The 55,285-nt window shown below is 70.3% G+C and carries 54 protein-coding genes and 1 tRNA gene (1 of these 55 only partly in view); 33 read left to right on the forward strand and 22 right to left on the reverse strand.

The features are described from left to right. The first annotated feature begins 102 nt into the window (after positions 1-102). Positions 103-1,335, forward strand: coding sequence for an AcvB/VirJ family lysyl-phosphatidylglycerol hydrolase (locus tag P6166_RS12735; protein ID WP_277764831.1), 1,233 nt, complete (start codon positions 103-105; stop codon positions 1,333-1,335). Between the two features lie 9 nt (positions 1,336-1,344). On the opposite strand, the gene xseA is transcribed toward P6166_RS12735, so the two are convergent. Both xseA and queG read right to left on the reverse strand, forming a co-directional pair. Beyond that, positions 1,345-2,679 (reverse strand): exodeoxyribonuclease VII large subunit, encoded by a 1,335-nt coding sequence (gene xseA, locus P6166_RS12740; protein WP_277764832.1) that lies wholly within the window; start codon positions 2,677-2,679, stop codon positions 1,345-1,347. A gap of 36 nt (positions 2,680-2,715) precedes the next feature. Beyond that, positions 2,716-3,822 carry a tRNA epoxyqueuosine(34) reductase QueG gene (queG, locus tag P6166_RS12745; RefSeq protein WP_277764833.1) on the reverse strand — a complete coding sequence of 369 codons (1,107 nt, stop codon included), beginning with the start codon at positions 3,820-3,822 and terminating at the stop codon, positions 2,716-2,718. A 24-nt stretch (positions 3,823-3,846) separates the two neighbouring features. Here queG and P6166_RS12750 point away from each other — a divergent pair, with 24 nt between their 5' ends. From P6166_RS12750 to P6166_RS12775, 6 genes are all read left to right on the forward strand, one after another. Beyond that, positions 3,847-5,340, forward strand: coding sequence for an NAD(P)H-hydrate dehydratase (locus P6166_RS12750; protein ID WP_277764834.1), 1,494 nt, complete (start codon positions 3,847-3,849; stop codon positions 5,338-5,340). Next, positions 5,330-5,815 carry a tRNA (adenosine(37)-N6)-threonylcarbamoyltransferase complex ATPase subunit type 1 TsaE gene (gene tsaE, locus P6166_RS12755; RefSeq protein WP_277764835.1) on the forward strand — a complete coding sequence of 162 codons (486 nt, stop codon included), beginning with the start codon at positions 5,330-5,332 and terminating at the stop codon, positions 5,813-5,815. Before P6166_RS12750 ends, tsaE begins: the two co-directional genes overlap by 11 nt. A gap of 79 nt (positions 5,816-5,894) precedes the next feature. Further along, complete coding sequence (locus P6166_RS12760) at positions 5,895-7,568, forward strand: N-acetylmuramoyl-L-alanine amidase (protein WP_277764836.1); 1,674 nt, start codon at positions 5,895-5,897, stop codon at positions 7,566-7,568. A 114-nt stretch (positions 7,569-7,682) separates the two neighbouring features. Beyond that, the gene (gene mutL, locus P6166_RS12765) at positions 7,683-9,533 is read left to right on the forward strand and encodes a DNA mismatch repair endonuclease MutL (protein ID WP_277764837.1); all 1,851 of its coding nucleotides are present in this window, start codon (positions 7,683-7,685) and stop codon (positions 9,531-9,533) included. Further along, positions 9,533-10,480, forward strand: coding sequence for a DUF1684 domain-containing protein (locus P6166_RS12770; protein ID WP_277764838.1), 948 nt, complete (start codon positions 9,533-9,535; stop codon positions 10,478-10,480). The genes mutL and P6166_RS12770 overlap by 1 nt, the downstream gene beginning before the upstream one ends. A gap of 3 nt (positions 10,481-10,483) precedes the next feature. Further along, positions 10,484-11,419, forward strand: a complete 936-nt coding sequence (locus P6166_RS12775) for a TraB/GumN family protein (protein WP_277764839.1) — start codon at positions 10,484-10,486, stop codon at positions 11,417-11,419. Between the two features lie 103 nt (positions 11,420-11,522). Here P6166_RS12775 and phaR read toward each other — a convergent pair whose 3' ends face one another. The 3 genes from phaR to gluQRS form a co-directional block, all read right to left on the reverse strand. After that, a complete protein-coding gene (gene phaR / locus P6166_RS12780) occupies positions 11,523-12,068 on the reverse strand; it encodes a polyhydroxyalkanoate synthesis repressor PhaR (RefSeq protein WP_277764840.1) in 546 nt (181 codons plus the stop codon). 184 nt (positions 12,069-12,252) lie between these two features. Next, a complete protein-coding gene (locus tag P6166_RS12785) occupies positions 12,253-12,993 on the reverse strand; it encodes a beta-ketoacyl-ACP reductase (protein WP_277764841.1) in 741 nt (246 codons plus the stop codon). A 64-nt stretch (positions 12,994-13,057) separates the two neighbouring features. Beyond that, complete coding sequence (gene gluQRS / locus P6166_RS12790) at positions 13,058-13,933, reverse strand: tRNA glutamyl-Q(34) synthetase GluQRS (RefSeq protein ID WP_277764842.1); 876 nt, start codon at positions 13,931-13,933, stop codon at positions 13,058-13,060. Between the two features lie 103 nt (positions 13,934-14,036). Between gluQRS and htpX the strand changes: the two genes are divergently transcribed. Continuing rightward, the gene (htpX, locus tag P6166_RS12795) at positions 14,037-14,918 is read left to right on the forward strand and encodes a protease HtpX (RefSeq protein ID WP_277764843.1); all 882 of its coding nucleotides are present in this window, start codon (positions 14,037-14,039) and stop codon (positions 14,916-14,918) included. Positions 14,919-15,030: 112 nt separating this feature from the next. Here htpX and P6166_RS12800 read toward each other — a convergent pair whose 3' ends face one another. From P6166_RS12800 to P6166_RS12815, 4 genes are all read right to left on the reverse strand, one after another. Beyond that, the gene (locus P6166_RS12800) at positions 15,031-17,097 is read right to left on the reverse strand and encodes an EAL domain-containing protein (RefSeq protein WP_277764844.1); all 2,067 of its coding nucleotides are present in this window, start codon (positions 17,095-17,097) and stop codon (positions 15,031-15,033) included. Between the two features lie 212 nt (positions 17,098-17,309). Beyond that, the gene (locus P6166_RS12805; RefSeq protein ID WP_277764845.1) at positions 17,310-18,494 is read right to left on the reverse strand and encodes an NAD(P)/FAD-dependent oxidoreductase; all 1,185 of its coding nucleotides are present in this window, start codon (positions 18,492-18,494) and stop codon (positions 17,310-17,312) included. Beyond that, on the reverse strand, positions 18,491-19,036 hold the full coding sequence (locus P6166_RS12810; RefSeq protein ID WP_277764846.1) for a YaeQ family protein: 546 nt from the start codon (positions 19,034-19,036) through the stop codon (positions 18,491-18,493). The genes P6166_RS12805 and P6166_RS12810 overlap by 4 nt, the downstream gene beginning before the upstream one ends. A gap of 58 nt (positions 19,037-19,094) precedes the next feature. Continuing rightward, positions 19,095-19,562: a YaiI/YqxD family protein gene (locus P6166_RS12815; protein WP_277764847.1), complete on the reverse strand. Its 468-nt coding sequence runs from the start codon at positions 19,560-19,562 to the stop codon at positions 19,095-19,097. A 249-nt stretch (positions 19,563-19,811) separates the two neighbouring features. Between P6166_RS12815 and P6166_RS12820 the strand changes: the two genes are divergently transcribed. The 4 genes from P6166_RS12820 (at position 19,812) to P6166_RS12835 (ending at position 22,952) form a co-directional block, all read left to right on the forward strand. After that, positions 19,812-20,021, forward strand: a complete 210-nt coding sequence (locus tag P6166_RS12820) for a cold-shock protein (protein WP_130318118.1) — start codon at positions 19,812-19,814, stop codon at positions 20,019-20,021. Between the two features lie 147 nt (positions 20,022-20,168). Then, positions 20,169-20,861: a glutathione S-transferase gene (locus P6166_RS12825; RefSeq protein WP_277764848.1), complete on the forward strand. Its 693-nt coding sequence runs from the start codon at positions 20,169-20,171 to the stop codon at positions 20,859-20,861. After that, positions 20,858-22,414, forward strand: coding sequence for a protein adenylyltransferase SelO (locus P6166_RS12830; RefSeq protein ID WP_277764849.1), 1,557 nt, complete (start codon positions 20,858-20,860; stop codon positions 22,412-22,414). Before P6166_RS12825 ends, P6166_RS12830 begins: the two co-directional genes overlap by 4 nt. 7 nt (positions 22,415-22,421) lie before the next feature. Further along, on the forward strand, positions 22,422-22,952 hold the full coding sequence (locus tag P6166_RS12835) for an adenine phosphoribosyltransferase (protein ID WP_277764850.1): 531 nt from the start codon (positions 22,422-22,424) through the stop codon (positions 22,950-22,952). Between the two features lie 124 nt (positions 22,953-23,076). On the opposite strand, the gene dbpA is transcribed toward P6166_RS12835, so the two are convergent. After that, complete coding sequence (dbpA, locus tag P6166_RS12840) at positions 23,077-24,453, reverse strand: ATP-dependent RNA helicase DbpA (RefSeq protein WP_277764851.1); 1,377 nt, start codon at positions 24,451-24,453, stop codon at positions 23,077-23,079. Positions 24,454-24,586: 133 nt separating this feature from the next. Here dbpA and P6166_RS12845 point away from each other — a divergent pair, with 133 nt between their 5' ends. Then, the gene (locus tag P6166_RS12845) at positions 24,587-26,467 is read left to right on the forward strand and encodes an ATP-binding cassette domain-containing protein (RefSeq protein ID WP_277764852.1); all 1,881 of its coding nucleotides are present in this window, start codon (positions 24,587-24,589) and stop codon (positions 26,465-26,467) included. Positions 26,468-26,679: 212 nt separating this feature from the next. On the opposite strand, the gene P6166_RS12850 is transcribed toward P6166_RS12845, so the two are convergent. The 3 genes from P6166_RS12850 to P6166_RS12860 all read right to left on the reverse strand — a co-directional run bounded on the left by P6166_RS12850 (position 26,680) and on the right by P6166_RS12860 (position 29,626). After that, entirely contained in the window at positions 26,680-28,461 is a 1,782-nt protein-coding gene (locus P6166_RS12850) for an acyl-CoA dehydrogenase C-terminal domain-containing protein (RefSeq protein ID WP_277764853.1), read from the reverse strand. A gap of 55 nt (positions 28,462-28,516) precedes the next feature. Next, positions 28,517-29,002: an LEA type 2 family protein gene (locus tag P6166_RS12855; protein ID WP_277764909.1), complete on the reverse strand. Its 486-nt coding sequence runs from the start codon at positions 29,000-29,002 to the stop codon at positions 28,517-28,519. 84 nt (positions 29,003-29,086) lie between these two features. Next, positions 29,087-29,626 (reverse strand): lipocalin family protein, encoded by a 540-nt coding sequence (locus P6166_RS12860; protein ID WP_277764910.1) that lies wholly within the window; start codon positions 29,624-29,626, stop codon positions 29,087-29,089. Positions 29,627-29,820: 194 nt separating this feature from the next. Here P6166_RS12860 and P6166_RS12865 point away from each other — a divergent pair. From P6166_RS12865 to P6166_RS12885, 5 genes are all read left to right on the forward strand, one after another. After that, positions 29,821-29,896 (forward strand) — tRNA-Phe (locus P6166_RS12865). Positions 29,897-30,113: 217 nt separating this feature from the next. Further along, positions 30,114-30,323, forward strand: coding sequence for a hypothetical protein (locus tag P6166_RS12870; protein WP_277764854.1), 210 nt, complete (start codon positions 30,114-30,116; stop codon positions 30,321-30,323). Positions 30,324-30,524: 201 nt separating this feature from the next. After that, positions 30,525-30,902 carry a hypothetical protein gene (locus P6166_RS12875; RefSeq protein WP_277764855.1) on the forward strand — a complete coding sequence of 126 codons (378 nt, stop codon included), beginning with the start codon at positions 30,525-30,527 and terminating at the stop codon, positions 30,900-30,902. Between the two features lie 85 nt (positions 30,903-30,987). Beyond that, a complete protein-coding gene (locus P6166_RS12880; protein WP_277764856.1) occupies positions 30,988-31,467 on the forward strand; it encodes a hypothetical protein in 480 nt (159 codons plus the stop codon). 15 nt (positions 31,468-31,482) lie between these two features. After that, the gene (locus tag P6166_RS12885; protein WP_277764857.1) at positions 31,483-32,094 is read left to right on the forward strand and encodes a TetR/AcrR family transcriptional regulator; all 612 of its coding nucleotides are present in this window, start codon (positions 31,483-31,485) and stop codon (positions 32,092-32,094) included. A 3-nt stretch (positions 32,095-32,097) separates the two neighbouring features. On the opposite strand, the gene P6166_RS12890 is transcribed toward P6166_RS12885, so the two are convergent. From P6166_RS12890 to cycA, 3 genes are all read right to left on the reverse strand, one after another. After that, positions 32,098-32,415, reverse strand: a complete 318-nt coding sequence (locus tag P6166_RS12890; protein ID WP_277764858.1) for a carboxypeptidase-like regulatory domain-containing protein — start codon at positions 32,413-32,415, stop codon at positions 32,098-32,100. Next, positions 32,412-33,101 (reverse strand): hypothetical protein, encoded by a 690-nt coding sequence (locus P6166_RS12895; protein ID WP_277764859.1) that lies wholly within the window; start codon positions 33,099-33,101, stop codon positions 32,412-32,414. The genes P6166_RS12890 and P6166_RS12895 overlap by 4 nt, the downstream gene beginning before the upstream one ends. A gap of 183 nt (positions 33,102-33,284) precedes the next feature. Beyond that, positions 33,285-34,649 (reverse strand): D-serine/D-alanine/glycine transporter, encoded by a 1,365-nt coding sequence (cycA, locus tag P6166_RS12900; protein ID WP_277764860.1) that lies wholly within the window; start codon positions 34,647-34,649, stop codon positions 33,285-33,287. Positions 34,650-34,821: 172 nt separating this feature from the next. On the opposite strand from cycA, the gene P6166_RS12905 reads away from it, so the two are divergent. Together P6166_RS12905 and P6166_RS12910 are read left to right on the forward strand one after the other, a co-directional pair. Further along, positions 34,822-35,928 (forward strand): alpha/beta hydrolase, encoded by a 1,107-nt coding sequence (locus P6166_RS12905; RefSeq protein WP_277764861.1) that lies wholly within the window; start codon positions 34,822-34,824, stop codon positions 35,926-35,928. Between the two features lie 91 nt (positions 35,929-36,019). Then, on the forward strand, positions 36,020-36,490 hold the full coding sequence (locus P6166_RS12910) for a DUF6491 family protein (protein ID WP_277764862.1): 471 nt from the start codon (positions 36,020-36,022) through the stop codon (positions 36,488-36,490). A gap of 48 nt (positions 36,491-36,538) precedes the next feature. Here the strand turns inward: P6166_RS12910 and P6166_RS12915 are convergent, their stop codons facing one another. Both P6166_RS12915 and P6166_RS12920 read right to left on the reverse strand, forming a co-directional pair. After that, positions 36,539-36,964, reverse strand: a complete 426-nt coding sequence (locus P6166_RS12915; RefSeq protein ID WP_277764863.1) for a barstar family protein — start codon at positions 36,962-36,964, stop codon at positions 36,539-36,541. Continuing rightward, complete coding sequence (locus P6166_RS12920) at positions 36,964-37,419, reverse strand: ribonuclease domain-containing protein (RefSeq protein WP_277764911.1); 456 nt, start codon at positions 37,417-37,419, stop codon at positions 36,964-36,966. The genes P6166_RS12915 and P6166_RS12920 overlap by 1 nt, the downstream gene beginning before the upstream one ends. Before the next feature lie 255 nt (positions 37,420-37,674). Here P6166_RS12920 and P6166_RS12925 point away from each other — a divergent pair, with 255 nt between their 5' ends. Further along, entirely contained in the window at positions 37,675-38,286 is a 612-nt protein-coding gene (locus P6166_RS12925) for a superoxide dismutase (RefSeq protein ID WP_277764864.1), read from the forward strand. 53 nt (positions 38,287-38,339) lie between these two features. On the opposite strand, the gene P6166_RS12930 is transcribed toward P6166_RS12925, so the two are convergent. Genes P6166_RS12930 through P6166_RS12945 form a run of 3 tightly spaced genes read right to left on the reverse strand, consistent with a single transcriptional unit; the run spans position 38,340 to position 44,057 of the window. Continuing rightward, entirely contained in the window at positions 38,340-39,218 is an 879-nt protein-coding gene (locus tag P6166_RS12930; protein WP_277764865.1) for an endonuclease/exonuclease/phosphatase family protein, read from the reverse strand. Positions 39,219-39,235: 17 nt separating this feature from the next. Beyond that, entirely contained in the window at positions 39,236-42,259 is a 3,024-nt protein-coding gene (locus P6166_RS12935) for a glycoside hydrolase family 3 C-terminal domain-containing protein (protein WP_345781876.1), read from the reverse strand. 46 nt (positions 42,260-42,305) lie between these two features. Beyond that, the gene (locus tag P6166_RS12945; RefSeq protein ID WP_277764866.1) at positions 42,306-44,057 is read right to left on the reverse strand and encodes a M14 family metallopeptidase; all 1,752 of its coding nucleotides are present in this window, start codon (positions 44,055-44,057) and stop codon (positions 42,306-42,308) included. A 133-nt stretch (positions 44,058-44,190) separates the two neighbouring features. Between P6166_RS12945 and P6166_RS12950 the strand changes: the two genes are divergently transcribed. Both P6166_RS12950 and P6166_RS12955 read left to right on the forward strand, forming a co-directional pair. Then, entirely contained in the window at positions 44,191-45,753 is a 1,563-nt protein-coding gene (locus P6166_RS12950; RefSeq protein ID WP_277764867.1) for an oligopeptide:H+ symporter, read from the forward strand. Positions 45,754-45,768: 15 nt separating this feature from the next. Beyond that, entirely contained in the window at positions 45,769-46,380 is a 612-nt protein-coding gene (locus P6166_RS12955) for a rhomboid family intramembrane serine protease (RefSeq protein ID WP_277764868.1), read from the forward strand. A gap of 53 nt (positions 46,381-46,433) precedes the next feature. Here the strand turns inward: P6166_RS12955 and P6166_RS12960 are convergent, their stop codons facing one another. After that, entirely contained in the window at positions 46,434-46,631 is a 198-nt protein-coding gene (locus P6166_RS12960) for a hypothetical protein (protein WP_277764869.1), read from the reverse strand. Positions 46,632-46,832: 201 nt separating this feature from the next. Between P6166_RS12960 and P6166_RS12965 the strand changes: the two genes are divergently transcribed. From P6166_RS12965 to P6166_RS13010, 10 genes are all read left to right on the forward strand, one after another. Then, positions 46,833-47,120, forward strand: coding sequence for a GNAT family N-acetyltransferase (locus P6166_RS12965; protein WP_277764870.1), 288 nt, complete (start codon positions 46,833-46,835; stop codon positions 47,118-47,120). 79 nt (positions 47,121-47,199) lie between these two features. Then, entirely contained in the window at positions 47,200-48,009 is an 810-nt protein-coding gene (locus P6166_RS12970; RefSeq protein ID WP_277764871.1) for a DUF3298 and DUF4163 domain-containing protein, read from the forward strand. A gap of 12 nt (positions 48,010-48,021) precedes the next feature. Further along, positions 48,022-49,140, forward strand: coding sequence for a cyclopropane fatty acyl phospholipid synthase (gene cfa, locus P6166_RS12975; protein ID WP_277764872.1), 1,119 nt, complete (start codon positions 48,022-48,024; stop codon positions 49,138-49,140). Positions 49,141-49,417: 277 nt separating this feature from the next. Continuing rightward, the gene (locus tag P6166_RS12980) at positions 49,418-49,912 is read left to right on the forward strand and encodes a MarR family transcriptional regulator (protein WP_277764873.1); all 495 of its coding nucleotides are present in this window, start codon (positions 49,418-49,420) and stop codon (positions 49,910-49,912) included. A 24-nt stretch (positions 49,913-49,936) separates the two neighbouring features. Continuing rightward, positions 49,937-52,060, forward strand: coding sequence for an FUSC family protein (locus tag P6166_RS12985; RefSeq protein WP_277764874.1), 2,124 nt, complete (start codon positions 49,937-49,939; stop codon positions 52,058-52,060). Then, positions 52,050-52,247: a DUF1656 domain-containing protein gene (locus P6166_RS12990; protein WP_277764875.1), complete on the forward strand. Its 198-nt coding sequence runs from the start codon at positions 52,050-52,052 to the stop codon at positions 52,245-52,247. The genes P6166_RS12985 and P6166_RS12990 overlap by 11 nt, the downstream gene beginning before the upstream one ends. An 8-nt stretch (positions 52,248-52,255) precedes the next feature. Continuing rightward, complete coding sequence (locus P6166_RS12995) at positions 52,256-53,260, forward strand: HlyD family secretion protein (protein WP_277764876.1); 1,005 nt, start codon at positions 52,256-52,258, stop codon at positions 53,258-53,260. A gap of 236 nt (positions 53,261-53,496) precedes the next feature. Continuing rightward, positions 53,497-54,387 (forward strand): ATP-binding cassette domain-containing protein, encoded by an 891-nt coding sequence (locus P6166_RS13000; RefSeq protein WP_277764877.1) that lies wholly within the window; start codon positions 53,497-53,499, stop codon positions 54,385-54,387. Continuing rightward, complete coding sequence (locus P6166_RS13005) at positions 54,384-55,121, forward strand: ABC transporter permease (RefSeq protein ID WP_277764878.1); 738 nt, start codon at positions 54,384-54,386, stop codon at positions 55,119-55,121. The genes P6166_RS13000 and P6166_RS13005 overlap by 4 nt, the downstream gene beginning before the upstream one ends. 160 nt (positions 55,122-55,281) lie before the next feature. Continuing rightward, positions 55,282-55,285 carry the beginning of a hypothetical protein gene (locus P6166_RS13010; RefSeq protein WP_161809468.1) on the forward strand. Its footprint extends 134 nt past the window's final position, so the window shows 4 of its 138 coding nt (coding positions 1-4); its start codon is at positions 55,282-55,284; its stop codon lies beyond the right edge, outside the window.

The following is a 55,285-nucleotide window of genomic DNA, read 5'->3' on the forward strand; positions in this document are numbered from 1 at the left end:
CGAAAGCCGGCGCGACGTGCCAGGAACCGCCATCTTCATGCCGGGTCGAAGCGGGCGGACTCTTGAGGCTGCCGACTTATGACGCTTTTGCGCAGGATCGCCATGGCAGGGCTGGCTGCCGCGCTGCTCGTCGGCAGCGGCATCGCCATCGCCCGCCACGGGCACGGCGCCATCGGCGGCCGCTACGGCCAACCGGACATCCTGCGCCCGGCCGGCGCGCCCCGCGCGCTGGTCGAAGTCTTTCCCGATCCCGCGCAGCCAGCGCGCGCCCGGGCCGCCGCCCGCCAGCTCGCCGCCGACGGCGCGCTGGTCGCGGTGATCGACACCGGACGCTATCTGGGGCATCTGCGCGAAGGCACCTTGGACTGCGCCACGCTGGCCGACGATGCCGAGCGGCTGGGCAAGCGCTTGCTGCGCAAGGACCACAGCGACGTGTTCCTGCCGCCGCTGCTGGTGGGCGATGGCGCCGGCGCCGATCTGGTCCGGCAGGCGCTGGCCGGCGCCGCGCCGGATGTGCTTGCCGGGGCCGTCGCGGTAGGCGGTGCTTCCGATAGTGGGTTGACATGCGGGCGTCAGGCGCCGGTGGCCGGACAGGGGGCGTGGGCACAGGTGCCTGCGTCGGTCGATGCGGCGGGGTTGGCTACTGCCGTCAAGACGCGTTTCGCGCCGGCCGGCGACCCCGGCGTGGCGGGCCTGCCACTGGTCGAGATGCCGGTGCCCGGCAGCCACCGCCTGGCGATCGTGATCTCCGGCGATGGCGGGTGGCGCGAGCTGGACAAGGGCATCAGCGCCGAACTCAACCGCCAGGGCGTCTCGGTGGTGGGCTGGAACAGCCTGCGTTACTTCTGGAAGGAGAAATCGCCGCAGCAGGTCGCCGACGACCTGGCGCGCGTGATGGCGACCTACGGCGCGCGCTGGCACGCCGACGACATCGCGCTGGTCGGCTATTCCTTCGGCGCCGATGTGATGCCCTTCGCCTACGACCGCCTGCCGCCGGCGCAGCGCGCGCAGGTGCGCTTCGTCTCGCTGCTCGGCCTGGCGCACGGCGCCGATTTCCAGGTGCGCGTCGGCGGATGGCTGGGCTGGGGCCAGTCCAAGCAGGTGCCGATCCTGCCGGCGCTGCTGCGAATGGATACCGCGCGCGTGCAGTGCATTCATGGCGAGCAGGAAAAGGACACGCTGTGCCCGTCGCTGGCCCCGCACGGCGTGGCGGTGGTCGCGCGGCCGGGCGGGCACCACTTCGACCATGACCCGGTGAAGCTGGCCGGCATCGTGCTGGCGGGCTGGGCACACGCGCCGGCGGCACCGGCGGCCGCGGTGGCGGCGCGGCGCTAAACGCCGCGCTCAGTCTTCGCGTGCTTCCACGCGCACGGCGATGATGCCGTCCGCCACGCGCGCGTCCAGGCGCTCGCCCGGTGCGACCTCGCTGGCCGAGCGCACTACGCGCCCGTCGGCATGGCTGACGATGGCGTAGCCGCGCGCCACGGTGGCCAGCGGGCTCACCGCTTCGAGCGAACGCGCCAGCGATTGCAGGCGCAAGGTGTCATGGCGCAGCCGCGCGGCCATCGGGGGTTGCAGGCGCAAGGCGCCCAGGCGCTGGCGCAGCGTGGCGAGTTGCCGCGCGGGCGCGTGCGCGCGCAGTTGCGCATGTGCGTGGCGCAGGCGCGCCTGCAGGCGGTCCAGCCGGCCGCGCATCTGGGCGGCCAGATGGCGCGCGGCGTCTTCCTGCCGGCGGTGCAACAGTTGCAGCCGCGCGCGGGGCGATTGCGCATCCAGCCGCAGGCCGGCGCGGTCGGCGCGCTGCATGCGCTGGTGCAGGCCGTGGCGCTGCGCGCCCAGCAGTTGCGTGGCGGCGCGGCGCAGGCGGGTGGCCAGCTCGCGTTGGTCCGGCACCAGCAGTTCGGCGGCCACCGAGGGGGTGGGCGCGCGCAGGTCGGCGGCGAAGTCGGCCAGGGTGAAGTCGGTCTCATGGCCCACCGCTGAGACCACCGGCGTGGCCGAGCCGGCGATGGTGCGCGCGAGCTGTTCGTCGTTGAACGCCCACAGGTCTTCCAGCGAACCGCCGCCCCGGGTGACGAGGATGACGTCGTAGCGGCCGGAGGCGTCGGCCGCGCGCAGCAGCGAGGCGATCTGCGCGGCCGCGCTATCGCCCTGCACCAGCGAGGGCAGCAGGTCGACCTCCAGCAGCGGAAAGCGCCGCGCCAGCACGCTGAGCACGTCGCGCACCGCCGCGCCGCTGGGCGAGGTGATGACCGCCAGGCGGCGCACGTGCGCGGGCAGTTCGCGCTTGCGCGCGGCGTCGAACAGGCCTTCGGCGGCCAGGCGCGCGCGCAGTTCCTCGAAGGCGCGACGCAGCGCGCCTTCGCCGGCTTCCTCCAGGTGTTCGAGCACCATCTGGTAGTCGCCGCGCGCTTCGTACAGCGTGAGCCGGCCGCGCGCGAGCACGCGCAGGCCTTCGCGCGGCTGGAACTTCAGCCACTGGCTCTTGGGCCGGAACATCGCGCAGCGCACCTGGGCGCGCGCGTCCTTCAAGGTGAAGTAGAGGTGGCCGGAGGAAGGCCGGGTGACGTTGCCGAGTTCGCCTTCCACCCAGACCTGCGGAAAACTGCCTTCGAGCAGGTCGCGCGCCAGGGTGTTGAGCTGGCTGGGGGTGAGGATCTCGTCTTCGCGGGCAGGCATGCGGGGATTATCGCCGATCAGGCGGTAAAGCCGCTCCTACGGGGCGGGACCGGCGGGTGCCTGGGCGCTCGCGTGCTGCGCCAGCGCCCAGTCCACGTGTTCGCGCACCAGGGCCGAGGGATGCGCGCGGCGCGATGCCAGCGCCGCCAGCACCTGCGGCGTGGTGGGCGCGTTGCCCAGCGCCACGGCGATGTTGCGCAACCAGCGCTCGTGCCCGCTGCGGCGGATCGGGCTGCCTTCGGTGCGCCGCAGGAACTCTTCCTCGTCCCACGCGAACAGCTCCGGCAGCGTGGCGGTATCCAGCGCGTTGCGCGCGCGGAAATCCGCCTCGTCCGTGCGCTGGGCGAACTTGTTCCAGGGGCACACCAGCTGGCAGTCGTCGCAGCCGTAGATGCGGTTGCCGATGGGCTTGCGGAATTCTTCCGGAATCGGCCCGTCGTGTTCGATGGTGAGGTAGGAAATGCAGCGCCGCGCGTCCAGCCGCTGTGGGGCGACGATCGCCCCGGTCGGGCAGATGTCGATGCAGCGCACGCAGGTGCCGCAATGCGCGCTGGCCGGCGCATCCACCGGCAACGGCAGGTCGATGTAAATCTCGCCCAGGAAGAACCACGAGCCGCCCTGCTTGTCGATCAGGCAGGTGTGCTTGCCGATCCAGCCCAGGCCGGCATTGCGCGCCAGCGCGCGCTCCAGCACCGGCGCCGAATCGACGAACACGCGGTGGCCGAACGGGCCGACTTCGGCCTGCAGCCGCTCGGCCAGCTTCTGCAGGCGGTGGCGCATCAGCTTGTGGTAGTCGCGGCCCAGCGCGTAGCGCGCGACGTAGGCGCGCTCGCCATCGTCCAGCGTGGCCCAGGCCTGCTCGTCGTCGCGGCGGCCGTAGTCCATGCCCACCGAGATCACCCGCAGCGTGCCGGGCACCAGCTCGGCCGGGCGCGCGCGCTTGCTGCCGTGCTGCGCCATCCAGTGCATCGTGCCGTACAGGCCTTCGGCGAGCCAGTCGCGCAGGTGCCGCTCGTCTTCGCCCAGGTCGATGCCGCTGATGCCGCAGCGCTGGAAGCCGCTCTCGCGCGCGAGGGCGCGCACGCGCGCGGCCAACGCGGCAAGCGCGGCGGGCGCCAGGGCAGGGGCGGGAACGGCGGACATGGCGGCAAGTATAGAATCCCGGCCATGTACGCCCCCCTCCTGCTCCATGACACCGCCTCGGCGCGCATGATCGATGCGCAGGCCACGCAACTGCTGGGCGGCGACCCGTATGTGCTGATGCAGCGCGCCGGCCTGGCCGCGTGGGAGCTGCTGCAGCAGCGCTGGCCCCAGGCGCGGCGCATCGCGGTGGTGTGCGGCACCGGCAACAACGGCGGCGATGGCTACGTGCTGGCGCGCCTGGCGCAACTGGCCGGGCGCCAGGTGCGCGTGGTGCACGCCGAGGGCGGCGGGCCGGTGTCCGAGCTGGCCCAGCGCGCCTGCACCGACTACCTCGCCCGCGGCGGCCGCATCGACCTGTTCCCGTGCGCGCTCGACGGCGAGGACGTCATCGTCGACGCACTGTTCGGCATCGGCCTGAATCGTGCGCCGGAACACGAGGACGCCGCGTTGATTGCGGCGATCAACCGCAGCGGCGTGCCGGTGCTGGCGCTGGACGTGCCCAGCGGCGTGGATGCCGAGCATGGCGCGCGCCCTGGCGTGGCCGTGCGCGCGGCGCTGACGCTGCAATTCATCGTCGCCCACCTGGGCCTGCACACCGGCGATGCGCTGGAGCACGTCGGCGAGCGCGTGCTGGCGACGCTCGACGTGCCGGCATCGGTCATCGCTGCCTTGCCGCCGCGCGCGGAATCCTGGGCGCCCGCGGCACTGGGCGCGACGCTGCGCCCGCGCCGGCGCAACACGCACAAGGGCGAATCCGGCCGCGTGCTGTGCATCGGCGGCAACGAAGGCAGCGGCGGGGCGATCATGCTGGGCGCCGAGGCGGCGTTGCGCAGCGGCGCGGGGTTGGTCGGCGTGGCCACGCGCGCGCGCCACGTCGCGCCGCTGCTGGCGCGCTGCCCGGAGGTGATGGCGCGCGCGGTCGAAGACGGCGAGGCGTTGCCGCCGCTGCTGCGGCAGGCCGACGTGGTGGCGATCGGGCCGGGCCTGGGCCAGGACGATTGGGCACGCGCGCTGTGGCAGATGGCGATGGACGCGCCCGGCGCGAAAGTGATCGACGCCGATGCCCTCAACCTGCTCGCCGCCGCGCCGCGCCGGCTGGGGCCCGATGTCGTGCTGACCCCGCATCCGGGGGAGGCCGCGCGCCTGCTCGGGCTCTCCAACGCACAGGTGCAGCGCGACCGGCTGGCCGCGGCCGAATCGCTGGCGGCGAATTTCGATGCGGTGGTGGCGATGAAGGGGGCGGGCACGGTGGTGTCGGCGCCCGGGCGCACGCCGCGCATGATCGACGCGGGCAACCCCGGCATGGCGGTCGGCGGCATGGGCGACCTGCTCACCGGCGTGATCGCCGCGCTGCGCGCGCAGGGGCACGACGCCTTCGAGGCGGCCACGCTGGGCGCGCTGATGCATTCGGCCGCGGCCGACGACGCCGCGCTGGGCGGCGAGCGTGGCCTGTTGCCGACGGATCTGTTGCCGGCGCTGCGGCGCCTGGCCAATGCGGGAGACGGGAATGAAGCTTGAGGGCGCGCTGGCGGATGCGGAAGCGACCGAACGGCTGGGCCAGGCGCTGGCGCGCACGCGGCCGGCGCAGGCGCTGGTGCAGCTGCGCGGCGACCTGGGCGCGGGCAAATCGACGCTGGCGCGCGCGCTGCTGCGCGCGCTCGGCGTGCAGGGTGCGATCCGCAGCCCGACCTACACGCTGATCGAGCGCTACCCGCTCGACGAAGGCGAAGCGTGGCACCTGGACCTGTACCGCATCGGCCACGCCGAGGAACTCGACTTCCTGGGCCTGGACGAAGGCGACGTGCGCCTGTGGCTGGTGGAATGGCCCGAGCGCGGCGAAGGCGCCTTGCCGCCCGCCGACCTGCGGGTGGCGCTGGCGGTGCAGGGTCAAGGGCGGCACTACGTCCTGACCGCGCTCAGCGCGACCGGGCAGGCGTGGCTGGCCCGGCTGTCGGCCAAGGGGGAGTTACAGGGGCTTCCTGCCGGGGGTTAGCAGGAAAGTCGCCCAGGTGGCGGATTATTAAGGGAAAAAGCTATTGCATTCTGGCGAGGGCGGTGATTGAATCCATGCCATGTCCTCGGCGATACGTCCCCTGGTGGTCCGTCTGCTGGTCAGCGCCCTCGGCCTGGCCGCCTGCGCACATGCCTTCGCGGGCGAAATCCAGGCCGTCTCGCTCAGCGCCGGCAGCACCGGCACGCGTGCGGAGATCAAGCTCGCCGGCGCCGGCGGCTACAAGACCCTCTCGCTCGCCGGCCCGAACCGGCTGGTGGTCGATTTCCCCGATTCCAGCGCGGTGCGCGGCCTCAAGCTGCCCGCCGCCGCCGGCGTGGTGACCGCCGTGCGCACCGGCCAGCCGGAGCCGGGCACATTCCGCGTGGTGTTCGATCTCGCCAACCAGGTCAGCGCGTTCAAGCCGCAGCTGGACAAGGGCAACGGCGATGCACGCCTGGTCATCGAGTGGCCGGGCGAGTACGCCGCCAGCGCCCCGGCCCCGGCCACGCCGGCCGTGGCCGCCGCGCCCTCGGCCGCGCCGTCTCCCAGCACGCCTCCGGCCGCCGCGCCGGCGCCGAGCGCGCAGGCCCGCGACGACGCCGCGCGCGCCACCGCCGCCTTGACCGCCGCCGTGGTGCAGAAGGCGAACGGCCCGACGCCCGAGCCCGTGCCGGCGCAGCCTGCCGCGGCCAACCCCGCGGCCGCCGCGCCGCTGGCGTATCCGCGCGTCGTGGTGGCCGGTGCCGCGCAGGTGCCGCCGGTCGCCAGCGCGCCCAACACTTCGCCGCAGGCGATCCTCAATGGCGCCGCGGTGCCGGTGGCCGTGGTGGGCGCCGCCGCCGCCACGCCTGCTGCCGCCACGCCCGTGGTGGCCGCGCCGGCCACCGCAATCGCCGCCAGCGCCGCGCTCTCGCCGGGCGAGAACGCCGCCGAACCGCCGCGCCCGGTGATGCCCAGCGATGCCTCGCGCATCAAGATGAAGGCGGGCATGCGCCCGCTGGTGGTCGCCATCGACCCCGGCCATGGCGGCCAGGATCCGGGCGCCATCGGCCCGACCGGCAAGCGCGAGAAGGACGTCACCCTGGCGGTGGCGCGCGAGCTGGCACGGCAGGTCAACGCCACGCCGGGCCTGAAGGCCTATCTCACCCGCGACACCGACGTGTTCATCCCGCTGCCGATGCGCGCCAAGAAGGCGCGCGCGGCCGGCGCGGACATCTTCATCTCCATCCACGCGGACGCCGCGGAAAACCGCAGCGCCAGCGGCTCGTCGGTGTACGTGCTGTCGACCAAGGGCGCCTCCTCGCAGCGCGCCCGCTGGCTGGCGGACAAGGAAAACGCGGCCGACCTGGTCGGCGGCGTGCGCCTGCAGCAGACCGAGAACACCCTGGCCAACGTGCTGCTCGACCTGGCGCAGAGCGGCCACATGAAGGCGTCCGAGGATGCCGCCGGCCACGTGCTGAGCGGGCTCAAGGACATCGGCAACAACCACAAGCCTTCGCTGGAGCGGGCGAACTTCGCCGTGCTGCGCACGTCGGACATGCCGGCGATGCTGGTGGAGACCGCCTTCATCTCCAACCCGGACGAAGAGCGTCGCCTCACCGACCCCTCCTACCAGCGCAAGCTGGCCGGTGCGGTGCTGGAGGGCGTCAATACCTTCTTTACCCGCCAGCCGCCGCCGGGCACGTTGTACGCGGCGCGCGCGCAGGCCGAGATGGAAGCCGCGGCAGGCACCGTGGCCGGCGGCAGCCGCTGAAGCTCGGCTATCATCTGCGCTGTCTCGATGAAGACGGCGCCCCGCGGCGCCGAACGCCGTGCCCCTGATCGCCCCGCAGCTCCTTTTCCCACGCCAATCCGCCCGGTGGACGCCATGACGATCCGCCAGTTGCCGGACATCCTCGTCAACCAGATCGCCGCCGGCGAGGTGGTCGAGCGGCCCGCCTCGGTGGTCAAGGAACTGGTGGAGAACGCCATCGACGCCGGCGCGCGCCGCGTGGATATCGACCTGGAGGAAGGCGGCGTGCGGCTGATCCGCATCCGCGACGACGGCGGCGGCATCGCGCCGGAAGAACTGCCGCTGGCGGTCTCGCGGCACGCCACCAGCAAGATCGCCTCGCTCGACGACCTGGAAGCGGTGGCCACGCTGGGCTTCCGCGGCGAGGCCTTGCCGTCGATCGCCTCGGTCAGCCGCTTCACCCTGGTCTCGCGCCGCCCGCAGGACGAGCACGGCTCGGCGCTGCAGGTCGATGGCGGGCGCGTGGGCGACGTGCAGCCGCGCGCGCACGCGCCGGGCACCACGGTGGAGGTGCGCGAGCTGTTCTACAACGTGCCGGCCCGGCGCAAGTTCCTGCGCGCCGAGCGCACCGAGCTGGGCCATATCGAGGAATGGCTGCGTTCGCTGGCGCTGGCGCGGCCGGATATCGAGCTGCGCGTGTCGCACAACGGCAAGCCGTCGCGGCGCTACCGCCCCGGCGACCTGTATTCGGACGCGCGGCTGGGCGAGACGCTCGGCGAGGATTTCGCCCGCCAATCGCTGCGCGTGGACCATAGCGGCGCCGGCCTGCGCCTGCACGGCTGGATTTCCCAGCCGCACTACTCGCGTGCCAGCGCCGACCAGCAGTACCTGTACGTCAACGGCCGCTCGGTGCGCGACCGCAGCGTGGCGCACGCGGTGAAGATGGCCTACGGCGACGTGCTCTACCACGGCCGCCAGCCGGCCTACGTGCTGTTCCTGGAGCTGGACCCCACGCGCGTGGACGTCAACGTGCACCCGGCCAAGCACGAGGTGCGCTTCCGCGATTCGCGGCTGATCCACGATTTCGTCTATCGCACGCTGCAGGAAGCGCTCGCGCACACGCGCGCCGGCGCGGCGGCGACGCAGCCGGCGACGATGTCCACGCTGGCGCCCGGCGGCACCCCGCCGGCTGAGGCCATGGCGCTGGCCGGCGGCGAGGGTGGTTTTCGCGACTGGCGGCCGGCGCAATCGCCGCTGGGCCTGCGCGTGGACGAGGCGCCCGGCGCGTATGCGGCGCTGTACGGCGCCGGCGGCGCGGCAGCGCGCCGCGAGCCGGATGCCTCGTGGCCGGCGATGCCGATGGACGCCGCCGGCCTGCCGCAGACCTCGGCCGACGCCGGCGTACCTCCGTTGGGCTACGCCATCGCGCAGTTGCACGGCATCTACATCCTGGCCGAGAACGCCGAGGGCCTGATCGTGGTGGACATGCATGCCGCGCACGAGCGCATCGGCTACGAGCGGCTGAAGAACGCGCACGACGGCATCGGCCTGCATGCGCAACCGCTGCTGGTGCCGATCACCCTGATGGTCGGCGAGCGCGAGGCCGACGTGGCCGAGCGCGAGGCCGACACGCTGGCCGCGCTGGGGTTCGAGATCACCCGCGCCGGCCTGCAATCGCTGCATGTGCGCAGCATTCCGGCGCTGCTGGCGCAGGCCGAGCCCGAAGCGCTGCTGCGCGATGTACTCTCGGATCTGCGCGAGCATGGGCAGACGCGGCGCGTCGCCGGTGCGCGCGACGAACTGCTTTCGACCATGGCCTGCCATGGCGCGGTGCGCGCGAACCGCCGGCTGACAGTGCCGGAAATGAACGCCCTGCTGCGCGACATGGAAGCCACCGAACGTTCGGGGCAATGCAATCACGGCCGCCCGACCTGGGCGCGCTTCTCGCTGGCGGAAATCGATCGTTGGTTCTTACGGGGGCGTTGATGAGTGTTGGCAACAGGGGGAAGTGGGGCTGGCTGCTCGCCTTGGCGTGGCTGGCCGGCTGTGGGGGCGACGGCGATGCACCGCAACGCCAGGCGCAGGCGAAGGCGGTGGCGGGCGATCCGCAGTTCCTGGCCGACAACCAGGTCTGGCGCGACGAGCGCCTGGCCGAGCTGCGCAAGCCCGATGGCTGGACTACGTTGGTCGGCCTGCACTGGCTGGAGCTGAAGGCGCACTACATCGGCAGCGGCAGTACCAGCGGCATCCGCCTGGCGGTGGGGCCGGAGAAGATGGGCATGGTCCAGGTGGTCGGGGACCAGGTGTGGTTCGTGCCGGAGAAGGGCGTGCCGCTGACCGTGGACGGCAAGCCGCTGACCGGCAAGGTGCGCTTTTTCAGCGACCATGACGAAGCGCCGACGGTCATCGGCTTCGACGAAGGCAAGGGCCAGGTGTCGCTGATCCAGCGCGGCAACCGGCGCGCCCTGCGCGTGCGCCATGCCGATGCGCCGACCCATACCGGTTTCCGCGGGCTGGACTACTGGCCGGCCGATCCCGCCTGGCGCATCCAGGCGCGCTTCGTGCCGCACGATGTCGGCCACACGCTGCCGGTGGTGGACATCACCGGGCTGGTCACCGACCAACCGAACGCCGGGGTGATCGAGTTCGAGCGCAACGGCCAGACCTACCGCCTGGAGGCCATCGGCGAGCCGGGCCGCGACCTGTTCGTGGTGTTCGCCGACCGCACCAGCGGCCACGGCAGTTATGCGGCCGGCCGCTTCCTCGAAGTGGGCGCGCCGGACGCGCAGGGCCACGTGGTGGTCGACTTCAACCGCGCCTACAACCCGCCGTGCGCGTTCACCGATTTCGCCACGTGCCCGCTGCCGCCGCCGGAAAACCGCATGGACCTGCTGGTGGAAGCCGGCGAGAAGACCTATCACCACCCGGATTGATCGATGAAGATGCGTTGGCTGCGCTGGGGTTGCGCTTCGTTGCTGGGCCTGCTGCTGGTCGGCGCTGCGCTGTCGGTCCCGCAAGCGGGCGCGGCGGGCCAGGCGCCGCCGACGCCGCTGCTGTGGAAGGTCAGTGCGCGGGACGGCACGACGCTGTACTTGCTCGGCTCCTTCCACCTGCTCAAGCCCGACGACTACCCGCTGGCCCCGGCCGTGGACGCGGCCTTCTCGCAGGCCAGGCGCGTGGTGTTCGAGTTGCCCGCCGAGCAGGTGCAGTCGCCGGCGCTGGCCGCGCAGATGCTGCAGGCCGCCACCCGCACCGACGGCCGCAGCCTGCGCGAGGACCTCTCGCCGGCGCAGTGGGCGGCGTTGCAGGACTACGCCAGCGCGCACGGCATGGCGATCGAGGCGTTGACCAATTTCGAGGTGTGGTTCGTCGGTCTCAACGTGAGCCTGTCGGAGATGGCCGCGCAGGGGCTGGACCCCTCGCTGGGGCTGGACCAGCACTTCATGCGCGAGGCCGCGCGCGCCGGCAAGCCGACCGCCGGCCTGGAGACCGCCGCCGAGCAGATCGCGCTGCTGGACGGCATGTCGCTGGAAGAGCAGCGGCAGATGCTGGCCGAGGCGCTGGACGATGCGCGCGAAGGCAACCAGCAGACGCGTGCGTTGCACGATGCGTGGCGCGCCGGCGACGCCAAGCGCCTGTGGTCGGAGATGGCGCTGGACATGAAGCGTCAGTACCCGGCCCTGTATCGCAACATCAACGTCGAGCGCAACGACCGCTGGGTGCCGAAGCTGGACGCTTACCTGCAACCGGGGCAGGGCACCACGCTGGTGGTGGTGGGAACCTTGCACCTGCTGGGCGAGGATGGCGTGGTGGAGAAGCTGCGCGCGCGCGGCTACCGGGTCGAACGGGTCGCCGCGCAGTCCACCTGGTAAGTGCCGATGCGGCCGCGCCCCGGGGGGCGGCCAGGGCGATAACGGCCGCGGCAGCGGCGCGTGACGGTCGAAGCCGCGCCTGCAACCGGCGCGGCGATGCGCCTCAGCGGCGCGTCTTGCTGCCGCCGGCCGCCGCGGTGGGACCGGAAGCGGGATTCCCCGTGCCCGTGCCAGTGCCGCCCGTGCCGGTGCCGCCCGACGGGCCCCGGCCGAAACCGGCGCCGAAATTGCGCTGGAATTCCTGCCACAGCTCCAGGTTGCGCTCGGTGAGCTGGTTCATCATCGCCCACGGCGTCTGGCCGAGCAGGTTGCCCATCTGCTGGCGGAATTGCTGCTGCTGTTCCAGGAATACCTGCATGCTGCGTTCAAGGTAGTTGCCCATGAAGCCCTGCAGCGAATCCCCGTAGAAACGGATGATCTGGCTGAGCAGCTGGGTGGACAGCATCGGTTCGCCGTCCGATTCCTGGTCGGCGATGATCTGCAGCAGGACCGAGCGGGTGAGGTCTTCGCCGCTCTTGGCATCGCGGACTTCGAAATCCTCGCCGTCGATGATGAGCTGGCGCACATCCTCGATGGTGATGTAGCTGGAAATCTCGGTGTCGTAGAGACGGCGGTTGGGATACTTCTTGATGATGCGAAGTGCAGCCATGAAAGCAGTCACTCGGTCCGGTATGTGCGCAGGATGGCGCAGTGCAACAGTGCTTGCAACCGCCGGAAGTCAGGGGTGGCGGCGCCCAGAGGCGAAAAAATGTTGCGCAGCATGAGCTTGCGCGGTTTTTCATGCTGCGGATGAACCGTGCAGCATGGCGCGCGCCGCCGGGCGCCCGCGCGGCTCACCAGCCCATGTGGTGGCCGCCGTTGATGTCCAGGTTCGAGCCGGTGATCCAGGCCGCTTCCTCGGCCACCAGGAACGCCACGGCATAGGCAATTTCCTCCGGCTTGCCGAGCCGGCCGGTCGGGATGTCGGCCACGATCTTGGCGCGTACTTCCTCCGGCACCGCCATCACCATGTCGGTGGCGACATAGCCGGGCGAGACCGTGTTGACGGTGATGCCGAAGGCCGCGTTCTCGCGTGCCAGCGAGATGGTGAAGCCGTGCATGCCGGCCTTGGCGGCGGCGTAGTTGGCCTGGCCGTACTGGCCCTTGAGGCCGTTGATCGAGCTGATCTGGATGACCCGGCCCCAGCCGCGCTTGCGCATGCCCTCGATCACCGGGCGGGTGACATTGAACACCGAGTTGAGGTTGGTGTTGATCACCTCGTGCCACTGCTCGGCGCTCATGCGGTGGAAGGTGGTGTCGCGGGTGATGCCCGCGTTGTTGACCAGGATTTCCACCGGCCCCAGTGCGGCCTCCACGTCGCGAACGAGCGCGGTGGCATGTTCGGGCGAGGCCACATCGCCCTTGAACAGCGCGATGTCATAGCCTGCGGCCTGCATGCGCTGTTGCCAGGCGCGGGCCTTTTCCTCGTTGCGGTAGTTGGTCGCCACCCGGTGGCCCTGGTCGGCCAGGCGCTTGCAGATGGCGGTACCGATGCCGCCGGTGCCGCCGGTGACCAGTGCGACGCGGGATGTCATGGATGCTCCGAACAGGACGGGAATGTCCGGATTCTAGACAAGGACGCGCCGGCGTGCCCGCCGCTCAATCGCCGCCCGCCGGCCGGTGGCGCGGCAGGCGTGCCGGCGCGAAGCCGCCCACTGCCGCGGCCAGCAGCGCATCGCGCGTGCCAGCGGCGGGCAGGCGGCGCGGGTCCTGGCCCAGGTCGGCCCAGGCCGCGCGCAGCGCGGGCTGCGGATCGGCATCGTCCAGCGGCCGCGCCGCCTCGGACTTGGAAAGCTTGCGCCCTTGCGCGTCGGTGATCAGCGGCAGGTGCAGGTAGCGCGGCGTCGGCAGCCCGAGCGCGCGCTGCAGCAGGATCTGGCGCGGGGTGGAATCGAGCAGGTCGGCACCGCGCACGACGTCGGTGATGCCCTGGTCGGCATCGTCCACCACCACCGCCAGCTGGTACGCCCAGTAGCCATCGGCGCGCTTGAGCACGAAGTCGCCGACCTCGGCGTACACCTCCTGCGCAATGTGCCCCTGCAGGCCGTCGTCGAAGCCCACCGTGCAGGGCGCGGCGACGCGCAACCGGTAGGCCGGGGGGCGGTCGTCCGGTGCGTGCAGGCAGCGGTGGTGCACGCCGCCCCCGGCCGCCAACTCGGCGCGGCTGCAGGTGCAGGGAAAGGCCGCGCCGCGTTCGAGCAACGCGGCCAGGGCCTCGGCGTAGCGCGCGTAGCGCAGGCTCTGGAACACCACTTCGCCGTCCGGGTGCAGGCCATAGGCGTGCAGGCTGCGCAACTGGGCTTGCGCCGCGCCGGGCACTTCGCGCGGCGGGTCGATGTCTTCCACGCGCACGTGCCACTCCCCGCCGGCCTGGCGGGCCAACAGCCAGCTGCCGAAGGCCGCGTAGAGCGAGCCGTAATGCAACGGGCCGGTGGGCGAGGGGGCGAAGCGCCCGCGGTAGAGGGAGGAAGGCATGGAAGGCTGAATCGTCTTTCAGGTTGTCGCTTGATTTCAAGGTGGCAGCCCCGCAGATTGGTGCCGTTCATTCCCCTCAAAGTTCCGCGGAGCCGGTGCTTCCATGTTCAGTCGAATCGCGTTGTTCCTGTTGACCAACCTCGCCGTGCTGGTGCTTGCCGGCATCGTGATGTCGCTGTTGGGCGTCAACTCGGCCAGCATGGGCGGGCTGCTGGTGATGGCGGCGATCTTCGGCTTCGGCGGTTCGTTGATCTCGTTGCTGCTGTCCAAGTTCATGGCCAAGCGCGCGACCGGTGCGCAGGTGATCACCGAGCCGCGCACCCCGACCGAGCGCTGGCTGGTGGAAACGGTGCGTCGCCAGGCGCAGGCGGCCGGCATCGGCATGCCGGAAGTGGCCATCTACGACGGCCCGGAGATCAACGCCTTCGCCACCGGCGCGAACCGCAACAACGCCCTGGTCGCCGTGTCGACCGGCCTGCTGCAGAACATGAGCCAGGACGAAGCCGAGGCCGTGCTGGGCCACGAGGTGAGCCACGTCGCCAACGGCGACATGGTGACGATGGCGCTGCTGCAGGGCGTGTTGAACACGTTCGTGATCGTGCTGGCGCGCATCGTGGGCGGCGTGGTGGACAGCTACCTGTCCGGCAACCGCGAGGACGGCCGCCGCGGCTTTGCCTACTACATCATCGTGATGGTGCTGGAGCTGATCTTCGGCCTGTTCGCCACGATGATCGCCATGTGGTTCTCGCGCCGCCGCGAATTCCGTGCCGACGCCGGTGGCGCGCAGCTGGCGGGCCGCCAGAAGATGATCGCCGCGCTGGAGCGCCTGTCGCTCAATCACGGCCAGAGCACGTTGCCGGCGCAGGTCGAGGCCTTCGGGATCTCCGGCGGCATCGGCCAGGGCCTGCGCAAGCTGTTCCTGAGCCACCCGCCCTTGACCGAGCGCATCGCCGCGTTGAAGACGGCGAACGCCACGGTGGTCTGAGCCACCGCCGCCATCAAAAAGCCCGCCATTGGCGGGCTTTTTTTTGCTCACGGTTCTCCCATTTCCCCGCGAGGATCCATCGAGCCGCCGGGCAGGCCGGCCGCTGTACCCCTCAGAACTCGTAATTCATCGCCGGCCCCGCCGGTCCGATGAAATCGCCCTGCACGTAGTCCACGCCCGCGTTGAAGAACAGGCTCATCGACGCCGCATCGCCCACGAACTCCACCAGCGTCAGGATGCCCTCCGGCTGCGCGCGCCCGGTGATTTCGCGGATCTTCTCCTGGCTCTCCTTGCCCTGTACCGCATCGGCGGTCAGCCCGCGGTCCAGCTTCAGGAACGAGGGCTGGAAGTGCGACAGCAGCTGGAACGAATCCAGCCCCGATCCGAACTGCTCCAGGCCCAGCTTGCAGCCCAGCGCGCCGACTTCGGCGAGGAACTGCTGCGCGTTGCGCAGGTGCGTGAACACCTTCGATTCCGGCGTCTGCAGCCACAGCCGCTCGCCCGGCACGCCGTGCGCCTGCAACTCCTGGCGAATCAGCGCCACCGTGCGCGGGTCCGAATACGCGGCCGGCCCGATGCGTACCAGCAGGTGCGTGGCATGGCCCGCGCGCTGCCGGTCGGCCAGCGTGCGGATCGCCTCGCGGATCACCCAGCGGTCGATGTCGGCGATCATCGCGTGCTCTTCGGCGATCGCCATGAAGGTCGCCGGCGAGATCAGCTCGCCGTTGCGCTCCAGGCGCAGGAAACCCTGGTAGAGCTCGATCGGCTCGCCCATCAGGTGCAGCACGGGCTGGAAGTGCAGCAGGAAGCCGTTGCCCACCAGCGCCTCGTGCAGGTGCTCGATCCAGCGCTGGATGCGCTCTTCCTCGGCGCGGTCCACTTCGCCCGGGTCGAAGATGTGCACCCCGTTGCCGCCCAGCTCGCTGCCGGCGCGCACCGCCTCGGTGGCCCGTTGCAGCACCTGGCCGATGCTGGCGATCTTCTCGCCGATCTGCACGCCGCCGATGCTCACCGTCACCGTGGCCGAGCGCTCGCCCACGCTGAAGACGTGCTGCGCGAACGCCGCGCGGATATTGTCGGCCAGCGCACTGGTGCGGTGGTGGTCGCCGGTGAGCAGCACCGCGAAGCTGTTCTCGCCAAAGCGCGCCGTGCGCATGTCCGCTTCCACGTGCGCGGCCAGGTGCGAGGCCAGCGCGGAGATCAGCGCATCGGCCGAATCCAGGCCGATGTCGGCCAGGATGCGCGCGTAGTGGTCCGGCTCCACCAGCAGGAAGCCGGACTGGGGCTCGCCGCGGCTGGCCTGGCTGACCGCGTCTTCCAGCGCCACCATGAAGGTGGGGCGGTTGAGCAGGCCGGTGACCTGGTCGCGTTGCCGCAGGTCCTCGACCTCGCGCGCCAGCTCCGGGTCGAACTCCTCGCGGCGGCGGAACACCACCTGGATGCAGGCCTCGCCTTCGTAGGTGGCGGTGGCGAATTCCATCGTCGCCGGGAAGGTGTCGCCTTCCAGGCTGCGCGCGTCCACCTTGTACTGCGGCGGCGGCGGCTCGCCCTTGCTCATCGACTTCAGCAACTGCTTGAAATCGTCCACGTGCTGGGCGGCGATCAGGTCGAGCAGGGAGATGCCTTCCACGTCCTCGAACGACTCGAAGCCGAACATCTCCAGGTAGGCGTCGTTGGCGCGGATGTGCATGCCTTCGTGCACATAGGCGATCGGGTCGCGCGAGGAGGCGATGAGCGCATCGCAGCGGCGCTCGGTCTCGCGCATCTGCGCCTCGATCCGGCGCAGGCCGCGGCGCGCGTGCAGGTCGGTCACTTCCGCGCGCACCACGCCGAGCAGGTGCTCCGGGCGCTGGCGCAAGGCGATGGCGCGGATGCCGTGGGCGGCGGCCTCCACCCACTCGTTTTCGTCGATGCGGTCGGTCAGCAGCACCAGCGGCACGTCCTTGCCGCTGCGCGCCAGCGCCTGCTGCACGGCGCCCAGCGGCAGCTCGCGCGAGTGCGAGGCCAGCACCAGGTCGATCTGCCCGGACAGCATCGCCGCCAGGTCTTCGGTGCTTTGCGGGCGCGAGGGGCGCACGGCGATGCCGCTGTTGCGCAGGGTGGTGACGATGCCCTCGGCGCTCTCGCCGCTGTCATCGACGATCATCAGGCGGAGGGTGAGGTCTTTGCCGTTCTGCATTCAGGGGTTCCGGGAAACAGGGTGGGGCATGGCGTGGATCGCGGGGACGGCCTGCGCGCGGGCATGCGGTGCGGCGCCGTCGGCCCGGGGGAGCCGTCCGGCGAAAGGTCCCCACCTTTCCCCAGCATCCATGACCCGCTGTAATACACGATGCCCCGGGGCGCCGTCCATGCAGGCGTCCGGCCCGGGGGCCGCGCGCAGCTTCCGGCCGCTCAGGCGGCCAGGCCGGCGGCGTGGCCCGAGGCCCAGGCCCACTGGAAGTTGTAGCCGCCCAGCCAGCCGGTCACGTCGAGCACTTCGCCGACGAAATACAGGCCCGGCACCCGACGCGATTCCATGGTCGAGGACGACACCGCGTCCGTCGCCACGCCGCCGAGGGTGACTTCGGCCGTGCGGTAGCCCTCCGTGCCGCTGGCCACCAGCGGCCAGTCGCGCAGGGTCGCGGCGGCCGCGCGCAGCTCGCGTTCGTCGAGCTGGCGCACCGGCTTGTCCGGCAGCCAGCGTTCGCACAGGCGCTGCGCCAGGCGCTTGGGCAGGCGCTCGGCCAGGGCGTTGCGCAGTTCGGAGGCGCCGTGCGTGCGCTTGAGTTCGCGCAGCCATGCGTCGGCGTCCTCGCCGGGCAGCAGGTCCAGGCGCAGGTCGTCGCCGGGCTGCCAGTAGGAAGAGATCTGCAGGATCGCCGGGCCGCTGACGCCGCGGTGGGTGAACAGCAGCGCGTTGCGGAAACTGCGGCCGTTGCAGCGCGCTTCCACCGGCAGCGCGACGCCGGACAGGTCCTGCAGGCGCTCCTGGTGCTTGCCCGAGAGCGTCAGCGGTACCAGCCCGGCGCGGGTCGGCAGCACCTCGTGGCCGAACTGGCGCGCCAGTTCGTAGCCGAAGCCGGTCGCGCCCAGCGAGGGAATCGACAGCCCGCCGGTGGCCACCACCAGCGAGGCGGCATGGAAGCGGCTCTGCGCGGTGTCCACGCGGAAGCCGTCCGCGCCGCGTTCCACCTTTTCCACCGCGCAATGGGTGCGGATCTGCGCGCCGGCCGCGTGGCATTCGTCCACCAGCAGTTTGACGATCAGCTTGGAGGACACGTCGCAGAACAGCTGGCCCAGCTCCTTCTCGTGGTAGGCCACGCCGTGGCGCTCGACCATCTCGATGAAGTCGCCCGGGCTGAAGCGCGCCAGTGCCGATTTGCAGAAGTGCGGGTTGGCGGAGAGGAAATTGGCCGGGGTGGTGCCGGTGTTAGTGAAGTTGCAGCGCCCGCCGCCGGACATCAGGATCTTCTTGCCCACCTTGTTGGCGTGGTCGATCACCTGCACCCGCCGGCCGCGCTGGCCGGCGGTGAGCGCGGTCATCAGCCCGGCCGCGCCGGCGCCCACGACCAGCACGTCGCAGTCGATCGCGCTCATGCCGTGGCGGTGCGCTCGATCGGCCGGATATCCACGCTGTGGTCCTCGCCCAGCAGCTGGATCTCGCCGTCCTGGATGAGCACGTTGAAGCGCATGCTGCGCTGGATCAGCGCGCCGAGCGCTTCCACGGTGGCCGGGTCGATCTCGATCACCCGCAGCTGGCGGTGGCGCGACAGCGCCGCGCCGTGCTTCTTCCACCACGTCTCCACCGCCTGGCCGCCGTAGGCCAGCACGATGACCTCGCGCGAGCGGTTGCAGGCCTTGCGCACGCGCGATTCGTCCGGCGTGCCCAGGTCGATCCACTGCTCGATCTCGCCGCCGTAGTCGTGCCGCCACAGGTCCGGTTCGTCGTCGCTGCTCAGGCCGCGGCCGAAGGCCAGGCGGTCGTCGGCGAACATCGCGAAGGCGAGCAGGCGCAGCATCAGCCGCTCGTCGGTTTCCGACGGGTGCTGGGCGAGGGTGAGGTTGTGGGTCGCGTAGTAGCCGCGATCCATGTCGCTGATCTGCAGCTCGGCCTTGCGGACGGTGGCGGTGAGGGCCATGGGGGTCGCCGGGGAAAGGGCGGCCATTCTACGCGCGTCGGCGGCCGCGGCCCCCGGCTCAGGCCCGGCGTTGCGCCAGCCAGCGGTCCAGCTCGTTGGCGAAGGCCTGGCGGTCACGCGCATGCAGGGTGGCCGGGCCGCCGGTGTGCACGCCGGCGCCGCGCAGCTCGGCCATGAACTCGCGCACGGAGAGCCGCTCGGCGATGTTGTTGGCGGTGAAGCGTTCGCCGCGCGGACTGATCGCACTGGCGCCGCCTTCCAGGGCGCGGGCGGCCAGCGGGATGTCCTGCGTGACCACCAGGTCGCCGGGCGCCAGGCGCTCGACGATGGCGTCGTCGGCCGCATCCGCGCCGCCGGGCACCTGCAGGCTCTTGAGCCACGGGCCGGGCGGGGTGCGCAGCCACTGGTTCGCCACCAGCCAGGTCTCCACCCCGGTGCGGGCGGCGGCGCGGAAGAGGATCTCGCGGATCGGCACCGGGCAGGCGTCGGCGTCGACCCAGATCCGGGCAGGGGCAGGCGTATTCATCCCGGCTATTCTAGGCGGCGGGGCAAAGGCGGCGAACCTGGCTGAAGATGAATAGGTCGGCAGTCGCTTTTTGGCGAAAAGCCGAGTATCGTGCCAAGCACTGTGTTTGCTAGCGGTCACCGTGAATCGTGGCCGTGCGGTTGATCATTTGATCCGCTTCAACGTGTGCGCTTTACCAACGCCTGCAAAACAGTCTCGGCCTCCGGCTTCTCGGCGGCCGCGATCCATTCAATGTTCCAGGAGTTAGTAATGTCTGATCGTCAGAGCGGTACCGTCAAGTGGTTCAACGATGCCAAGGGTTTTGGCTTCATCACCCCGGAAAGCGGCCCGGACCTGTTCGTGCATTTCCGCGCGATCCAGGGCAACGGCTTCAAGTCGCTGCAGGAAGGTGAGAAGGTGACCTTCGTCGCCGTGCAGGGCCAGAAGGGCATGCAGGCTGACCAGGTCCAGAAGGCCTGATCCAGCTTCCCGCCGGTTCGCCGGCCGGGACACGAAACGCCGGAAGCGCAAGCTTCCGGCGTTTTTGTTTTTGCCGCGGCCGCGACGCGGCGTGATCAACGCGCCCGCTAAGATCGTCGTTCCCCCCGTCCAGGCCCCGCGCCGCCCATGATCACCGTCCACCATCTCAACAATTCCCGCTCCCAGCGCGTGCTGTGGTTGCTGGAGGAACTGGCGCTGCCTTATCAGATCGTGCGCTACGAGCGCGACCCGGCCACGCTGCTGGCGCCGCCGGCGCTGCGCGCGATCCACCCGCTGGGCAAGTCGCCGGTGGTGACCGATGGCGAACACGTGCTGGCCGAATCCGGCGCGATCCTCGATTACCTCACCGAGCGCTACGACACCGAGCGCGTGCTGTCGCCCACGCCGCGGCCGGTCGATTCACCCGAGCGGCTGCGCTTCCGCTACTGGATGCATTACGCCGAAGGCTCGGCGATGCCGCCGCTGCTGCTCACCCTGGTGTTCCAGCGCCTGCGCCAGGCGCCGATGCCGTTCTTCGCCCGGCCGATCGCCCACCGCATCGTCGACAAGGCGATGAGCCGCTTCGTCGGCCCGCAGGTGAAGCTGCACCTGGACTGGATGGAATCGCAGCTGGGCCCGGATGGCTGGTTCGCCGGCGAACGCTTCACCGCCGCCGATATCCAGATGAGTTTCCCGGTGCAGGCCGCGGCCGCGCGCGGGGGCGGGCTGGGGGCCTATCCGAAGCTGCGCGATTTCATCGCCCGCGTCGAGGCGCGCCCGGCTTATCAGGCGGCGTTGCAGCAGGGCGGGCCGTTCGCGCTCGCCGGCACGCCGGCGTGACCGCCCGGTTCGACAACCGTTTCATCGCCCAACTGCCGGGCGATGCCGAAGCCGGCGCGCGCGTGCGCGAGGTGCTCGGCGCGATGTGGTCGCAGGTTTCGCCCACGCCGGTGCGCCAGCCGAAGTTGCTGGGGTGGTCGCGCGAAGTCGCCGCCGCGCTCGGGCTGGAAACCAATGACGTCACCGACCCCGCGTTCGCCCAGGTGTTTGCCGGCAATGCGCTGTGGCCGGGCATGCAGCCCTGGGCCGCGAACTATGGCGGCCATCAGTTCGGCCACTGGGCCGGGCAACTGGGCGATGGCCGGGCGATCAGCCTGGGCGAAGTGGTGGGCACCGATGGCGCCCGCCACGAGCTGCAGCTGAAGGGGGCAGGGCGCACGCCCTATTCGCGCGGTGCCGACGGGCGCGCGGTACTGCGCTCTTCGCTGCGCGAATTCATCTGCAGCGAAGCCATGCACCACCTCGGCGTGCCGACCACGCGCGCGCTGTGCCTGGTGGGCAGCGGCGAGGCGGTGGTGCGCGACATGTTCTACGACGGCCACCCGCGCCCGGAGCCCGGCGCGCTGGTGTGCCGCGTCGCGCCATCGTTCGTGCGCTTCGGCAGCTTCGAGCTGCCGGCCTCGCGTGGCGACACCGCGCTGCTGCGCCAGCTGGCCGATTTCACCCTCGCGCGCGATTTCCCGGAACTCACCGGCAGCGGCCCGGCGCGCGACGCCGAATGGTTCGGGCAGGTGTGCGAGCGCACGGCCGAGATGGTGGCGCATTGGATGCGCGTGGGCTTCGTGCATGGCGTGATGAACACCGACAACATGTCCATCCTCGGGCTCACACTGGACTACGGCCCCTACGGCTGGCTGGAAGATTACGACCCGGACTGGACGCCCAACACCACCGACGCCACCGGGCGGCGCTACCGCTTCGGCACGCAGCCGCAGGTGGCGTACTGGAACCTGGGCCGGCTGGCGCAGGCACTGGCGCCCTTGTTCGCGGATGTGTCGGCGCTGCAGGACGGGCTGGACCGCTTCGTCCAGCGCTATCGCCACCTCGAGCGCGAGCACGCCGCCGCCAAGCTTGGCCTGGCCGAATGCGGCGAAGCGGACCTGGCGTTGATGGAAGACCTGCGCGCGCTGATGCAGCAGGCCGAGATGGACATGACGCTGACCTTCCGCGGGCTGCGCGACATCGACCCGGAAGCGCCGACACTGCAGCCGTTGGCGTCGGCCTTCTACGACGACGCCAAGCGCGACGCCCACAGCGCGGCGCTGGCGACGTGGCTGCAGCGCTATGCCGCGCGCGTGCGCGCCGATCCGCTGCCGGCCACGCAGCGCCGTGAGCGCATGCGTCTGGCCAACCCGCTTTACGTGCCGCGCAACTGGCTGGCGCAGGAGACCATCGACCGCGTGGCGCAGGGCGACACCGCGGCGCTGGCCGACTGGCTGGACGTGTTGCGCCATCCCTACGACGAGCAGCCCGGGCAGGAAGCCTATGCGCGCCGCCGCCCGGAATGGGCGCGCGAACGCGCGGGCTGTTCGATGCTTTCCTGCAGTTCCTGAGACCCACATGGCCCCTGACTCGCCTTCCTGGAGCGCGCTGCTGCGCGATATCGCCGATTTCCCCAAGCCGGGCATCACCTTCAAGGACATCACCCCGCTGCTGGCCGACGGCGCGGGCTTCGCCGCCGCCATCGACGCGATGAGCGCCCCCTGGCGCGGGCAGCGCGTGGAGGCGGTGCTGGGCATCGAATCGCGCGGCTTCATCCTGGGCGCGGCGATGGCGCATGCGCTGGGCTGCGGCTTCGTGCCGGTACGCAAGCCGGGCAAGCTGCCGGCGCATACGCTGCGGCAGGAATACGCGCTGGAATACGGCAGCGACTGCATCGAAGTGCACGCCGATGCGTTGCCGCCCGGTGCGCGCGTGGTGATCGTGGACGATGTGTTGGCGACCGGCGGCACGCTGCTGGCCGCGCTGTCGCTGGCGCGGCAGCTGCGCGTGGAGGTGCTGGGCGCGGGCGTGCTGGTGGAGTTGCCGGCGCTGGGTGGGCGTGCGCGCTGGCCGGACGCGGTGCCGCTGGTGGCGACGTTGGCGTATTGAGAAGGCGGGCGGTTCGCTGACCCCTGGATCGTGCGACGTTGCTTTTTCGCGGGCGCGGCTTCGGCCGCGCAGGTCGCGGCGGAAGCCGCGCCTGCCGCTGGTGGGTCTCAGGGCTCTCGCCCCCTCAGAGCTTGCGCACCCGGAACCGCCGTCCCTTGATCTTGCCGGCCTCCAGCTTGGCCAGTGCCTTGCCCACCTGCGCGCGCGCGATCGCCACGTAGGAGCGCGTGGGCTGGATCACGATCTTTCCGATCGCCGCGCCGGACAACCCCGCCTCGCCGGTCAACGCGCCCAGGATGTCGCCCGCGCGCAGCTTGTCGGTCTTGCCGCCGTCGATGCGCAGGGTGACCATCGGCGCCTGCGGCAACTCCGGCGGCTTGCCGGTGGCCAACGGCGTGCGCGGCAGCGACAGCGTGATGCCCTGGTCGGCGGCGATGGCCTCGGCACGCGGCAGTTCGCGCGAGGACACCAGGCTCAATGCCAGGCCATGCCGCCCGGCGCGCGCGGTACGGCCGACGCGGTGGCGGTAGCTCTCCACGTCGGTGGGCAGCTCGTAGTTCACCACCGCCGCCAGGCCTTCCACATCCAGCCCGCGCGCGGCCACGTCGCTGGCGACCAGCACGTTGCAGCTGCCGTTGGCGAAGCGCACCAGCACCTCGTCGCGGTCGCGTTGTTCCAGGTCGCCATGCAGCGCCAGCGCGGAGAAGCCGAACTGCTGCAGCGAATTCGCCACCTCGTCCACTTCCTTGCGCGTGTTGCAGAACACCACCGCCGATTCCGGCCGGTGCTTGAGCAACAGGCCGGCCACGGCCTTCTGCCGGTGCGCCGGTTCCACTTCGAAGAACAGGTGCTCGATGCGCGGCGCGCTGTCACCGCCGTCCACGGTCACCTCCGCCGGATCGCGCAGCAGCTGGCGCGCCAGTTCGCGGATCGAATCGGGGAAGGTGGCCGAGAACAGCAGGTTCTGCCGCTCCTTGGCGCAGCGCCCGGCGATCTCGCGGATCGGCTCCTCGAAGCCCATGTCGAGCATGCGGTCGGCCTCGTCGAGCACGAAGCCGCGCACCGCGCCCAGGTTCAGCACGCGCTTGCGCGCCAGCTCCTGCACGCGGCCGGGCGTGCCGACCACCACCAGCGGGTCGTGCGCCTGCAACGAGGCGATCTGCGGCTCCAGCGACACGCCGCCGGTGAGCACGCTGAGCTTGAGGTTGGGGATGCCGGTGGCGAGCTTGCGCAGCTGCTGGCCCACCTGGTCGGCCAGCTCGCGCGTGGGGCACAGCACCAGCGCCTGCGTGCGGCCCAGCGCCGGGTCCAGCCGCTGCAGCAGGCCCAGGCCGAAGGCGGCGGTCTTGCCGCTGCCGGTGGGGGCCTGGGCGATCACGTCGCGGCCTTCCAGGATCGGCGGCAGCGCCAGGGCCTGGATCGGGGTGAGGGTGGTGTAGCCGAGGGCGTCGATGCCGGCGGCCAATGCCGGCGAAAGCGGCAGGGAAGCGAATTCGGTCATGCGGCATTTTCGCAGAAGCGCCGCCGCCGTGCCGGCGGCGCGCTTCAGGGCCCCGCCGCCGGTCTTCGCGGGTGGGCCACGGCGACCCCCCGCGCGGCGCGGGGCAGGGCCCCATCCCACGTACAATAGCCGCATGCCTTTGATCACCCTGCAGAACGTCGACTACAGCGTCGGCGGCCCGTTGTTGCTGGAGAAAGCCGAACTGGCCATCGAACCGGGCGAGCGTATCGCCCTGATCGGCCGCAACGGCGCCGGCAAGTCCACCCTCATGAAGCTCATCGCCGGCGAACTGCGCCCGGACGATGGCGAAATCCGCGTCCAGCAAGGCGTGCGCATCGCCCGCCTGGAGCAGGAGGTGCCGCTGGGCGCCGATGGCAGCGTGTTCGACGTGGTCGCCGGCGGCCTGGGCGAGCTGGGCCAGTGGCTGGCCGAGTTCCACCAGATCAGCCATGCCGAACATTTCGACGCCGACGCGCTTGCCCGCGTGCAGGCGCGCATCGACGCCGCCGAAGGCTGGGCACTGGACCAGCGCGTGGGCGAGACGTTGACCCGGCTGGAGCTGGACGGCGACGCCGCGTTCGCCCGCCTGTCCGGCGGCATGAAGCGCCGCGTGCTGCTGGCGCGTTCGCTGGTGTCCTCGCCGGATTTGCTGCTGCTCGACGAGCCGACCAACCACCTCGACATCGAGGCCATCGACTGGCTCGAAGGCTTCCTCAAGGGCTGGAACGGCAGCGTGGTGTTCGTCACCCACGACCGCCGCTTCCTGCGCGCGCTGGCGACGCGCATCGTGGAGATCGACCGCGGCCAGGTCACCAGCTGGCCGGGCGACTGGGCCAACTACGAGCGCCGCCGCGAGGAGCGGCTCAATGCCGAGGCGCAGGAAAACGCCCGCTTCGACAAGCTGCTGGCGCAGGAGGAAGTGTGGATCCGCCAGGGCATCAAGGCCCGCCGCACCCGCGACGAAGGCCGCGTGCGCCGGCTCAAGGCGATGCGCGCGGAGCGCTCGCAGCGGCGCGAGCTCGGCGGCAATGTGCGCATGCAGGCTTCGCAGGGCGAGGCTTCCGGCAAGAAGGTGATCCAGGCGCGCGATGTCACCTTCGCCTTCGGCGAGCGGGTGATGGTGCGCGACTTCTCCACCACGCTGCTGCGCGGCGACCGCATTGGCCTGATCGGCCCCAACGGCAGCGGCAAGACCACGCTGCTGAAGTTGCTGCTGGGCGAGTTGCAGCCGCAGCAGGGCGAGATCGTGCAGGGGACGAACCTGCAGATCGCCTATTTCGACCAGTACCGCGCCACGCTGCGCGAGGACTGGAGCGCGATCGAGAACGTGGCCGAGGGCGCGGACTTCATCGAGATCAACGGCAAGCGCAAGCACGTGCATGCCTACCTGCAGGACTTCCTGTTCACCCCGGAGCGCGCGCGTGCGCCGATCACGCGGCTGTCCGGCGGCGAGCGCAACCGGTTGCTGCTGGCGCGGCTGTTCGCGCAGCCTTCCAACCTGCTGGCGATGGACGAACCGACCAACGACCTGGACGTGGAAACGCTGGAGCTGCTGGAAGAGCTGCTGGCCGACTACGCCGGTACGCTGCTGCTGGTGAGCCATGACCGCGACTTCCTCGACAACGTGGTGACCTCCACGCTGGTGATGGAAGGCGACGGGCGGGTGGGCGAGTACGTCGGCGGCTATACGGACTGGGTGCGGCAGCGGCCGGCCGAACCGGCGGGCGCCGGGGCGGCCAAGCCCACCGCCACGCCGAATGCGCCGGCGACGAAGGCCGAAGCACCCGCGCCGGCCAAGCGCAAGCTCAGCTACAAGGATGCGCGCGAGCTGGAGCAGTTGCCCGAGCGGATCGACACGCTGGAGGGCCAACTGGCGCAGATGGCCGAGGCGATGAACGACCCGGCGTTCTACCAGCGCGACGCGGCGGCGGTGGCCCAGCACACGCAGGACATGGCGAAGGTGCAGGCCGAACTCGACCACGCCTATGCGCGCTGGCAGGCGCTGGATAGCTAGGCAGGCGCTGACATCGCTGGCCTGGCGCCGGCTCTTGGGAAGGAGCGAGGACGGGCTCCTGGCGCCTGGAAGTTTTCAGCCCGACGAATGGGGCTCCGACCCGCCAGATGGCGGTCGCGGCCGAAGCCGCTCCCATCATGGAATCGCCCAGCGGTTTCGAGCGGAGTCGTCCGCGAAGAGGGGGCACGCCCATCGGGCCGCCCCCCCACCACTCAGCCGAACAACGCCTCGTCAAGCGCCATCAGCGGCTTGGCGCCGCTGCGGATATGCGCCGCATGCGCCAGCGTGCGCGGCAGGATGCGCGCGAAGTAGAACCGTGCGGTTTCGCGCTTGGCCGTGGCCAACGCCGCGTCCTTGCCGCGCGAAGCCACCACGCTGCGGGCCCACCAGTAGGCCAGCACCACGTAGCCGGAATAGAACAGGTAATCGTAGCTCGCCGCGCCGATCTCCTCCGGATCGCGCGCCGCGCGCTCCAGCACCTCGCGCGTGAGCATCGCCCATTCGCTGGCGTGGTCGCGCAGCGGCTTGACGAACTCGGCCAGGTCCGCGTCTCCCTCGTGCTCGCGCGCGAACGCCTCGATCTCGGCCAGGAACAGCTTCAAACCGGCGGCCTGGCTCGCGGCGGTCTTGCGGCCCATCAGGTCCAGCGCCTGGATGCCGGTGGTGCCTTCGTACAGCGTGGTGATGCGCGCATCGCGCGCCAGCTGCTCCATGCCGTGCTCGTGGATGTAACCGTGGCCGCCGAAGCACTGCAGCGCGTGGTAGGTGTTCTCGATGCCCCATTCGGTCTGGCAGGCCTTGGAGATCGGCGTCAGGAAGCTCACCAGCGTGTCGGCACGCTCGCGCTCGGCCGGGTCCTGCGCGTGATGCGCCACGTCGATCAGCGTGGCCGCGTGCAGCGCCAGCAGGCGGCTGCCTTCGGTGAGCGACTTGATCGTCAGCAGCATGCGGCGCACGTCCGGCTGCACGATGATCGGGTCGGCCGGCTTGTCCGGGAACTTCGCGCCGGAGAGCGCGCGCGACTGCAAACGTTCGCGCGAATAGCGCAGCGCGTTCTGGTACGCGCGTTCGGACAGGCCGATGCCCTGCAGGCCCACGCCCAGGCGCGCGGTGTTCATCATGGTAAACATCGCCTGCAGGCCCTTGTGCGGCTGGCCGACGAGGTAGCCCTGCGCGCCGTCGAAGTTCATCACGCACGTCACCGACGCCTTGATGCCCATCTTGTGCTCGATCGAACCGCAGGCCAGCGCATTGCGCTCGCCCACCGTGCCATCGCGCGCCACCTTGAACTTCGGCGTCACGAACAGCGAGATGCCCTTCGGCCCGGGCGGCGCGTCGGGCAGCTTGGCCAGCACGAGGTGGACGATGTTGTCGGTGAGGTCGTGCTCGCCGGCGGTGATGAAGATCTTGGTGCCGGTGATGGAATAGCTGCCGTCGGCATTCGGTTCGGCGCGCGTCTTGAGCAGGCCCAGGTCGGTGCCGCAGTGCGGTTCGGTCAGGCACATGGTGCCGGTCCAGCGGCCTTCGATCAGCGGCTTGAGGAACACTTCCTGCTGCCAGTCCTCGCCGTGGTGCTTGAGCGCTTCCACCGCGCCGTGCGAGAGCAGCGGGAAGTTGCCCCACGCCAGGTTGGCCGCGTTGACCATCTCGTTGAGCGGCACGCCCAGCGTGTGCGGCAGGCCCTGGCCGCCGAATTCCGGCGCGGCGGTGAGGCCGGTCCAGCCGCCTTCAACGAACTGCGCGTAGGCCTGCTTGAAGCCCGGCGGCGTGGTGACAGAGGCGGTGGACTTGTCGAACACCGAGCCGATCTCATCACCAATGCTGTTCAACGGCGCCAGCACCGTGCCGCTGAAGCGCGCGGCTTCTTCGAGCACGGCGTCGATGATGTCGGCCGTCGCCTCGCTCAGGCCCAGGCGCTGGAACAGGGCTTCGGCGCCGAGCACGTCGTGCAGGGCGAAACGGATGTCGGCCACGGGGGCGGTATAGCTGCTCATGGAGAACCTGTAGAAAGCGGAGTGCGGTGGAAGGCGGAAAGGCGGTGCGCGCGGCTCAGCGCAGCACGCCGCTCAAGCCGGGCGCGGGATTGAGCGTGCTGCGGCCGCTGACCTCGAACTGGCGCGAGCGCTTGTCCTCGGGCGTGGCGGTGACCGTGCCCTTGAGTTCGTAGGGCAGGGCGCGGCCGCCGGCGAGCACGTCGGCGACGATCATCTTGGCCGTCGAGCCGGGCTGCATCGCCACGGTGACCACATCGGCGGTTTCCGGCCCGATGGAATAGTTGACCGCCTGCTGCAGATGGCCGGCGGCTTCGCCGCCGACGCTGACATCCAGCGCGACGGTCTGGAACTGCATGGGAATGCTGCTGTAGTTCTGCAGGCGCAGCTCCAGCGCCCAGCTGCCGTCGGCACGCACGGTCAACTGCTGGATGCTGACGGCCGGCTCGGACACCCGGCGCACGTTGCTGCTGCACGATGCCAGGCCCAGCACCGCGGCCGTCACCAGCGCGGCGGCGCCCCAGCGCCACCCGCGCGGACGCATACGTCCTTGCATTGCCCCACCTCGGATCATTGGAACCAGGCTAAAGCATACTACGCCGTATGGCAGGGGCGTTGCGGCGCTGCGTCACTCCAGCGGCGTGGCCAGGATCAGCGGTTCCAGGTCGTAGCCCATCGCCGCGGCGCGCGCCTTGAGTTCCTCAAACTGCATGCGCGGCATGCTGGGGCTGCGCGAGAGGATCCACAGGTAGCGGCGGCCGGGATCGCCGACGACCGCCCATTGGTAATCCGGGTCCAGCGCGATGACCCAGTAGTCGGCCCATGCCCACGGGAACCAGGACAACCAATCCGGCGCGAAGCGCACCTCCAGCCGGCCCGGGTGGTTGTCCACCCGCCGCGCGACGCCTTCGGCCTGGGCAAAGCCGCCGTCGGCGATGCGGCAGCGGTTGATCACGCCCACCTTGCCATCGTCGCGCAGGGTGTACTGCGCGGTGATCTCGCCCTGGCATTTCTTCTGGAACGAGACGGGCAGGTGGGCGATCTCGTGCCAGGTGCCGGCGTAGCGCGAGAGGTCGAGTTGCGGCACGGAGGTCACCGGCGGTTCGTGGCGGCCGGCGAGGGCGGGCGCGGCCACGGCGGCGAGCAGGCACAGCAGCGGGGACAGGATGGCGGCGGTACGGGGCATCGGGTTCCTCCAATGGTCAGGAGCGCAGGCTATGCAGCGGCGTGGTCAGGACGCGTGAAGTCGCGCAACACGGCGGCGGGCAGGCGTTTGCCTGCGCGCGCGGATGAAGGCTTGCCCAAAACCGTCACGGTCGTTATGATGCGCGTCCTCGCAACGCAGCACTGCTTGCGACGGATGGCCGGGTAGCTCAGTTGGTAGAGCAGGGGATTGAAAATCCCCGTGTCGGGGGTTCGATTCCCTCCCCGGCCACCATTGGATTCGATGTCGAAAAGCCCGCACCTTTGGTGTGGGCTTTTTGCTTTGCGCCGAGTGCAATGGTGCGCGCTCGCTGCGTCGCCGCATCGCAAGTCAGACACGCGCTCGGCGCGTGTCGCATCCGCTCCCGATGCGCGTCAGTCATTGGAACCGTCCAATAGTTCGACATGCCAATGGCTCCTACGGTCGGCTTTCCACACCGAGGAAATTCGCTATGCGGGAAATGACCGAGCAGGAATTGGCGTACGTGGGCGGCGCTGTCATCAACACGCGTTCGGAGTTGGCAGCGGGATTCATCATGGGGGCAGGTGCCGGCATGGTGGGCGCATTGTTGGGCGCGGGCGGTGGCCCCGTGGGCAGCGCGATGCTGGGCGTTACGTTCGCGCGATATGGCTTCAACTACGTCAATTGGGTGACGCCATGAACGGCCCCTCGGCGTGCGGGTGCTAAGTGCTGAAGAAGTGGCGCAGGTGTCCGGCGGGAATCCCGCGCTCAAGGCCGTGTGGTCGGCCAGTCTTCCCTTGCGAGCGGTAGGTGCGGCCGCAGGGCTCGGCTGGGCAGTGGGCTCGGCGATTTATCGAACGTACGATCGAGAGATCCAAGCCGGCTTGCGTTGGGCGTTGGGTTGAATCCGGTGCGCATTCCTCGCTGGCGATTGGATCACGCGCCGGTCGCGGTACTCGCCCTTCTGGCCGCCATTGCCGCATTCGCTGCGATTGCGGCCTGTTGGCTGGGGGATCACTTGGCATTCCTCCGTGCGTATTCCAGCGATACGGGCGGGGAGCATCTTTTCCTGTCGATGTGGTGGCTCGGCCTCACGGCCGTGGCCGTGCTGGGGCGCTGGCGCCCATCCATCGGAGCCGGCGCGCGCGCGATGATGGCCATGCTCGGCGCCCTGTGTAGCGGCGCCACGCTGCTGTTTGGATTCAGGGGGCTGGCGGTTCTCCTGTCCGGTTTCGCGCTCATCGACCTGCTCCAGTTCCTGCGCTCCCCGCGCCCCTGAGCCACTTGGCGCGTGTCGAATGCATCACTTGACGAATCTACCTACTAGTAGGTAGAGTACGCCACCGCCCTCAGAATCCTCACCCATGCTCGGCATCTCTCCCCTCGGCTGGCTGCACACCCTCGGTAGCCTGCCCGCCATCCCGCTGGCCGCGTACATGCTCCTGCGCCATGGCCGCATCACCCCGCGCACGCCGGCTGGCCGGGCCTATTTCTGGTTCATGCTCATCGGCGCCTCCTCGGTGTTCCTCATCGCGCACCAGCCGGTGAGCGTCGTCATCGGCGCGGTCACCCTGGCGATGCTCTTCCTCGGCTACGGCGCATACCGGCTGCCGCTGTCGCCCCGCGCCCGTGGCTACGTGGAGACCATCGCGCTCAGCTTCAGCGTGTTCCTGCTCATGCTGCCGACCGTGTCCGAAACCCTGCGCCGCCTGCCGGCCGGCCATCCGTTCGTGACCGACCTGAAAGACCCGCTGCTGCTCGGCACCCAGGGCGGCCTGCTGGTGGCGCTGGTGGTCGGGCTAACATGTCAGATCGTTTGGCTGCGGCGCCGCGCCGCTCCCTGATTTCGTGGAGTTTTCATGACCGAGTCCCTCGCGGACACGCTGCCGGCGCTGTCGCCCAAAGCCGAGGAAATCGTCCGCCGCACCACCGAATTCCTTGCGGTCGGCGGTTACAACGGTTTCAGCTATGCCGACATCGCGCAGGTCGTGGGCATCAGCAAGCCGAGCATCCACCACCACTTCGCCAGCAAGGCGGCGCTGGTGCAGTCGGTGGTGGCGCGCTACCGCGCCGACGCGGCGCGCGGCATGGCCGCGCTGTCGGCGAACGTGACCGATCCGCTTGCGCGGCTGCAGGGCTATTGCGGCTACTGGGCCGACTGCATCGCCTCGGGCGAACACCCGATCTGCATCTGCGCGCTGCTGGCCGGCGAGCTGGCCGCGCTGCCGGACGAGGTGGCGCGGGAAGTGCGCGGGCATTTCGTCGATCTCACCGCCTGGCTGCGCTCGGTCATCGAGGACGGCGTGGCGCAGGGCGTGATGGCGATCGCCGAGACGCCCGAGGCCGAAGCGCGCACCTTCATGGCCACCGTGCATGGCGCGATGCTGGCGGCGCGCGCATTCGGCGAGCCGGCGATGTTCCCCACCATCGCCGCCACCGCCTTGCACCGGCTCAGCTGCGAGGCGATCTGAGCACTACCGGTTGCCAGGCAGCGGCGCCACGTCGAACAGCGGCACGTCCGGCACCTGCAGCTGCTGCTTGGTCATGCCGTTGATGACGAGTTGGTAGTTGCCCGGCGGAACCTGCAGGTAATACATGCCATCGGCGCCGGTAACGGTGGCCGCCGGGCAGGCACCCGGCGCGGCGCACAGGGCGACCTGCGCATTGACCATCGGGAATACGCCCGAGGGCCCGTAGAAATCCACCCGTCCGCGCACCTGCGCGGCGAGCGCCGCGTCCGACAACAGCCACAGCACAAGCGCCGCCACGCCCGCCCAGAAAGTCCTGTTCATTGCCCCGCCCCCGGAACCTGCGGCGTGGCCAGTCCCGCCACGGTGGTGGCGGCCGGTGCCGGGGAGAGCGGCGCCGCCGTGCCGACGACCGGCACCCCACCTCCCGACGCGTTGTAGGGCGCCAGCAATTGAATGGTGGCTGGCTGCACGACGATGCGGTTGCCGTCCTGCACCTGCGCGATGGCGCTGTCGTTGAGGTCCACCACTTTCGGCGGCGTGCCGGAGACTTCCAGGTTCAGCGCCGGAAACGCGCCATCCTGCCGCGTCACCCACAATGAAAGCTTGTTGGCGCGCAGCACCGAATAAGGCGTCACCGACGCCTTGATCTGGGTGTACTCGTAGCTGCCCGGCGCGATGTCCTTGCCGCTGGCGTCCTTCATCAGCACGGGAATCTGCACGAGCCATGCGTCCTGCTTGTCCTTGTCGCGCTCATGGCGGTCCAGCGCCTCCATGTGCAGGAACAGGAAGGTCGCAAACCCGAGCAGGGTGAGATAGGTCGCCGTCGAGCCGGCCGCCTCGAAGCTCATCTTGAAGCCGAGCACGTTGAACACGCCGCTGGCCAGGCCCGGGGCACGGTCCTTCAGGCGCTCCTGGCGCGTCTTGAGCAGGTAGAAGATCGCCGAGGCGGGCAGCAACGGCAGCAACAGCATGAGGCCGACAACGGCCACCATCAGGAACTGGGACATGGCACTTCTCCTTGGCGATTCCGTGCTCCTTGCGGCGCACGCCTCCCGGTCCACCGGAGCCGTCCGCCACGCACACCCTCGCCAACGTGGCCCGTCGGCGAAACCGGCCATCGGCCGACGCCCGAAAATGAAGCGCCCGGCCAAGGGCCGGGCGCGGGGCGTGCAGCCGGGCGCGGCGCCGGGCTAGGCCACCTTGCCGGCCTGCCTGCGCTTGAACAGGTAGCCGATGCCCAGGATCAGGAACCACGCCGGGCTGGCCAGCAGCGCCTGCCGGGTGTCCGGCTGCAGGGTCAGCAGCACGATCACGAAGGCGAAGAACGCCAGCACCACGTAGCACATCAGCACGCCGCCGGGCAGCTTGAACTTCGAGGCCGCGTGGCGCTCCGGGCGCTTGCGCCGGTAGGCGATGTAGGCGCACAGGATCAGCGACCACACGAACATGAAAAGCACCGCCGACAGCGTGGTGACCAGGGTGAAGGCGGTCACCAGGTTCGGGATGACGTACACCAGCATCGCGCCCAGCAGCAGGCACAGGCAGGAGAACAGCAGCCCGCGCGCCGGCACCGCCGCGCGCGAGAGCTTGGAGAAACCCTTGGGCGCGTGGTTTTCCTCGGCCAGGCCGTAGAGCATGCGGCTGGTGGAAAAGATGCCGCTGTTGGCCGAGGAGGTGGCCGAGGTCAGCACCACGAAGTTGATCAGGCTGGCGGCGGCCGGCACGCCGGCCAGCACGAACAGCTGCACGAACGGGCTCTTGTCCGGCACCACCTCGCGCCACGGGGTGACGCACATGATGGCCGCCAGCGCCAGCACGTAGAAGATGATGATGCGTACCGGGATCGAGTTGATCGCCTTGGGCAGGTTGCGCTCCGGGTCGGCGGTCTCGGCGGCGGTGGTGCCGACCAGCTCGATGCCGACGAAGGCGAACACGGCGATCTGGAAACCGGCGAAGAAGCCGCCGATGCCCATCGGGAACCAGCCGCCGTCGTTCCACAGGTTCGCCACCGAGGCCACGCTGCCGTTGGGCGACTGGAAGCCCCAGGCCACCAGGCCCACGCCGGTGACGATCAGCGCGACGATGGCGACGATCTTGATCAGCGCGAACCAGAATTCCATCTCGCCGAACAGCTTCACCGTGGCCAGGTTGAGCGTGAGCAGCAGCAGCACGCACAGCACCGCCGGTATCCACGGCGCCAGGCCGGGGAACCAGAACTGGGCGTAGGCGGCGATGGCGATGACATCGGCGATGGCGGTGATGATCCAGCAGAACCAGTAGGTCCAGCCGCAGAAGAACCCGGCCCACGGCCCGAGCAGGTCGGTGGAGAAATCGATGAACGACTTGTACTCCAGGTTGGACAGCAGCAGCTCGCCCATCGCGCGCATCACGAAGAACAGCATCGCGCCGATGATGAGGTAGACGAAGAGGATCGACGGGCCGGCCAGGCTGATGGTCTTGCCCGAGCCCATGAACAACCCGGTGCCGATGGCGCCGCCGATCGCGATCAGCTGCAGGTGGCGGTTGGCGAGACTGCGCTGGAGATGGTCGGGCATGGGGGCTACCGGAATGGACTGCCGAACGTTACGGGATGGCGCCGCGCCGCACCAGCCCCGCGTCCGCCCCTGTCCGCGGCGTCCGCCGCGCGGACACGACCTCCTGCCTATTCCGGCCCCGGCCCGCGCCCGATAGCCTGTTTCCCAACGCAGTCCGGCAAGGGAGAAGGGCATGGGCAAGCATTGGGTGATCGGGTTGATGGCGCTGCTGTGCGGCACGGTGCAGGCGGCCGAGTCGTGCCCGGATACGAGCGCGCAGTACGGCAAGGCGCGCGAGATCGTCGCCGACCTGGGGCGCATCCGCACGCCCCATGGCGTGCAGGAGTCCTGGGCCGAGCAGGCCGGCGGGATCGCGCAGTGGGTCACCGCGCGTGGACAGGACCGCGACAACCCGGTGGTGCTGTTCGTGCACGGCGGGCCGGCCTCGCCGCTGACCCCCACGCTGTGGCAGTTCCAGCGCCCGCTGGAGGAATACTTCACGATGGTCACCTACGACCAGCGCGCCGCCGGCCGCACCTTCGCCGACAACCCGCCCGACGCGGTGGCCGACACCCTGCGGATCGACCGCTACGTGGACGACGCCATCGCCATCGCCGAGGCGGTGCGCCAGCGCTACCACAAGCCCAAGCTGATCCTGATGGGGCACAGCTGGGGCACCATCGTGTCCATGCGCGCCGCGCTCAAGCGGCCGGACCTGTTCTACGCCTATGTCGGCGTGGGCCAGGTCATCAACGTGCGCGAGAACGAGCGCATCAGCTATGACTACGCGGTGGCCCAGGCCAAGGCGCACCACAACGTGGAGGCGGAGCGGGAGCTGGCCTCGATCGCGCCGTACCCGGGCAATACGCCGATCACCCGCGAGCGCATCGTCAGCGCGCGCAAGTGGGCGCAGTTCTACGGCGGGATGACCGCCTACCGCGACACCTCGGACTACTTCTTCAACGGGCCGCTGCTGTCCCCGGATTACCGCGACGCTGACCGCTGCGCCATCGACGCGAGCAATGTGTTCACCCTGGGCCGCGTGCTGCCGGAGTTCCTCACGGTGGACTTCACCGGCGTGCGCCGCTTCCCGATCCCGGTGCTGATGTTCATGGGCCGCCACGACTACACCACGCCCTGCGAACCCACCGCGCAGTGGCTGGCGCGGGTGCAGGCGCCGATGAAGCAGGCCGTGTGGTTCGAGCACTCCGCGCACATGATGCCGTGGGAGGAGCCGGGCAAGCTGCTGGTGAGCCTGCTGACCTACGTGCGGCCGCTGGCCGAGCCGGCGAGCCGGTAGGCCGTTCCGGGGCTGAACGAGGGGCGGGCCGGCACGCGCCGGCGCCCGACGGGCGAGGCAAGATGGCGCCAATTCCCTGCGAGGTGCGGCCATGAAACGTGTCCTGACCCGGGCGGTGTGGGCCGCCACCTTCGCCGCCGGCCTGGCCGGCTGCGCCACCGGTCGCATCAGCGACGACGAGCGCTTGGCGCTGTACCGCGCGCATGCCGGCGCGCCGGTGCGCGATTTCCAGTATTTCAACAGCCTCAACGGCTGGACCAACCTGGGCGACGACGCGCTGGCGGTGTGGACCAAGCCAGGCACGGCCTACCTGCTGGAATTCGCCGGGCCGTGCAACGACCTGGACTACGCGCCGGCCATTTCCATCACCAACATGATGGGCCGGGTGTCGGCGAAGTTCGACGACGTGATCGTGCTTGGCGGCCCGCGTTCGATCCGCCTGCCGTGCCGCATCCAGACCATCCGCCCGCTGGACGTGAAGGCGTTGAAGGTCTCCGAGCAGCAGCTGCGCGAGGCGAAGGTGGAAGAGCGGGCGCAGCAGCAGGGCAGCGAGGGACGCTGATCTCCCCGCACCCCGCGCGGCGCCGACCGGTGCGACGCGCGCTGCGCGTCAGTCGGCGCCTTGCTCGTCCTGCAGGCTGACGAACGCGACGAACGGCACGCCTGCGTGCGCCCACGCCACCGCGGCTTCGTCGAGGATGTCCAGCAGCGCGTGGAAATCCTCCGCCGCGCCGCCGCGCAGCGCGTCCACCGCTTCCAGCAACAGCGCATAGCCCTGCGCGGGCAGCCACGACAGGTCGCGCAGGTTGTCCGACAGCGCGTCCCAGTTCATCCCGCTGCCATGCGGGAAATCCAGCTGCGTGGCCAGTCGGGCGAGCAGGGTGCGCTTGCTCGCGCAGCCGGCCAGGTCCACGCGCAGCACGCGCAGGCCCGCGTCGCGCGCCAGCGCGGCCATCGTGTCCAGCGCTTCCGGGGCGATGCGGTACACGCCCGATTGTCCGGGGTCGCCCAGGTCCAGGTCGAAATGCGCGCCCATCAATCCTCCTTCGCCGGTACGCTGAAACTGCGGAAGGTCTCGTAGTGGTCGTCGCTGTAGTACCAGATCTCCACCGGCTCGCCGCCGGTGACGATCCGCCGGGTGCCGCGATGCGACAGCCCGGGCGTCTCCACCGTGTACTCGTGGTAGTAGCCGCGCGGGCGCTGCGGCAGGCGGCCTTCGCGGTTGCCGAACACGCTGCCGTCCTGGCGGTGCGGATACGGCCCGCCGCGCTGGATCAGCGCGATGGTGTCGCGCGCTTCGTCCGGCAGGAAAGGCGGCAGGCCTTCGATGCGGCGCGCGGCCTGCGGCGGCGGCACCGGCGCCGGTGCCGGCGCGGCCTGGCCGGTGATCGACGGTGCGAACTGCGGGTGTGGCTGCTGCGCCTGGCGCAGCCACCACAGCCCGCCGACCAGCACGAGCAGGGCCACGACCAGCAGGGCGGGTTTGCGCATCATCTTCGAACGGCTTCCTGCACCAGGGTGGCAAAGAGTATGCGCATCCGCGCCGTTCGGTGGACATCGGGGCGACACCCGATTCACGCCGGGGTAACCGGGGAGTGGGGCATCGTGGCGTCCCTCGCGGCGGCATCGCCGGGCGATGGGATGATCCCTCCCACCGCCCGCACTTGGTAAGCGCGCGCCGCATCCTTAACATGTCACTGCAACGTCCGCTCCGCCGCGGATGAAACGAGTCAAGGAGATTCCCCGATGGCCTACACCCTCCCCAAGCTGTCCTACGCCTACGACGCGCTCGAGCCGAACATCGACGCGCAGACGATGGAAATCCATCACACCAAGCATCACCAGACCTACATCAACAACGTCAACGCCGCGCTGGAAGGCACCGAGTACGCTGACCTGCCGGTCGAAGAGCTGGTCGCGCGCCTGAAGTCGCTGCCGGAGAACCTGCAGGGCCCGGTGCGCAACAACGGCGGCGGCCACGCCAACCACTCGCTGTTCTGGACGGTGATGTCGCCGCAGGGCGGCGGCGAGCCGGTCGGCGAAGTGGCCAAGGCCATCGAGCGCGATGTCGGCGGCTTCGAGAAGTTCAAGGAAGCCTTCACCAAGGCCGCCATCAGCCGCTTCGGCTCGGGCTGGGCGTGGCTGAGCGTGACCCCGGACAAGAAGGTGGTGGTCGAGAGCACCGCCAACCAGGACAGCCCGCTGATGGAAGGCAACACGCCGATCCTGGGCCTGGACGTGTGGGAGCACGCCTACTATCTGAAGTACCAGAACCGCCGCCCGGAATACATCGGTGCGTTCTACAACGTCGTCGACTGGAACGAGGTCGAGCGTCGTTACCAGGCCGCGATCGCCTGATCAGCGCCGAATTGGCACGCAGCAAAGGCCGGGTTCGCCCGGCCTTTCGCTTTTCAGGGCGCCGCCACCGGGCGCAACAGCTGCACCGTGGCGACCAGACCGCGCGCCGTGGGGCCCTCGGCGCCGGGCAGGCGTAGGGCTGCCAGCCGCAGCAGGCGGAAGCTGTCGCGCCGCAACAGGATGTGGTCGTAGCGCGGCTCGCCGTTCTCCATCGCCGCCGGCAACGCCGGCAGCGCACCTTCCTGCTCGCGCGAGGCCAGCGGCCGGGCTTCCTGGTATTGCGCCTGCAGCGCGGCCAGTTCGGCCGCGCCCTGCGCGCAGGCGAAGTCGCCCAGCAACACGGTCGGCAGGCCGTCGTCGGTGACCTCCATCCAACGCAGCAGGTTGACCACCTGGCGCGCGCGGATCAGCCCGTCGTCGCTGTGCGCCGCTCCCGGATGCAACTGGGTGACGTAGGCGTTGACCGGCATGCCGCCGATTTCCAGCCGCACCATGCCGGCGGTGCTGGCCATCTCGAAGGGATGCAGCAGCGTCACCGCATCGCCGGTGACCGGGCGGCGGGTGAGCAACGCGTTGCCCTGGCGGGTGGGCCGGCTGGGCGGGTCGGCGCTGATGAAGCTGCAGCCGTAGTCCAGCTGCGCGGCCAGCCAGCAGGCCTGGTTGGGCATCTCCGGCGTTTGCTGCACGTCCTGCAACGCGACCACGTCCGGCTTGAGCGCGCGCAGCGCTTCGACGATGCCGTCGCGATGGTCCAGCCAGCGTCCCTGGTCGGGCGCCAGGCTGAAGGTCGCCACGGTGAGCACCCCGTCGCCCGCGCCGGGCGGCAGGGCCAGCGGCAATCCCGGCGTGTGCGCCTGCGCCCAGCCGCCGACCAGCAGGGTCGGCAGCCAGGTCCAGCGGGCGATGCGGCGCAGGGGATACGAGAGGGACATGCCGCGATGCTAACGGGTCAGGGTGCAGGCGCCGTGCACGCGCGTGCGTCGGGGCAGTCGATCGCCAGCGGGGTGGCCGGCAGTTCGAGCGTGGCCTGCGCGGACGGCGCATCGGCCGCCTGGGCCAACGTGACCTCGTAGCGCCCGGCGTCGATCTGCCAGCGCTGCGCGTCCACGTCGAAGCGGGCGAGGGTGCGCGGCTCCAGTTCGACCTCCAACCGACGCGTTTCGCCCGGCTGCAGGTCGACCCGGCGCCAGCCGCTCAGCCGCCACCGGTTCGCCGCCTCGCCCGGCAGGCGCACGTACAACTGCGGCACCGCCGCGCCGGCACGCGCGCCGGTATTGCGCACCTCGAAGCTGGCGAACACGCGCGCTCCCTGCTGGACCAGGCTCAGCTGGCCGAACGCGAAGGTGGTGTAGGACAGGCCATGGCCGAACGCGAACTGCGGGCGCAGGCCGCGCGCGTCGAACCACTTGTAGCCGACCTGCGCGCCCTCGATGTCGTAGTCGATGACATCGTCCGGCTTTTGCGCCGGCTGGAAGCCCAGGCCCGCGATGTGCGGCCGCGGCAGCTGCGATTCGTCCACCGGCCAGCTTACCGGGAGGTGGCCGGAAGGATTGGCCTGGCCGCTGAGCAGGTCGGCGATGGCCGGCCCGCCGCCGATGCCGGGGAACCACGCCTGCAGCACCGCCGGCACCTTCGACAGCCACGGCAGGCGCACCGGCCCGTTGGTCTCCAGCACGACCACGGTGCGCGGGTTGGCATCGGCCACCGCCTCGATCAGCGCGTCCTGCCCGTCGGGCAGCCGCATGTCCGGCAGGTCCACCGACTCGGCGGCCCACTGCGTGGCGAACACCACCGCTACCTGCGCATCGCGCGCCAGCCGCGCCGCGGCCGCCCGGTCCGTGCCGTCGGCGTAGTCGATGCGCGCGTGCGGGAAGCGTTCGCGCAAGGCCTGCAGCGGCGAGGAAGGATGGAACATCACCGGCCCCGGCCACTTCGTCGGCGCCAGGCCCGGCACCGCATTGGTGCCCAGCGCCGTCCAGCCCACCATCGAGGAACCGCCGCCGCCGATCACGCCCTTGTCGGCATGGCCGCCAATCACCGCGATGCGCTGCACGTCGGCCGCCAGCGGCAGCGCGTTGCGCTCGTTGCGCAGCAGCACGCTGCCTTCGGTGGCGACCTGGCGCGCGGCGCGCAGCCCGGCCTCGGCATCGATCGGCCCGCGCTGCGGCGGATGGTCGAACGCGCCGGTGGCGAAGAACGCGCGGGCGATGCGCCGCACCATGTCGTCCAGGCGCGCCTGCGGCACCACGCCGGCGGACACGGCCATGCGCAGCGGCGCATCGAAGTACACCGCCTTGTCGAACACCTCGCCGGCGGACTGCTGGTCCAGCCCGGCCAGCGCGGCCTTCGAGCCGCTGTGCACGCCGCCCCAATCGGACATCACGTAGCCCGGCCACCGCCACTGCTGCTTGAGGATGCGGTTGAGCAGTTCGTCGTGCTCGCAGCCGTAGGTGCCGTTGATGCGGTTGTAGGAACACATCACCGAGCCCGGCTCGCCGATGCCCAGCGCGATCTCGAACGCCAGCAGGTCCGATTCGCGCATCGCCTGCTCGCCGATCTTGGCGCTGTGGAAGTTGCGCGCGGTCTCCAGGTCGTTCATCGCGTAGTGCTTCATGGTCGAGACGACGTGCTCGGCCTGCACGCCGCGGATCGATTCGCCGACGATGCGCCCGGCCAGCAGCGGGTCCTCGCCGGCATACTCGAAGTTGCGTCCGTTGCGCGGGTCGCGCTGCAGGTTGACGCTGCCGGCCAGCAGCACGTTGAACCCCTGCTGCCAGCTCTCGCGGCCCATGGTGCGGCCGCCCTCGAAGGCGAGCTCGCGGTTCCACGAGGACGCCAGCGCGAGGTTGGACGGCATGGCGGTGGAAACGTCGCCGGCGCGCATGCCGCCCGGGTTGGTGACGCCCAGCCCGGCGTCGGCCAGTTGCTGGGCCGGGATGCCGAGCCGCTCGATCGCCGGTACATAACCCGCCGAGCCCAGCGACAGCGGCGGGCGCTTGTCGCCGATGCCGAAGTAGCTGCGGATCATCACGAACTTCTCGTCCTGCGTCATCGCCGCGACCAGCAGCGCGGCGCGGCGGTCCGGCGCCAGCGCGGGGTCGCGCCAGGGTTGCGCGGTGGCTTGCGGCGGCAGCGGGCGCAGCGTGGTCAGCACGCCGTAATGGTCCGAGGCGCGCACGCCGTCCTGGCGCTGCTGGAACAGGCGCTCGCTGGCCAGCACCTGGAAACGGCCACGCTGGGCGAACAGGTGGTCCACGCGCATCGGCGGTGCGCTGGCCGGATCGAGCGTGCTGTCGCTGGCGCGGTCGCGGCCCGGATGCACGGCGCGGTAGCCGTCGTCGAAGCCGGCGTTCAACGCGGCCAGCTCCGGCGCTTCGCTGCTGGCATTGAAATCGCCGGCGAGCAGTACCGGCACGCCGGCCGAATCCCGGTTCATCCATTCGAGCAGGTCGGCCAGCTGCTGCTGGCGCATCGTCGCGCCAGCGGCGGTGTGTTCCCAGAACAGGTGGGTGACGTACACGTCCAGCGCCTGGCCGCCGATGTCCAGCCGCACACGCGCGGCGGTGCGATGGTCTTCCAGCGGGCGCAGCCGCAGCTCGCCATCACCCAGCACGCGGTGGCGGGTGAGCAGCGCGTTGCCGTAGCGCATCGGGCTGCCGGCCGGATCGGTGCTCACGAAACGCCACTGGTAGCCGAGCGCGTCGGCCAGCCATTGCGCCTGGTTCTGCTGGCCTTCGCGCTGGATCACTTCCTGCAGCGCGATCACGTCCGGGCGCAGGCGCTGGAACGCCTCCAGGATCTGTACGCGGCGGCGCGGCCAGTCCTCGCGGTCGTGGTAGAGGTTGAGCGTCACCACGGTGAGCGGCTGCGCGGCCGCGGCCTGTGCGCTCTCCTGGGGCGGGGCGTCGGCGGCGGCGCCGAGCAGGGGCGAGAAGGCCAGCAGGCATCCAAGGAAATATGGAAACGTTTTCATCGGCGGGCGTGCGATCGCTTTGGGAAGGGAAGGAGAAAATCGGGAATCAGTGCAGCGGCTGCGCGCTGCGCATCACCGGGTAGAGGCGGTAGCGCTCGTCCCAGCTGGGGTGGCGGCGGTAGAAGAAGTCCAGGCGCGCGCGCGGGTCGGCGGCGAAGGCCGCGTCCTCGCGCAGGCGGCGTTCGAATTCGGCCTTCAGCGCGGGATCGCCGGCCAGCATCTGCTCGGCGACGTCCTCGGCCACATAGGCCTCCATGTATTCCTTGCGCTCGAAGGCGTTGTTGAACTCGCCCCACTGCAGCAGCGAATCCGGCGCCTGCGGTTCGAGCAGCGCCATCACCAGGCGGGCCTGCGGCTGGGCGATGGGCACGAACAGCGCGCCGGCGCCGACCGGGCGCGATTCGTCCTGCCATTGGCCCTGCACGCTCAAGCGCTGGTGGCCTTCCACCGATTGCGCGGAAAACTCGGCTGCATCAGCGCGGAAGGTCTCCAGCGGCAGCGTGCCCTGCTCGCCGAGCACCTGGAACGCGATGCCGTGCACGCGCAGCTTCTCGCCGACCCATGCCGCGTGCGCGGCGGGGACCACGTAGCCGCCGCGCGGCGCGGTGACCACCACGCTGGGTTGGATGTCATCGCGCAACGGGATGCGCCAGACCTGCGGGGTACGCTCGTCATAGCGCGTCATCAGCGCGCCGGACACCGGCGAGGGCGTGCGCGTGTAGGCGTAGCCACGGAACGCCACCGTGCGTGCCTTGTCGGTGGCCTTGTAGTCCAGCGCCACCGGCTGGCCGGCGAGGTCGCGGCGGTCGGCCGCGTCGGCATCGGCGCGCCACTGCGTGCCCTGGCGCGCGGCCTGCTGCAACACCGACACGATGGTGTTGCGCATGATCCGCACGCGCTGCGGGTACGGCTTCCACGAATGCGTTTCGACCAGCATGCCGAAGCGGTTGCGCAGCTGGAAATAGCCGTGCGAGAAGCGCGGCGGCGGCACGCCGTCCTCGAAGCCGGAGGCCGGGTCGTCGTCCACCACGAAGGAGGGGTAATAGGGCAGGGGCAGCGAGCCCTGGCGCTTGAGATCGGCCAGCACGCCATCGCGCAGCCGCCGGCCGTCGCCGGCCAGGCGCGCGTCGCCGGCGTGCACCGGCTCGACCTGCACCGAGACGTCGTGCTCGAACTGCGCTCCGTCGGTGGCGTGCAGGTCCACGTACAGCAGCGGGTCCCACTGCTGCACCAGGCGCAGCATCGCCTGCATCTCCGGCGCGTCGGCCTTGACGTAGTCGCGGTTGAGGTTGAGGTTCTGCGCGGTGACGCGCCAGCCCATCTCGCGCGGGCCGCGCTGGTTGGGGCGGTTCCAGGCGCCGAAGCGCTCGTGGCCATCCACGTTGAACACCGGCACGAACAGCCACACCACCTTGTCCAGCGTGCCGCGGGCGGCCTGCCCGTCCAGCAGTTCGCGCAGGGCGAGGAAGCCGGCGTCCTTGCCGTCGATCTCGCCGGCGTGGATGCCGCCCTGGATCAGCACGACGGGCAACTGCCGGGCGGCGACGGTGGCCGGGTCGAGCGCGCCGGCGGTGGAGATGGCCAGCGCCTGCATCGGCCGGCCCTCCGGCGTGGTGCCGAACTGCAGGCAGCGCACCGCCGCGGGATAGCGCGCGGCGAAGGCCTCGCACAGCGCGATCACCTCCTCGTAGCGGCCGGTGTCCTGGAACCCGCTGCGCTCGGACACCGTGGTCAGCGCGGGCGACGCCGCCGTGGCCGAGCAGGCGAGGGCGCAGAGCAGCAGGGCGGACAGACGCATCCACAGCTTCCGTGGGGGGAGGAGACCGATGAGCCTAAGTGATGCGGCGCCAGGGGCCAAGCTGCACTGCGGCGAGTGGGGCAGCGCGCGGCGCGATCGGTTAGGCTTGGGGTTTGTCCTGCAGAACTTCCCGATGACGACCTCTTCCCCGGCCGCCACCGCGACGGCGCGCATGCCGCGCCAGATTCCCTTCATCATCGGCAACGAGGCGTGCGAGCGCTTCAGCTTCTACGGGATGCGCAACATCCTGGTGCAGTTCCTGATCACCTCGCTGTTGTTGCAGGAGGTGACCGCGCCCGGCCGCGAGGCCGAGGCCAAGCACATCATGCACAGCTTCATGATCGGGGTGTACTTCTTCCCGCTGCTCGGCGGCTGGCTGGCCGACCGCTTCTTCGGCAAGTACAACACCATCCTGTGGTTCAGCCTGGTCTACTGCGCCGGCCACGCCTGCCTGGCGCTGTTCGAGGGCGACCGCAACGGCTTCTTCCTGGGCCTGGGCCTGATCGCGCTGGGCGCGGGCGGTATCAAGCCGCTGGTGGCCTCCTTCATGGGCGACCAGTTCGACCAGTCGAACAAGCAGCTGGCCAAGGTCGCCTTCGACGCCTTCTACTGGATCATCAATTTCGGCTCGCTGTTCGCCTCGCTGCTGATCCCGCTGGCGCTGAAGCATCTCGGCCCGGCGTGGGCGTTCGGCATCCCGGGCCTGCTGATGTTCGTGGCCACCGTGGTGTTCTGGTCCGGCCGCCATCGCTATGTGCGCGTGCCGCTGCCGCCGAAGGACCCGCATTCGTTCGCCCACGTCGTGCGCACCGCGCTGCTGGCCAGGGCGTCGGGGCAAGGGCGTCCGGGCCTGGTGCTGGCCTCGCTTTCCGTGCTGCTGGCGCTGGCCAGCTTCGGCTTCGTGGAGACGCTCGGCATCGTGATCTGTTTGTGCCTGGCGATGGTGCTGCTGCTGGCCGGCATCGGCGGCGGCACCTGGTGGCAGCTGGAACGCGCGCGCGGCGTGCATCCGGACAACGCCGTCGATGGCGCGCGCGCGGTGCTGCGGGTGCTGGTGATCTTCGCGCTGGTCACCCCGTTCTTCTCGCTGTTCGACCAGAAGGCGTCCACCTGGGTGCTGCAGGGCCGCGAGATGGTGATGCCGTCGTGGTTCACCGCATCGCAGATGCAGGCGCTGAACCCGGCGCTGGTGATGATCCTGATCCCGTTCAACAACCTGGTGCTGTACCCGCTGCTGCGCCGGCTGGGGTACGAACCCACCGCGCTGCGCCGCATGACCGCCGGCATCGCCTTCAGTGGCCTGGCCTGGGTGGTGGTCGGTGGGATCCAGGTGCTCATGGACGGTGGCGATGCCATGCACATCGCCTGGCAGATCCTGCCGTATGCGCTGCTCACCTTCGGCGAGGTGCTGGTCTCGGCCACCGGCCTGGAGTTCGCCTACAGCCAGGCGCCGGCCTCGATGAAGGGCGTGGTGATGAGCTTCTGGAACCTCACCACCACGGTCGGCAACCTGTGGGTGCTGCTGTCCAACGTGGCGGTGCGCAACGATACGGTGACCGGCCACATCGCCGGCACCGGCCTGAGCGAGACCGCGTTCCTGATGTTCTTCTTCGCCGGCTTCGCGTTCCTCGCCGCACTGGCCTTCGGCCTGTACGCGCGGCGCTACCGCGTGGTCGACCATTACCGCCTTGCCTGATCCCCGAGCCCGTCGATGATCACCCTGATCCTGATCGCCATCACCGCCATCGTTTCGTGGATGGCGTTCACCAACCGCAAGCTCGCCGACCGCCTGGTGCTGTGGCCGCCGGCCATCGACCGCCGCCGCGAGTACGACCGGCTGGTGACCTACGGCTTCGTGCACGCGGACTGGATGCACCTGCTGTTCAACATGCTCACGCTGTATTTCTTCGGGCGCTGGATCGAGCGGGCGATGGTGCAGGTCACCGGCACGTGGCTGACCTATCCGCTGTTCTACCTGGCCGCGCTGGTGGTCTCGATCCTGCCGAGCTACCTGAAGAACCAGAAGAACCCGAACTACATCAGCCTGGGCGCGTCGGGCGCGGTGTCGGCGGTGCTGTTCGCCTACATCCTGATCGACCCGTGGACCCGGCTGTACCTGTTCTTCATCCCGATTCCGATCCCGGCGATCTTCTACGCCGTGTTCTATGTCGGCTACAGCATCTGGATGGACCGGCGCGGCGGCGATCGCATCAACCACAGCGCGCACCTGGCCGGCGCCGCCTTCGGCGTGCTGTTCATGGTGGCGATGGCGCCGGGCCTGGTGCCGGCATTCCTCGCGCAGCTCTCCGGCGGCGCGGGCTGAAGGGTGGGGGAACCGCCCGCCCCGAAGCGCGGACGGCCCCCCCTTGAGCGAACTCAGGCCGCGGTGCGGCGGAACATCACGCTGGTCTTGCCGTCGGTGGCCGCATAGGCATCGAGCAGGCGTCCATAGACTTCGTGGGTCAACTGCTCGAACTCGCTACCGCCCGTGTGGCCGCTGACGACGAGCTGGAACAGGCCTTCCAGCAGGGAGCTGTCCGCGTCGCGCTGCGACGGGGTGGGGTCGATGCTCATGGCCTACCTCTCCTTCGGTGTTTGTGACGGAAGCCGCAAATCCCGTGCCAACCTTTTCGGGGCGTCCGCAGGCGGTATCGGCCGCGCGCGCGGCGACTTGAGGGCCGAAAGTGACGCGATGCGTCCGCTTCGCGCCGCAGGCTTCACGCCGGGGTCGCGCCGGCTTGGCGACAATGCCGCCCGATGCCAGGGGGATCGCGCATGAACGAAGCAGCCGGGCCGGCCATCCGCCACGACGTGGCGGGGCAGCGGTTCGTGGTCGATATCGACGGCCACCAGGGCGTACTGGAATACACGTTGGCCGACGGGGTGATGCGCCTGGTGCATACCGGCGTGCCGGCGGCGATCGGCGGGCGCGGCGTGGCGGGCGATCTGGTCCGAAACGCGCTGGATTTCGCCCGCGCCAAGGGCTACAAGGTGCGCCCGGAGTGCGCCTACGCAGCGGCGTGGATGCAGCGCCACCCGGCGCAGCAGGATCTGCTCGCCTGAGCGGGCAGGCTTTCATGGAATCAAGGAGTCGAGGATGAAGCGGTTGGGTGCAGTGGGGGCAGGGAAGTGGATGGGCGCCATGGCCCTGGTGGCGGCGCTGGCCGCATGCCAGCGCGAACCGGCCGCGCCGCCGGCGGCGGACACGCCCGCGCCGGTGATGGACAACGCCCCCGCGGCCGACGCGCCGGCGACCGCGCCGGCATCGGGTCCGCTGAAGGACGTCATCGAACACGACCCGCGCTACGTGGTGGGCATCAGTTATCCGCAGGGGCTGGACCGCTATCCCGGGCTCGCCGATGCCGTGCGCCGCTACGGCGAGGACGCGCGCGCGGAGCTGATGCAGGCCGTGGACGGCCTGGGCAACGACAAGCCCACCGCGCCCTACGAGTTGTCGCTGGCGTTCCAGCAGGTGCTCGACACGCCCACCGTGGTGGCCGTGGCCGCCGATGGCAGCCGCTATACCGGCGGCGCGCACGGCGAACCGCTGGTGGCGCGTTTCGTCTGGCTGCCCGGGCGCAACGAACTGCTGACGGCCGCCAAGCTCATCCCGAACGCGGCCGGCTGGGGCACGGTGGGCCAGTACGTCGCCGCGCGCCTGCACGAGGCCGCGCAGCAGCGCACGGTGGCCGACAAGCTCGCCCCGCCGGACGCCGAGGCGCTGCTGAAGAACGCCGACAAGATGATCGGCGAGGGCACCGGCGCCGAGGCGGCCAACTTCGAGCATTTCGTGCCGATCCTGGACGGTTCGGGCAAGATCGCCGCGCTGCGCTTCGTGTTCCCGCCCTACCAGGTGGGTCCGTACTCCGACGGTACGCAGAGCGCGGACGTCCCGGCCGCGGTGCTGCGCCCGCTGGTCGCCCCCGAATACACCGAGTTGTTCGCCCCGTAAGCCGGAGCCGCCATGCCCGAGCGCCTGCGCAACCGAGTCGAGACCCTGCTCGCCGAGGCGGGGGTGGAGGTGGGCGGGCAGCGCCCGCAGGACATCCAGGTCCATGACCCGCACTGGTACGCGCGCGTGCTCGCCCAGGGCTCGCTCGGCCTGGGCGAGAGCTACATGGATGGCTGGTGGGACGCCAACGCGCTGGACGTGTTCCTGCTGCACCTGATGCGCGCGCGGCTGGACGAGCGCGTGCATGGCTGGGGCGAGATCGGCGACGCGCTGCGCGCGCGGCTGTTCAACCTGCAGGCCGGCGGCGGCAGCTACGAGGTCGGCCGCCGCCATTACGACCTGGGCAACGACCTCTACCAGGCCATGCTCGGCCAGCGGCTGGTGTACAGCTGCGGCTACTGGGCACAGGCGCAGGACCTGGATGCCGCGCAGGAGGCCAAGCTCGACCTGATCTGCCGCAAGCTTGGCCTGCGGGCCGGCCAGCGCGTGCTGGACATCGGCTGCGGCTGGGGCGAAGCGCTGAAGTTCGCCGCCGAGCGCTACGGCGTGAGCGGCGTGGGCGTCACCATTTCCGCCGAGCAGGCCGAATTCGCGCGCCGCCTGTGCGCGGGGCTGCCGATCGACATCCGTCTGCAGGACTACCGCGAGCTGGACGAGCCGTTCGATGCGGTGTTCTCCGTCGGCATGTTCGAGCATGTCGGCGACAAGAACTACCCGGGCTATTTCGAGGTGGCGCGGCGCTGCCTGCGTCCGCAGGGCCTGTTCCTGCTGCACACCATCGGCACCAACGTGAGCCGCCACCGTACCGACCCGTGGATCGCGCGCTACATCTTCCCCAACTCGATGCTGCCATCGGCGCGGCAGATCGCCGAGGCCAGCGAAGGGCTGTTCGTCATCGAGGACTGGCACAACTTCGGCGCCGACTACGACCGCACGCTGCAGGCCTGGCGGGCCAACGTGGAAGCTGCCTGGCCGCGGCTGGACGGCACGCGCTACGACGAGCGCTTCCGCCGCATGTGGCGCTTCTACCTGGCCGGCTCGATGGCCAGCTTCCGCTGCCGGCATGCCCAGCTGTGGCAACTGGTGCTCTCGCCGGAAGGCGTGCCGGGCGGGTACCGCGCGCCGCGGTAGGCTGGCGGTGCGCCAAACGCATCCAACGCCCGCGCAACGGTTCCCCGAACCGTACTAGCGGCTTCCGCCGAGACCGGAATCATCCAGTTTCAAGGCGTTGCCCGTGCCATGGGCGCGTTCGTGGCGGATTTTTAGCGCGTCGCGGCTGAAGCCGCTCCTACAAGGAAGAAGAAGGCACCCAGTCGAACCAGCACCGTTCCGCCTGCGGAACAGCTTAATTCACAAAAATATAGTTCAGAAGTGTATTATATGGGCCTGGCCTAAACCCGAGCCTCCCATGAGCAGCTTCGAACCCGTCGAACGGCGCCTGGCCGTGACCTGTGAGCGCTATCCCGCGTTCCCGCGCGAGCCGGCGGTGCTGGTGCGCCTGATCAAGCACCTCTACAAGCGCATCCACGCCAACGCCAACGGCCTGCTCAAGCCCTACGGCATCACCCATCCCGAGTACGACGTGCTGATGATGATGTACGGCACGCCAGACCAATCGCTGACCCCCAGCGAGGTGGCCGAGGCCGCCGGCGAGAAATCCGCCAACGTCACCCGCCTTACCGACCAGCTCTGCGAGAAGGGGCTGATCAGCCGTGCCAGCCACGAGGAGGACCGCCGCAAGGTCACCCTTACGCTGGAGCCGGCCGGCGTGGCGCTGATCGAACGCATGCTGCCCGGCATCTGCGTGCTGCTCGACAACGAGGTCGGCGGGTTGGGCGAGACCGAACAGCTGCGGCTGGAGAAGCTGCTGAAGAAGATGCTCGACAGCATGGAAAGGCTGTAACACCCCCCTCCCAGGCAAGACGCGATGTCCACCGTTTCCCTCCCATCGGCCGCTGCACGGCGCGAGGCGCTTTGGCAATTCCTCCGCGAGGAGGGCGATGCCTGGCTGTTCATCGCGCGCACCGCGCTGTCGTACTTCATCGCGCTGTGGCTGGCGATGCGACTGCAGCTGCCTTCGCCCAACACCGCGGCGATGACCACCATCATCGTCATGCACCGCCAGTCCGGCATGGTGCTGGCCAAGAGCTTCTACCGCGTGTTCGGCACCCTGGCCGGCGCGGCGGCCGCGCTGCTCATCGTCGGGGCGTTCCCGCAGCAGCGCGTGCTGTTCCTCGGCGCGATGGCGCTGTGGGTGGGGTTGTGCGCGGGCGGCGCCACGCTGTACCGCAACTTCAAGTCCTATGCTTTCGTGCTGGCCGGCTACACGGCCGCGATCATCGCCCTGCCGGTGATCGACGCCCCCGGCGGCGTGTTCGAATCGGCGATGTACCGCATCACCGAACTGATGCTCGGCCTGCTGGTAAGCGCCGTGGTCAACGACGTGGTGTTCCCGGTACGCGTGCGCGACACGCTGCGCCAGACTGCGCGCCTGCAGTACGACCATTTCATCGGCTTCATGCGCGGCAGCACCGGCGGGGCGATCCCGCGTGAGGACATGGAGAAGGCGCACCTGCGGTTCGTGCGCGATGCGGTCACGCTGGAAGACCTGCGCAGCTCGGTGATCTTCGAGGACCCGCAGGCGCGTGCGCGCAGCGCGCACATGGAGCTGGCCAACCAGCGCTTCATGGCGGTGTCCACCAGCTTCCAGTCCTTGCACCACCTGCTCAACCGCCTGCAGCGCAACGGCGGCGAAGCGGTGGCCGCGGCGATCATCGGCCTGTACCGCCCGCTTGGCGAGGCGCTGGCCGATGCCACGCCCTCGCGCGCGCTGCTGGATCGCCTGCGCCGTGCGCGCCACGCGATGCCGGCGCAGGCGGCGGTGCTCGGCGCCGCACTGGAGGCGGCGCGCGCGGAAGACTTCGAGGTGGGCGCGGGCCTGGTGCAGCGCTTCGCCCAGGAGCTGGAGCTGTACGTGATCTCGCAGCTGGACATGCGCGGCGATCGCATTCCCGGCAACGTGGTGGAGCGCGCGCGCTTCCTGCGCGGCAACGACTTCGCCGGCGCCGCGCTGGCCACCGTGCGCACCGTCGCCACGATGGGGCTGCTGGCCCTGTTCTGGATCGGCTCGGCCTGGCCGGCCGGCGCCAACGCGATGCTGCTGGCGACGATCTTCTCCGGCCTGTTCGCCACCGCGCCCGGCCCGGTGCGGGTGACGATCAAGGTGGCCTTCGGTTACCTCGGCGGCATGGTGGCCGGCTTCGTGTGCGTGTTCTTCGTGCTCACCCGCGTCGACGGCTTCCCGCTGCTGGTGGCCAGCGTGCTGCCCTTTCTGATGATCGGCGGCTACCTGTTCACCCGCCCGGCGCTCTCGCTCTACGGGCTGGGCGGCAGCATGGGGCTGGCCTACATCCTGTCGATCACCAACCCGATGGTGTTCAACCCGGTGCACTTCATCAACGACGGCGTCGCGCAGATGCTGGGCCTGGGCGCGGTGGTGCTGATGTTCGGCCTGGTGCCGCCGGCGATCGGCAGCGCGTGGCTGCGCCGCCGCCAGCTGGCCGCGCTGCGCGGGCAGGTCGCGCTGGCGGCCGAAGCGCCGCTGCCGGGCCTGCGTTATCGCTTCGAGAGCGTGAACCGCGACCTGTTCCACCAGATCGTCACCCAGACCGTGGCCGGCAGCGACGAGTCGCGCCGCTTGCTGTCGTGGGCGCTGGCCGTGCACGAAACCGGCCGGGCGATCATCGAGTTACGGCACGACCACCGCGAGCAGCCGCTCTCTCCGCGGATGGAAGCTGCCGCCGAGGCCGCGGTCAACGCGCTGGGCCGCTTCTTCGAACACCCGTCCACGGCCGCCTACCAGGCCGCGCTCGACGCGGTGGATGCCGCGCTCGCCTGCGCGCGCGCCACGCCGGGCGAAAGCGTCGCGCTGCCGTTCGTGCGCGAACACCTGCACCTGATCCGCCTGGCCCTGGTCGACGACCAGTCGGTCATGGCGCGCTACATGCCCGCCGCCGCGGCGGGCGCGGAGACCTCGACCGATGCCTCGTGAAATCGCCCTCGGCGGCACCCTGGTGCCGACCCTGCTGATCCTGTTCGTCGCCATGCTGGCGGTGTTCTGGGGCCTGGACTGGGTCGCCGGCCGCTACCAGCTGTATCGCCACGTCTGGCATCCCTCGCTGTTCCGCATCGCCGTGTTCCTCGTCCTGTTCAGCAGCGTCGCGCTGCTCCTGCTGTGAGTCCCGCCATGAATCCCCGCCTGATGTCGCTGATGCGTTTCTGCCTGACCACCGTGGTCGTCCTGCTCGCCGTGCTGGTGGGCGTGCTGCTGTGGAAGCACTACATGTACTCGCCATGGACCCGCGACGGCCGCGTGCGCGCCGAAGTGGTGCGCGTGGCGCCGGACGTCGCCGGGCTGGTCACCGAGGTGGCGGTGAAGGACAACCAGCAGGTGCGCAAGGGCCAGCTGCTGTTCGTGATCGACCAGAGCCGCTACCGCTTCGAGCTGGACAAGGCGCAGGCCAACCTCGCCGCCGCGCAGGCCGCCGCGCGTGCCGCCGGCGCGAGCATCCAGGCCGCCGGGGCCAGCGCCGCCGAGCAGGCGGCCAACCTGGTCAAGTACCAGACCCAGTATGAGCGCCGCCAGCGCATCCAGGGCAGCCTGATTTCCGAGGAGGCGCGCAGCGACGCACTGGCCGCCGCCAACGCCGCGCGCGCCGGCGTCGCCCAGGCGCACGCCAGCCAGCGCCAGGCCACCGCCGCGCAGCAGGAAGCCGCCGCCGCCGTGGCGCAGGCGCAGGTGGCGCTGGCCGCCGCCGCGCTGAACCTGGCGCGCACCGAGGTGCGTGCGCCGGTGGATGGCTACGTCACCAACCTGGACGTGCGTACCGGCGATTACGCCAACGCCGGCGCCGCGCGCGTGGCGGTGATCGACCAGCATTCGTTCTGGATTTACGGCTACTTCGAGGAGACCAAGTTGCCGGCGCTGCATGTGGGCGATCCGGTCGAGGTGCGGCTGATGAGCGGCGGCACCGAACTGCAGGGCACCATCGAGAGCGTGGCGCACGGCATCACCGATGCCGACAACCCGGCCGGCGGCGACCTGCTCGCCAACGTCGACCCGACCTTCAACTGGGTGCGCTTGGCGCAGCGTATTCCGGTGCGCGTGCACATCGATGCCGACCACCTGCCGCAGGGCACGGTACTGGCGGCGGGCATGACCGCCACCGTGGTGGTGCATCCGCGCGGCTGAGGCGCATGGCGTGACCTCGGTCACGTATCGCGCCTGGCACGGGCGCTTCCGTCAACGCAACGCGAGGCCGGGGCGTTGACAGTTTTCCGCGCGGGCCGCTATGGTGCCCGCGCCATCACGGTTGGCCCGCAAGGGACGGAATGCTGGGGAGCATTCCGCCGTGATGAAGAAAACGCTTGTAATGGGGAAAAGGACATGCAGACCTCAAGGATGGGGGCGCGGCCATGACCGCGGCCATGATTCAGACCGTGGGCTTGAGTCACGCCTACAGTGCACATGCCGGTGTGTGGGATCTCGACCTGACCGTGCCGGCCGGCGCGATCTACGCGTTCCTCGGCCCGAACGGCGCGGGCAAGACCACCACGATTCGCTTGCTGCTGGGCCTGCTGCGCGCCACGCGCGGGCAGATCCTCATCGACGGCGCGCCGCGCGCCGCCGACCCGCGCGCGGTGCCGCACATCGGCTCGATGGTGGAAGGGCCGTCGCTGTATCCGCACCTCACCGGCCGCGAGAACCTGCGCATCACCGCGCTGCTGCTCGGCCGCCCGCGCGGCGAGATCGACGACGCGCTGCGCACCGTGGGCCTGCTCGATGCCGCCGACCGCCTGGTGCGCCAATATTCGCTGGGCATGCGCCAGCGCCTGGGCCTGGCGCTGGCGCTGCTGGGCCGGCCCCGCCTGCTGATCCTCGATGAGCCCAGCAACGGGCTCGACCCGCCCGGCATGGCGGACATGCGTGCACTGATGCGCGAGCTGGTGCGCGAGCACGGCATGACCTTGTTCCTGTCCAGCCACCTGCTCGACGATGTCGAGAAGGTCGCCACGCATGTCGGGCTGCTGCACAAGGGCAGGCTGCTGGCACAAGGCGAGCTGGCCGCGCTGCGCGAACGCCGCCTGCGGGTGGAATGCGGCGATCCCGCCCGCGCGGCCGCGCTGCTGGCACAAGCGGGGCACGCGGCGGCGGTGGAGGCCGAAGGCGTCCTGCGGGTCGACGCGCAGGCCAGCGAGGCCGCGCACATCAACCGCTTGCTGGTGACCGCCGGCATCGACGTGCACGCGCTCGGCGCACGGCACGACAGCCTGGAGCGCTTCTTCGCGCTGGCGACGGGCAAGGAGGGCGGCGCATGAACCGTTGGATCGACTGCGTGCGCGCCGAGCACGCCAAACTCAAGCGCACCTTCGCCCGGGGCATGGCGATCGCCGCGCCCGTGTGCGCGGTACTGCTGAGCCTGTTCGTGCTGGCCAACCTGGACGTGCTGGCCGCTTCCAAGGGCATCGCGCGCTGGGAGGCCTACCTGGATTCGCTGTTGCGCATCTGGGCGAGCTTCGTGCTGCCGATCATGGCGACGCTGCAGGCGGTGCTGATCGCGCAGCTCGAACACGGCAACCGACAGTGGAAATACCTGCTCGCGCTGCCGGTGTCGCGTGCGTCGCTGTACGTGGCCAAGAGCGTCAACCTGTTCGCGCTGCTGCTGCTGGGCCACGTGGTGCTGTGGCTCGCGGCGATGGCGGCCTGCGCGGCGTTCGGGTTGGCGCCCGATGCCTTGGGCGCGGCGGGCGGCTTCCTCGCCGGCCGGCTGGGGGGGACGTTCGTGGCCGCGCTGGTGCTGGCTGCGGTGCAGTTGCTGGTGGCGGTCCGGCTGGAAAGTTTCGTGGCCGCCATCGCGGTCGGGCTGGTCGCCACGCTCGTGGCCTTGCTGGGCGCCAGCACGCTGGGCCATGCGGCGGGCTATTACCCCTGGTCGATGCCCATGCACGCCTTGCAGGTGCCGCAGGCGGCGTGGTGGATAGGCGTGCTGGCCGCCACCGTCGTCGTGACGGCGTTGGGCGCGCAGTGGCTCAGGCGCATGCAGGTCCACTGAGGTTTTTGCGGAGGCGCCCTGCATCCGCACGCAGTCTCCACGTCGCGCAGCTCGGCCTCCCCGGCCGCCATGCCTGCGCCCGTGTTCCCGGATTGGGCGCATGACGTGCCCGATAGCCAGGCGAAAAGCGCCTGGTTCCATTGCTAGAAAAGGAGTTTTTATGC

The organism is Stenotrophomonas sp. HITSZ_GD (assembly GCF_029543105.1).
Taxonomy (GTDB): Bacteria; Pseudomonadota; Gammaproteobacteria; order Xanthomonadales; family Xanthomonadaceae; genus Stenotrophomonas_A.

Coding starts and splice junctions, on each gene's coding strand:
- P6166_RS12735 (WP_277764831.1), top strand. CDS start 103: ATGGCAGGGCTGGCTGCCGCGCTGCTCGTCGGCAGCGGCATCGCCATC.
- xseA (WP_277764832.1), bottom strand. CDS start 2,679: ATGCCTGCCCGCGAAGACGAGATCCTCACCCCCAGCCAGCTCAACACC.
- queG (WP_277764833.1), bottom strand. CDS start 3,822: ATGTCCGCCGTTCCCGCCCCTGCCCTGGCGCCCGCCGCGCTTGCCGCG.
- P6166_RS12750 (WP_277764834.1), top strand. CDS start 3,847: ATGTACGCCCCCCTCCTGCTCCATGACACCGCCTCGGCGCGCATGATC.
- tsaE (WP_277764835.1), top strand. CDS start 5,330: ATGAAGCTTGAGGGCGCGCTGGCGGATGCGGAAGCGACCGAACGGCTG.
- P6166_RS12760 (WP_277764836.1), top strand. CDS start 5,895: ATGTCCTCGGCGATACGTCCCCTGGTGGTCCGTCTGCTGGTCAGCGCC.
- mutL (WP_277764837.1), top strand. CDS start 7,683: ATGACGATCCGCCAGTTGCCGGACATCCTCGTCAACCAGATCGCCGCC.
- P6166_RS12770 (WP_277764838.1), top strand. CDS start 9,533: ATGAGTGTTGGCAACAGGGGGAAGTGGGGCTGGCTGCTCGCCTTGGCG.
- P6166_RS12775 (WP_277764839.1), top strand. CDS start 10,484: ATGAAGATGCGTTGGCTGCGCTGGGGTTGCGCTTCGTTGCTGGGCCTG.
- phaR (WP_277764840.1), bottom strand. CDS start 12,068: ATGGCTGCACTTCGCATCATCAAGAAGTATCCCAACCGCCGTCTCTAC.
- P6166_RS12785 (WP_277764841.1), bottom strand. CDS start 12,993: ATGACATCCCGCGTCGCACTGGTCACCGGCGGCACCGGCGGCATCGGT.
- gluQRS (WP_277764842.1), bottom strand. CDS start 13,933: ATGCCTTCCTCCCTCTACCGCGGGCGCTTCGCCCCCTCGCCCACCGGC.
- htpX (WP_277764843.1), top strand. CDS start 14,037: ATGTTCAGTCGAATCGCGTTGTTCCTGTTGACCAACCTCGCCGTGCTG.
- P6166_RS12800 (WP_277764844.1), bottom strand. CDS start 17,097: ATGCAGAACGGCAAAGACCTCACCCTCCGCCTGATGATCGTCGATGAC.
- P6166_RS12805 (WP_277764845.1), bottom strand. CDS start 18,494: ATGAGCGCGATCGACTGCGACGTGCTGGTCGTGGGCGCCGGCGCGGCC.
- P6166_RS12810 (WP_277764846.1), bottom strand. CDS start 19,036: ATGGCCCTCACCGCCACCGTCCGCAAGGCCGAGCTGCAGATCAGCGAC.
- P6166_RS12815 (WP_277764847.1), bottom strand. CDS start 19,562: ATGAATACGCCTGCCCCTGCCCGGATCTGGGTCGACGCCGACGCCTGC.
- P6166_RS12820 (WP_130318118.1), top strand. CDS start 19,812: ATGTCTGATCGTCAGAGCGGTACCGTCAAGTGGTTCAACGATGCCAAG.
- P6166_RS12825 (WP_277764848.1), top strand. CDS start 20,169: ATGATCACCGTCCACCATCTCAACAATTCCCGCTCCCAGCGCGTGCTG.
- P6166_RS12835 (WP_277764850.1), top strand. CDS start 22,422: ATGGCCCCTGACTCGCCTTCCTGGAGCGCGCTGCTGCGCGATATCGCC.
- dbpA (WP_277764851.1), bottom strand. CDS start 24,453: ATGACCGAATTCGCTTCCCTGCCGCTTTCGCCGGCATTGGCCGCCGGC.
- P6166_RS12845 (WP_277764852.1), top strand. CDS start 24,587: ATGCCTTTGATCACCCTGCAGAACGTCGACTACAGCGTCGGCGGCCCG.
- P6166_RS12850 (WP_277764853.1), bottom strand. CDS start 28,461: ATGAGCAGCTATACCGCCCCCGTGGCCGACATCCGTTTCGCCCTGCAC.
- P6166_RS12855 (WP_277764909.1), bottom strand. CDS start 29,002: ATGCGTCCGCGCGGGTGGCGCTGGGGCGCCGCCGCGCTGGTGACGGCC.
- P6166_RS12870 (WP_277764854.1), top strand. CDS start 30,114: ATGCGGGAAATGACCGAGCAGGAATTGGCGTACGTGGGCGGCGCTGTC.
- P6166_RS12880 (WP_277764856.1), top strand. CDS start 30,988: ATGCTCGGCATCTCTCCCCTCGGCTGGCTGCACACCCTCGGTAGCCTG.
- P6166_RS12885 (WP_277764857.1), top strand. CDS start 31,483: ATGACCGAGTCCCTCGCGGACACGCTGCCGGCGCTGTCGCCCAAAGCC.
- P6166_RS12890 (WP_277764858.1), bottom strand. CDS start 32,415: ATGAACAGGACTTTCTGGGCGGGCGTGGCGGCGCTTGTGCTGTGGCTG.
- P6166_RS12895 (WP_277764859.1), bottom strand. CDS start 33,101: ATGTCCCAGTTCCTGATGGTGGCCGTTGTCGGCCTCATGCTGTTGCTG.
- cycA (WP_277764860.1), bottom strand. CDS start 34,649: ATGCCCGACCATCTCCAGCGCAGTCTCGCCAACCGCCACCTGCAGCTG.
- P6166_RS12905 (WP_277764861.1), top strand. CDS start 34,822: ATGGGCAAGCATTGGGTGATCGGGTTGATGGCGCTGCTGTGCGGCACG.
- P6166_RS12910 (WP_277764862.1), top strand. CDS start 36,020: ATGAAACGTGTCCTGACCCGGGCGGTGTGGGCCGCCACCTTCGCCGCC.
- P6166_RS12915 (WP_277764863.1), bottom strand. CDS start 36,964: ATGGGCGCGCATTTCGACCTGGACCTGGGCGACCCCGGACAATCGGGC.
- P6166_RS12920 (WP_277764911.1), bottom strand. CDS start 37,419: ATGCGCAAACCCGCCCTGCTGGTCGTGGCCCTGCTCGTGCTGGTCGGC.
- P6166_RS12925 (WP_277764864.1), top strand. CDS start 37,675: ATGGCCTACACCCTCCCCAAGCTGTCCTACGCCTACGACGCGCTCGAG.
- P6166_RS12930 (WP_277764865.1), bottom strand. CDS start 39,218: ATGTCCCTCTCGTATCCCCTGCGCCGCATCGCCCGCTGGACCTGGCTG.
- P6166_RS12935 (WP_345781876.1), bottom strand. CDS start 42,259: ATGAAAACGTTTCCATATTTCCTTGGATGCCTGCTGGCCTTCTCGCCC.
- P6166_RS12945 (WP_277764866.1), bottom strand. CDS start 44,057: ATGCGTCTGTCCGCCCTGCTGCTCTGCGCCCTCGCCTGCTCGGCCACG.
- P6166_RS12950 (WP_277764867.1), top strand. CDS start 44,191: ATGACGACCTCTTCCCCGGCCGCCACCGCGACGGCGCGCATGCCGCGC.
- P6166_RS12955 (WP_277764868.1), top strand. CDS start 45,769: ATGATCACCCTGATCCTGATCGCCATCACCGCCATCGTTTCGTGGATG.
- P6166_RS12960 (WP_277764869.1), bottom strand. CDS start 46,631: ATGAGCATCGACCCCACCCCGTCGCAGCGCGACGCGGACAGCTCCCTG.
- P6166_RS12965 (WP_277764870.1), top strand. CDS start 46,833: ATGAACGAAGCAGCCGGGCCGGCCATCCGCCACGACGTGGCGGGGCAG.
- P6166_RS12970 (WP_277764871.1), top strand. CDS start 47,200: ATGGCCCTGGTGGCGGCGCTGGCCGCATGCCAGCGCGAACCGGCCGCG.
- cfa (WP_277764872.1), top strand. CDS start 48,022: ATGCCCGAGCGCCTGCGCAACCGAGTCGAGACCCTGCTCGCCGAGGCG.
- P6166_RS12980 (WP_277764873.1), top strand. CDS start 49,418: ATGAGCAGCTTCGAACCCGTCGAACGGCGCCTGGCCGTGACCTGTGAG.
- P6166_RS12985 (WP_277764874.1), top strand. CDS start 49,937: ATGTCCACCGTTTCCCTCCCATCGGCCGCTGCACGGCGCGAGGCGCTT.
- P6166_RS12990 (WP_277764875.1), top strand. CDS start 52,050: ATGCCTCGTGAAATCGCCCTCGGCGGCACCCTGGTGCCGACCCTGCTG.
- P6166_RS12995 (WP_277764876.1), top strand. CDS start 52,256: ATGAATCCCCGCCTGATGTCGCTGATGCGTTTCTGCCTGACCACCGTG.
- P6166_RS13000 (WP_277764877.1), top strand. CDS start 53,497: ATGATTCAGACCGTGGGCTTGAGTCACGCCTACAGTGCACATGCCGGT.
- P6166_RS13005 (WP_277764878.1), top strand. CDS start 54,384: ATGAACCGTTGGATCGACTGCGTGCGCGCCGAGCACGCCAAACTCAAG.